The organism is Nonomuraea sp. NPDC049649 (assembly GCF_040675175.1).
Taxonomy (GTDB): Bacteria; Actinomycetota; Actinomycetes; order Streptosporangiales; family Streptosporangiaceae; genus Nonomuraea.
In genome coordinates this window covers 1-56,076 of the sequence record NZ_JBFAOH010000003.1, presented here as the reverse complement: position 1 = coordinate 56,076, position 56,076 = coordinate 1, and the positions used below count along the sequence as shown (strand labels likewise).

Annotated in this window: 54 protein-coding genes (1 of these 54 only partly in view); 22 read left to right on the top strand and 32 right to left on the bottom strand. The window is 71.7% G+C overall.

What is annotated here, in order from left to right:
• From AB0J42_RS05615 to AB0J42_RS05600, 4 genes are all read left to right on the top strand, one after another.
• On the top strand, positions 1-859 hold the 3' portion of the coding sequence (locus tag AB0J42_RS05615; protein ID WP_364289245.1) for a hypothetical protein. It extends 146 nt beyond the left edge of the window; 859 of the gene's 1,005 nt are visible here — the last part of the coding sequence; the start codon falls outside the window, past its left edge; its stop codon occupies positions 857-859.
• Between the two features lie 73 nt (positions 860-932).
• A complete protein-coding gene (locus AB0J42_RS05610; protein ID WP_364289243.1) occupies positions 933-2,069 on the top strand; it encodes a histidine kinase in 1,137 nt (378 codons plus the stop codon).
• Positions 2,066-3,154 (top strand): histidine kinase, encoded by a 1,089-nt coding sequence (locus AB0J42_RS05605; RefSeq protein ID WP_364289242.1) that lies wholly within the window; start codon positions 2,066-2,068, stop codon positions 3,152-3,154. Before AB0J42_RS05610 ends, AB0J42_RS05605 begins: the two co-directional genes overlap by 4 nt.
• Positions 3,151-3,750 (top strand): response regulator transcription factor, encoded by a 600-nt coding sequence (locus tag AB0J42_RS05600; protein WP_364289241.1) that lies wholly within the window; start codon positions 3,151-3,153, stop codon positions 3,748-3,750. The genes AB0J42_RS05605 and AB0J42_RS05600 overlap by 4 nt, the downstream gene beginning before the upstream one ends.
• Positions 3,751-3,803: 53 nt before the next feature.
• Here the strand turns inward: AB0J42_RS05600 and AB0J42_RS05595 are convergent, their stop codons facing one another.
• Positions 3,804-5,066, bottom strand: a complete 1,263-nt coding sequence (locus AB0J42_RS05595) for a class I SAM-dependent RNA methyltransferase (protein WP_364289848.1) — start codon at positions 5,064-5,066, stop codon at positions 3,804-3,806.
• Positions 5,067-5,115: 49 nt separating this feature from the next.
• On the opposite strand from AB0J42_RS05595, the gene AB0J42_RS05590 reads away from it, so the two are divergent.
• Positions 5,116-6,744 (top strand): alpha/beta-hydrolase family protein, encoded by a 1,629-nt coding sequence (locus AB0J42_RS05590; protein WP_364289239.1) that lies wholly within the window; start codon positions 5,116-5,118, stop codon positions 6,742-6,744.
• Here the strand turns inward: AB0J42_RS05590 and AB0J42_RS05585 are convergent.
• The gene (locus AB0J42_RS05585; protein WP_364289237.1) at positions 6,731-8,767 is read right to left on the bottom strand and encodes an APC family permease; all 2,037 of its coding nucleotides are present in this window, start codon (positions 8,765-8,767) and stop codon (positions 6,731-6,733) included. The genes AB0J42_RS05590 and AB0J42_RS05585 overlap by 14 nt on opposite strands.
• A 103-nt stretch (positions 8,768-8,870) precedes the next feature.
• On the opposite strand from AB0J42_RS05585, the gene AB0J42_RS05580 reads away from it, so the two are divergent.
• Positions 8,871-9,536, top strand: a complete 666-nt coding sequence (locus AB0J42_RS05580) for a TrkA family potassium uptake protein (protein ID WP_364289235.1) — start codon at positions 8,871-8,873, stop codon at positions 9,534-9,536.
• The gene (locus tag AB0J42_RS05575) at positions 9,536-10,192 is read left to right on the top strand and encodes a TrkA family potassium uptake protein (protein ID WP_364289233.1); all 657 of its coding nucleotides are present in this window, start codon (positions 9,536-9,538) and stop codon (positions 10,190-10,192) included. The genes AB0J42_RS05580 and AB0J42_RS05575 overlap by 1 nt, the downstream gene beginning before the upstream one ends.
• Before the next feature lie 62 nt (positions 10,193-10,254).
• Here the strand turns inward: AB0J42_RS05575 and AB0J42_RS05570 are convergent, their stop codons facing one another.
• The 7 genes from AB0J42_RS05570 to valS form a co-directional block, all read right to left on the bottom strand.
• Positions 10,255-10,926 (bottom strand): DUF3159 domain-containing protein, encoded by a 672-nt coding sequence (locus AB0J42_RS05570; RefSeq protein ID WP_364289231.1) that lies wholly within the window; start codon positions 10,924-10,926, stop codon positions 10,255-10,257.
• A gap of 4 nt (positions 10,927-10,930) precedes the next feature.
• The gene (locus tag AB0J42_RS05565) at positions 10,931-11,317 is read right to left on the bottom strand and encodes an OB-fold nucleic acid binding domain-containing protein (RefSeq protein ID WP_364289230.1); all 387 of its coding nucleotides are present in this window, start codon (positions 11,315-11,317) and stop codon (positions 10,931-10,933) included.
• A gap of 29 nt (positions 11,318-11,346) precedes the next feature.
• Positions 11,347-11,988 carry a DUF3710 domain-containing protein gene (locus AB0J42_RS05560; protein WP_364289228.1) on the bottom strand — a complete coding sequence of 214 codons (642 nt, stop codon included), beginning with the start codon at positions 11,986-11,988 and terminating at the stop codon, positions 11,347-11,349.
• A gap of 20 nt (positions 11,989-12,008) precedes the next feature.
• Positions 12,009-12,449, bottom strand: coding sequence for a dUTP diphosphatase (dut, locus tag AB0J42_RS05555; RefSeq protein WP_364289226.1), 441 nt, complete (start codon positions 12,447-12,449; stop codon positions 12,009-12,011).
• Positions 12,446-13,000, bottom strand: coding sequence for a PaaI family thioesterase (locus tag AB0J42_RS05550; protein ID WP_364289224.1), 555 nt, complete (start codon positions 12,998-13,000; stop codon positions 12,446-12,448). The genes dut and AB0J42_RS05550 overlap by 4 nt, the downstream gene beginning before the upstream one ends.
• 11 nt (positions 13,001-13,011) lie before the next feature.
• Positions 13,012-14,208 carry an AI-2E family transporter gene (locus AB0J42_RS05545; RefSeq protein WP_364289222.1) on the bottom strand — a complete coding sequence of 399 codons (1,197 nt, stop codon included), beginning with the start codon at positions 14,206-14,208 and terminating at the stop codon, positions 13,012-13,014.
• Positions 14,209-14,305: 97 nt separating this feature from the next.
• Positions 14,306-16,783: a valine--tRNA ligase gene (gene valS, locus AB0J42_RS05540; RefSeq protein WP_364289220.1), complete on the bottom strand. Its 2,478-nt coding sequence runs from the start codon at positions 16,781-16,783 to the stop codon at positions 14,306-14,308.
• 108 nt (positions 16,784-16,891) lie between these two features.
• Between valS and AB0J42_RS05535 the strand changes: the two genes are divergently transcribed.
• The gene (locus tag AB0J42_RS05535) at positions 16,892-17,179 is read left to right on the top strand and encodes a DUF4235 domain-containing protein (protein ID WP_364289218.1); all 288 of its coding nucleotides are present in this window, start codon (positions 16,892-16,894) and stop codon (positions 17,177-17,179) included.
• Here AB0J42_RS05535 and AB0J42_RS05530 read toward each other — a convergent pair.
• From AB0J42_RS05530 to AB0J42_RS05505, 6 genes are all read right to left on the bottom strand, one after another.
• Entirely contained in the window at positions 17,109-18,545 is a 1,437-nt protein-coding gene (locus tag AB0J42_RS05530) for a trehalose-6-phosphate synthase (protein WP_364289216.1), read from the bottom strand. The two genes, AB0J42_RS05535 and AB0J42_RS05530, sit on opposite strands and share 71 nt — an antisense overlap.
• A 22-nt stretch (positions 18,546-18,567) precedes the next feature.
• On the bottom strand, positions 18,568-19,083 hold the full coding sequence (locus AB0J42_RS05525) for a hypothetical protein (RefSeq protein WP_364289214.1): 516 nt from the start codon (positions 19,081-19,083) through the stop codon (positions 18,568-18,570).
• A gap of 196 nt (positions 19,084-19,279) precedes the next feature.
• Positions 19,280-20,071, bottom strand: coding sequence for a hypothetical protein (locus AB0J42_RS05520; RefSeq protein WP_364289212.1), 792 nt, complete (start codon positions 20,069-20,071; stop codon positions 19,280-19,282).
• A 15-nt stretch (positions 20,072-20,086) separates the two neighbouring features.
• Positions 20,087-20,386, bottom strand: a complete 300-nt coding sequence (locus tag AB0J42_RS05515; RefSeq protein WP_364289210.1) for a DUF4193 domain-containing protein — start codon at positions 20,384-20,386, stop codon at positions 20,087-20,089.
• Positions 20,387-20,669: 283 nt separating this feature from the next.
• Positions 20,670-21,836, bottom strand: a complete 1,167-nt coding sequence (locus tag AB0J42_RS05510) for a HAMP domain-containing sensor histidine kinase (RefSeq protein WP_364289208.1) — start codon at positions 21,834-21,836, stop codon at positions 20,670-20,672.
• A gap of 143 nt (positions 21,837-21,979) precedes the next feature.
• Positions 21,980-22,633: a response regulator transcription factor gene (locus AB0J42_RS05505; RefSeq protein WP_364289206.1), complete on the bottom strand. Its 654-nt coding sequence runs from the start codon at positions 22,631-22,633 to the stop codon at positions 21,980-21,982.
• A gap of 238 nt (positions 22,634-22,871) precedes the next feature.
• On the opposite strand from AB0J42_RS05505, the gene AB0J42_RS05500 reads away from it, so the two are divergent.
• Positions 22,872-23,033 carry a hypothetical protein gene (locus AB0J42_RS05500; protein ID WP_364289204.1) on the top strand — a complete coding sequence of 54 codons (162 nt, stop codon included), beginning with the start codon at positions 22,872-22,874 and terminating at the stop codon, positions 23,031-23,033.
• A 47-nt stretch (positions 23,034-23,080) separates the two neighbouring features.
• Here the strand turns inward: AB0J42_RS05500 and AB0J42_RS05495 are convergent, their stop codons facing one another.
• Entirely contained in the window at positions 23,081-23,896 is an 816-nt protein-coding gene (locus tag AB0J42_RS05495) for an inositol monophosphatase family protein (protein WP_364289202.1), read from the bottom strand.
• A complete protein-coding gene (locus AB0J42_RS05490) occupies positions 23,896-25,869 on the bottom strand; it encodes a S9 family peptidase (RefSeq protein WP_364289200.1) in 1,974 nt (657 codons plus the stop codon). The genes AB0J42_RS05495 and AB0J42_RS05490 overlap by 1 nt, the downstream gene beginning before the upstream one ends.
• Before the next feature lie 56 nt (positions 25,870-25,925).
• On the opposite strand from AB0J42_RS05490, the gene AB0J42_RS05485 reads away from it, so the two are divergent.
• On the top strand, positions 25,926-26,909 hold the full coding sequence (locus tag AB0J42_RS05485; protein WP_364289198.1) for a ferrochelatase: 984 nt from the start codon (positions 25,926-25,928) through the stop codon (positions 26,907-26,909).
• Here AB0J42_RS05485 and AB0J42_RS05480 read toward each other — a convergent pair.
• On the bottom strand, positions 26,900-28,024 hold the full coding sequence (locus AB0J42_RS05480; RefSeq protein WP_364289196.1) for a lytic transglycosylase domain-containing protein: 1,125 nt from the start codon (positions 28,022-28,024) through the stop codon (positions 26,900-26,902). The genes AB0J42_RS05485 and AB0J42_RS05480 overlap by 10 nt on opposite strands.
• Positions 28,025-28,153: 129 nt before the next feature.
• Here AB0J42_RS05480 and AB0J42_RS05475 point away from each other — a divergent pair, with 129 nt between their 5' ends.
• The 4 genes from AB0J42_RS05475 (at position 28,154) to sepH (ending at position 34,578) form a co-directional block, all read left to right on the top strand.
• Positions 28,154-29,359, top strand: a complete 1,206-nt coding sequence (locus AB0J42_RS05475; protein ID WP_364289194.1) for an MFS transporter — start codon at positions 28,154-28,156, stop codon at positions 29,357-29,359.
• A gap of 78 nt (positions 29,360-29,437) precedes the next feature.
• Positions 29,438-30,136, top strand: coding sequence for a polysaccharide deacetylase family protein (locus AB0J42_RS05470; RefSeq protein ID WP_364289192.1), 699 nt, complete (start codon positions 29,438-29,440; stop codon positions 30,134-30,136).
• A 49-nt stretch (positions 30,137-30,185) separates the two neighbouring features.
• Positions 30,186-31,466 (top strand): D-arabinono-1,4-lactone oxidase, encoded by a 1,281-nt coding sequence (locus AB0J42_RS05465; RefSeq protein WP_364289190.1) that lies wholly within the window; start codon positions 30,186-30,188, stop codon positions 31,464-31,466.
• Positions 31,467-31,845: 379 nt separating this feature from the next.
• Entirely contained in the window at positions 31,846-34,578 is a 2,733-nt protein-coding gene (sepH, locus tag AB0J42_RS05460) for a septation protein SepH (RefSeq protein ID WP_364289188.1), read from the top strand.
• A gap of 223 nt (positions 34,579-34,801) precedes the next feature.
• Here the strand turns inward: sepH and AB0J42_RS05455 are convergent, their stop codons facing one another.
• Together AB0J42_RS05455 and AB0J42_RS05450 are read right to left on the bottom strand one after the other, a co-directional pair.
• Positions 34,802-36,277 (bottom strand): PH domain-containing protein, encoded by a 1,476-nt coding sequence (locus AB0J42_RS05455; RefSeq protein ID WP_364289186.1) that lies wholly within the window; start codon positions 36,275-36,277, stop codon positions 34,802-34,804.
• A gap of 380 nt (positions 36,278-36,657) precedes the next feature.
• A complete protein-coding gene (locus AB0J42_RS05450; protein WP_364289184.1) occupies positions 36,658-37,179 on the bottom strand; it encodes a PH domain-containing protein in 522 nt (173 codons plus the stop codon).
• A 96-nt stretch (positions 37,180-37,275) separates the two neighbouring features.
• Between AB0J42_RS05450 and AB0J42_RS05445 the strand changes: the two genes are divergently transcribed.
• Both AB0J42_RS05445 and AB0J42_RS05440 read left to right on the top strand, forming a co-directional pair.
• Positions 37,276-38,250: an ATP-binding cassette domain-containing protein gene (locus tag AB0J42_RS05445; protein WP_364289182.1), complete on the top strand. Its 975-nt coding sequence runs from the start codon at positions 37,276-37,278 to the stop codon at positions 38,248-38,250.
• Positions 38,247-39,047: an ABC transporter permease gene (locus tag AB0J42_RS05440; RefSeq protein ID WP_364289180.1), complete on the top strand. Its 801-nt coding sequence runs from the start codon at positions 38,247-38,249 to the stop codon at positions 39,045-39,047. The genes AB0J42_RS05445 and AB0J42_RS05440 overlap by 4 nt, the downstream gene beginning before the upstream one ends.
• Before the next feature lie 10 nt (positions 39,048-39,057).
• On the opposite strand, the gene AB0J42_RS05435 is transcribed toward AB0J42_RS05440, so the two are convergent.
• Entirely contained in the window at positions 39,058-42,438 is a 3,381-nt protein-coding gene (locus AB0J42_RS05435; protein WP_364289178.1) for a BTAD domain-containing putative transcriptional regulator, read from the bottom strand.
• A gap of 94 nt (positions 42,439-42,532) precedes the next feature.
• Here AB0J42_RS05435 and AB0J42_RS05430 point away from each other — a divergent pair, with 94 nt between their 5' ends.
• The 3 genes from AB0J42_RS05430 to AB0J42_RS05420 all read left to right on the top strand — a co-directional run bounded on the left by AB0J42_RS05430 (position 42,533) and on the right by AB0J42_RS05420 (position 47,039).
• Entirely contained in the window at positions 42,533-43,102 is a 570-nt protein-coding gene (locus AB0J42_RS05430; protein ID WP_364289176.1) for a YbhB/YbcL family Raf kinase inhibitor-like protein, read from the top strand.
• 183 nt (positions 43,103-43,285) lie between these two features.
• Entirely contained in the window at positions 43,286-44,746 is a 1,461-nt protein-coding gene (locus AB0J42_RS05425) for a hypothetical protein (protein ID WP_364289174.1), read from the top strand.
• A gap of 82 nt (positions 44,747-44,828) precedes the next feature.
• Complete coding sequence (locus AB0J42_RS05420) at positions 44,829-47,039, top strand: SulP family inorganic anion transporter (protein WP_364289172.1); 2,211 nt, start codon at positions 44,829-44,831, stop codon at positions 47,037-47,039.
• Here AB0J42_RS05420 and AB0J42_RS05415 read toward each other — a convergent pair whose 3' ends face one another.
• The gene (locus tag AB0J42_RS05415) at positions 47,040-47,942 is read right to left on the bottom strand and encodes a bile acid:sodium symporter family protein (RefSeq protein ID WP_364289170.1); all 903 of its coding nucleotides are present in this window, start codon (positions 47,940-47,942) and stop codon (positions 47,040-47,042) included.
• Positions 47,943-48,010: 68 nt separating this feature from the next.
• Entirely contained in the window at positions 48,011-48,424 is a 414-nt protein-coding gene (locus tag AB0J42_RS05410; RefSeq protein WP_364289168.1) for a TetR/AcrR family transcriptional regulator C-terminal domain-containing protein, read from the bottom strand.
• Between AB0J42_RS05410 and AB0J42_RS05405 the strand changes: the two genes are divergently transcribed.
• A complete protein-coding gene (locus AB0J42_RS05405) occupies positions 48,413-48,790 on the top strand; it encodes a hypothetical protein (protein ID WP_364289166.1) in 378 nt (125 codons plus the stop codon). The genes AB0J42_RS05410 and AB0J42_RS05405 overlap by 12 nt on opposite strands.
• Before the next feature lie 29 nt (positions 48,791-48,819).
• Here the strand turns inward: AB0J42_RS05405 and AB0J42_RS05400 are convergent, their stop codons facing one another.
• A complete protein-coding gene (locus AB0J42_RS05400) occupies positions 48,820-49,263 on the bottom strand; it encodes an ATP-binding protein (RefSeq protein WP_364289164.1) in 444 nt (147 codons plus the stop codon).
• Between the two features lie 167 nt (positions 49,264-49,430).
• On the opposite strand from AB0J42_RS05400, the gene AB0J42_RS05395 reads away from it, so the two are divergent.
• Positions 49,431-50,738: a hypothetical protein gene (locus AB0J42_RS05395; RefSeq protein ID WP_364289162.1), complete on the top strand. Its 1,308-nt coding sequence runs from the start codon at positions 49,431-49,433 to the stop codon at positions 50,736-50,738.
• A 96-nt stretch (positions 50,739-50,834) separates the two neighbouring features.
• Here AB0J42_RS05395 and AB0J42_RS05390 read toward each other — a convergent pair whose 3' ends face one another.
• Genes AB0J42_RS05390 through AB0J42_RS05360 form a run of 7 tightly spaced genes read right to left on the bottom strand, consistent with a single transcriptional unit; the run spans position 50,835 to position 54,008 of the window.
• Complete coding sequence (locus tag AB0J42_RS05390) at positions 50,835-51,170, bottom strand: hypothetical protein (RefSeq protein ID WP_364289160.1); 336 nt, start codon at positions 51,168-51,170, stop codon at positions 50,835-50,837.
• On the bottom strand, positions 51,167-51,694 hold the full coding sequence (locus AB0J42_RS05385; RefSeq protein ID WP_364289158.1) for a hypothetical protein: 528 nt from the start codon (positions 51,692-51,694) through the stop codon (positions 51,167-51,169). The genes AB0J42_RS05390 and AB0J42_RS05385 overlap by 4 nt, the downstream gene beginning before the upstream one ends.
• On the bottom strand, positions 51,694-52,212 hold the full coding sequence (locus AB0J42_RS05380; protein ID WP_364289156.1) for a DUF5666 domain-containing protein: 519 nt from the start codon (positions 52,210-52,212) through the stop codon (positions 51,694-51,696). The genes AB0J42_RS05385 and AB0J42_RS05380 overlap by 1 nt, the downstream gene beginning before the upstream one ends.
• 20 nt (positions 52,213-52,232) lie before the next feature.
• Positions 52,233-52,775, bottom strand: coding sequence for a hypothetical protein (locus AB0J42_RS05375; RefSeq protein ID WP_364289154.1), 543 nt, complete (start codon positions 52,773-52,775; stop codon positions 52,233-52,235).
• A gap of 18 nt (positions 52,776-52,793) precedes the next feature.
• Positions 52,794-52,952, bottom strand: coding sequence for a hypothetical protein (locus AB0J42_RS05370; RefSeq protein ID WP_364289152.1), 159 nt, complete (start codon positions 52,950-52,952; stop codon positions 52,794-52,796).
• A gap of 11 nt (positions 52,953-52,963) precedes the next feature.
• On the bottom strand, positions 52,964-53,464 hold the full coding sequence (locus AB0J42_RS05365; protein ID WP_364289150.1) for a hypothetical protein: 501 nt from the start codon (positions 53,462-53,464) through the stop codon (positions 52,964-52,966).
• 28 nt (positions 53,465-53,492) lie between these two features.
• Positions 53,493-54,008, bottom strand: coding sequence for a MauE/DoxX family redox-associated membrane protein (locus AB0J42_RS05360; RefSeq protein WP_364289148.1), 516 nt, complete (start codon positions 54,006-54,008; stop codon positions 53,493-53,495).
• 197 nt (positions 54,009-54,205) lie between these two features.
• Between AB0J42_RS05360 and AB0J42_RS05355 the strand changes: the two genes are divergently transcribed.
• The gene (locus AB0J42_RS05355; protein WP_364289146.1) at positions 54,206-54,550 is read left to right on the top strand and encodes a hypothetical protein; all 345 of its coding nucleotides are present in this window, start codon (positions 54,206-54,208) and stop codon (positions 54,548-54,550) included.
• A 152-nt stretch (positions 54,551-54,702) separates the two neighbouring features.
• Here the strand turns inward: AB0J42_RS05355 and AB0J42_RS05350 are convergent, their stop codons facing one another.
• Positions 54,703-55,380, bottom strand: a complete 678-nt coding sequence (locus AB0J42_RS05350; protein ID WP_364289144.1) for a sulfotransferase domain-containing protein — start codon at positions 55,378-55,380, stop codon at positions 54,703-54,705.
• Between the last annotated feature and the right edge of the window lie 696 nt (positions 55,381-56,076).

Below are 56,076 nucleotides of genomic sequence, written 5' to 3'. Positions count from 1 at the left end.
CCCGCCGTCGCCCGCGCCGTCGCCGAGTCCCGTCGAGCCGTCGGAGCCGCCGCCCGGCCCGTCCGGATTCGTGACGTTCGTCGACACCTCGGCCGATCCCGGCTTCGACCTGCCGGGCGACGCGCGCCGGACCGGCGTGCGCTGGTACGCGCTCGGTCACCTGGGTGCCGCGCCCGACGGCTGCGGGCTGCGCTGGGCGGGGCGGCTGGCGTTCGGTCACGACCCGGTGGCCAACCAGGTGGGCCGGCTGCGCGCGGGGGGCGGCGACGCCGGGCTGGTCTTCGGCGGCCCCGGCGGCGAGGCCGCCGCCACCTGTTCCCGGGCGGGCGCGCTGGCCGCCGCCTACCGGCGGGCGATCGGCGCGTTCGACGCCCGTTACGTCGACTTCGACCTGCCGCGTCCCGGCGACCGGGCGACGGTGCTGCGCCGGGCCCGCGCGATCAGGGCGGTGCAGCGGGAGCGGCACCTGCGGGTCGGCTTCACGCTGCCGCTCCGGTCCGGCGGGCTGGCCGCGGGCGACGCCACGATGCTGCGGCTCACCCGCGAGGCGGGCGTCGACGTCGCCACCGTGAACCTGCTGGCGCGGATCGAGCCGCAGGACGCTCCGGAGGGCCGGATGCGGCGGCTCGCGGCGGCGCTTCGGGCCGCCCGCGCCCAGATCACCCGCGCGTACGGGCTGGCGAGCCCGGACGAGGCGTGGCCGCGGATGGCGGTGACGAGCGTGCTGGCCGATCCCTCCGACCTGAGCGTGACGGACGCGCGCAAGCTGGCCGCCTTCACCGGAAAGTACGGTCTGGCCTGGCTGTCGCTGCGGGGCGCGGCCCCTGACCCGCAGGTGAGCCGGGTCTTGCACGGCTGACCACTCCAGCCACTCCTGCCGTAACTATAGGCTTCTGCCGGGAACGCGGCCTTTGAGCGGTTAGGGAGTGAGGGTGGCCACCAGGCCGGAGACGGCGCGGAAGGTCCTCATCTACTGGATGGACGTCTTAGTCCTCCTGACGGGGATCAGCCTCGCCGTGTCGATCGTCGTCTCGGCACAGGCCGGGCTGATCGGCTGGGCGAGCGCGGCGGCCTCTTCCGTGTGCCTGGCGGTGATAGCCGTCATGTTCTCCCTCATGCTCAGGGACGCCTTCGACAACCGGCCCCGGCCCGTGATCAAGCTGGTCGTGTCCGGGGCGGCGGTGGTGGGTGTTCTGCTGCTGCCGATTCCGCTGAGCGGCGAGTACATCACCTGGGAGATGGCGACGTACTTCTGGCTCAGCGTCGTCCTGCTCCACCTGCCGCTCTGGACGACGCTGCTGCTGGGCGCGGCGCTGCTCGCGACCACCACGACCATGCATGTGGTGAACGGCGTCCCGTGGCAGGTCGCGCTGCTGTCCCAGGGGCTCAGCGCCGTGCTGATGCCGCTGGCCATGTGGCTGTGGTGCTGGCTGTGGTGGACGATCAGGGACGCGCACGACAGCCAGGCGGCCAAGGCCCGCCTCGCCGTCGCCGAGGAGCGGCTGCGCTTCGCCCGCGACCTGCACGACCTGCTCGGCCACAGCCTGTCGGTCATCACGCTCAAGAGCGAGCTGGCGGCCAAGCTGGCCACCAAGGACGCCGCCAAGGCCGCGGACGAGATGGCGGACGTGCGGCGGCTCACGGCCCAGTCGCTGCTGGAGGTCCAGCTCGCCGTGGACGGCTACCGGTCGCTGGACCTGGACGAGGAGCTGGCCAGGGCGCGCGCGGCGCTGGAGGCCGCGGGCACCCGGTGTGTCGTCGAGGCGGGCACCGGCGAGCTGCCGCCCGAGACCCGGGCGCTGCTCGCGTGGGTGGTGCGCGAGGGCACCACGAACGTGCTCAAGCACAGCTCCGCCTCCCGCTGCTCGATCACCTTCGCGGACGGGGTGCTGGAGATGTGCAACGACGGCGTGCCCGTCCCGGAAGACAACTCAGAAGACAGCACCGGGAACAGCGTGGGAAGCGGGCTGCGCGGCCTGGCCGAGCGGATGACCGCCGCGGGCGGCTCCTTCTCCGCCGGTCCGGCGGGCGACGGGAAGTTCGTGCTGCGGGCACGGGTGCCGGCATGAGGCGGGCCACCCGGCTGGACAAGGCCCGCTGGCTGATCGTCTACTCGACCGACTTCGTCTTCCTGCTCGGCCTGACCGGGCTGGTGATGGTGTACGCGACCTGGCAGGGGGGCATGCCGGTCCCGCTGGTCGTCGCCGGCGCCGCGCTCGACGTCCTGATCGTGGTGGCCGGGATGCGGGTGTTCCGGCTGGCCGTCCGGGGCGCTCCCCGGCCGACCAGGACGCTGGTGGTGGCCGGGGTGGCGGCGCTGCTGCTGACCCCGTTCGCGGCCTTCCCGGCGATCGCCCTGTGGCCGGCGATGATGTCGCCGTGGGTGCGCCGGCGCACCGCGATCCTGCTCGCCCTGGCCTCGATGGTGCCGCTTAATCTGCTCATGACCGTGGCCGGCGGGTTCGAGCCGATCCTGCTCTTCGCCCAGCTGGTGTTCACCGGGCTCTACGCGAGCGGCGTCCCGGTGAACCTGTGGCTGTGGCGGATCACCCAGGAGGCTCACGAGGGCCAGGAGGCCCGGGCCATGCTGGCCGTGTCGGAGGAGCGGCTGCGCTTCGCCCGCGACCTCAACGACCTGCTCGGCCAGAGCCTCACCGGCATCGCCGCCAGGACGGCCGGGGCCGAGGAACTGCTGCGCACCGACCCCGGCGCAGCCGCCCGCGAGATGTTCGAGGTACGCGACGCCGCCCGGCGGTCGCTGCGCGAGGTCCGCACCACCGTGCAGAACTACCGGGCACTCGACCTGGACGAGGTGCTGTCCAGCGTCCGCGCGGTCCTGGAAGCGGCCGGGGTGCGCTGCACGGTGGACGGCGACGCGGCCGAGCTGCCTCCGGAGTCGCGCACCCTGCTGGCCACCGTGGTCCGCGAGGGTGCCACCAACGTGCTCAAGCACAGCAAGGCCGAGCACTGCACGATCACCATCAGGGAAGGGATCCTGGAGATGACCAACGACGGCGTCACCGGCCCGGTGGGCGAGCCGGCGCCGGACGGCCTGGGCGGGCTCGCCCAGCGGGTGCGCGGCGCGGGCGGCAGCCTCTCGGCCGCCGCGACCCCCGGCGGCGAGTACGTGCTGAGGGTGGTGGCTCCGGCATGACCACCCGCGTGCTGCTGGCCGACGACGAGCACCTCATCCGCGGCGCGCTGGCCGCGCTGCTGAACCTGGAGGACGGCATCGAGGTCGTCGCCCAGGTGGGCCGGGGCGACGAGGTGGTGGCCGCGGTCGCCGAGCACCGGCCGGACGTGGCCGTGCTGGACATCGAGATGCCCGGGATGGACGGGCTCACCGCCGCCGAGCAGATCAGCTCGAAGTGCCGGATCGTGATCCTGACGAGCCTGGGCCGGCCCGGCTACCTGCGCCGGGCGATGGCCGCCGGGGTGAGCGGGTTCCTCGGCAAGGACGCCTCCGCCGAGGAGCTGGCCATGGCGATCCGCAAGGTCATGGCGGGCGGGCGCTATCTCGACGCCGAGCTGGCCGCCGCCGCGATGGCGGCCGGCGACAGCCCGCTCACCGACCGGGAGCGCGACGCGCTGCGGCTGGCCGCCGACGGGTACACGATCGCGCGGATCGCGGGCGAGCTGCACCTGACGGAGGGAACGGTACGCAACTACCTGTCGAGCGCGATGACCAAGCTGAACGCGCAGAACCGGCTGGAGGCCATCAGGACGGCCCAGAGCATGGGCTGGCTCTAGAGCCGCCTGGTCAGCAGGGCCGGCTCTAGGCCCGCCCGGTCAGCAGGGCCGGTCTAGAGCTGCCTGGTCATCAGGGCGACGCACTCCACGTGGTGGGTCATGGGGAAGGCGTCGAAGGCGCGCAGGTCCGCCAGCGGGTAGCCGTGGCCGGCCAGCCACCCGAGGTCGCGGGCCAGCGTCGCCGGGTCGCAGGACACGTACACGATGCGGGACGGCTCCAGTGCGGCGATGCGGTCGACCACGGCGCGGCCGAGCCCGGCGCGGGGCGGGTCCACGACGACGAGGTCGGCGCGCTCGATCTCGAAGCGGTCGAGCGCGTCCTCGACCCGGCCGCGCTCGACGCGGACCTGCGGCAGGTCGCGCAGGTTGGCGCGGGCGTCGCGCACGGCGGCGGACTCCGACTCCACGCCGAACACGGCGCCCTCGGGACCGACCGCCTCCGCCAGCCCGGCCGCGAACAGGCCGGCGCCGCAGTAGAGGTCGAGCGCCCACTCCCCCGGCTCCGGGGCGGCGTAGGCGAGGACGGCGTCCAGGAGGGTCTCGGCGGCGCCGGGGTGGACCTGCCAGAAGCCGCTGCCCGCGACCCGGAACTCGCGGTCGCCGACCCGCTCGTGCAGTGTGCCGGAGCCGCGCCGCGCGGAGGTGCGGCCCCTGCCCTCGTCGAGCAGGATGGCGGCGGGCGCGTCGAGCTCGGGCACGACGACGCGGCGGCGGGGGCGCGGGGTGACGACGACGGCCCGCTCGCCGCCGGAGGAGGCGATCACCTCGACCGAGCGGGCGCCCGGCCACTCCTGCGTCTCGGCGCCGACGGCCTCGACCTCGGGGTGGGCGATCAGGCAGGCGTCGATCGGCTGGATCTCGTGGGAGCGGTGCCTGCGCAGGCCGAGCCGGCCGTCGGGGCGGGCGGCGAACTGCACGCGGGTGCGCCAGCCGAGCCCGTCCTTGGCCCCGGGCACCTCCTCGACGACGACCTCCCGCTCGATGCCGGCGATGCGGCGCAGCTGCTCGGCCACCACGTCGGCCTTGAGCCGGCGCTGCGCCTCCAGGGTGGCGTGCTGCCAGTCGCAGCCGCCGCACAGGCCGGGACCGGCGTACGGGCAGGGCGGCGCGACCCGGTCGGGCGACGCCTCGATGACGCGCACCGCGTCGGCCCGCAGGAAACGGCTCGTCTCCTCGGTGACCTGGGCCACCACGCGCTCCCCGGGCAGCGCGTGGCGGACGAAGACCACCCGGCCCTCGTGGCGTGCCACGCACCAGCCGCCGTGGGCGACCGGGCCTACCGTCAGCTCGAAAGATGCCTTTTCCACGTCCGACAGCCTATGCCCGGGCGGCCCCCGCTCATCCCGGTCGGTTACCGTGACGATCGTGACGGCGTCACGGCGGGTGGTGCGCAGGCGTCTCGGCTTCGGCGGGACGCTGCTGGCCACGCTGTTCTTCTGTGCCTCGCTGACGCCCTCGCTGCTGCCGCGCACCTGGGAGTACCAGGGGGTGATGGGGGCCGTCACCGCGATCCTCGGCTACGGGGCGGGGGCGTCGATCGGGGCCGCGGGCCGGGCGGTGATCCGCTACCGGCCGCCCGCGCGGTTCGTCCGGCCGGCCTGGGAGGTCATGCTGGGGGTGTGCGCCGCGCTGACGGTGGCGGCGCTGTCCTACAGCTACGGCTGGCAGCGCGACCTGCGGGCCCTCATGGGCATGGACACCGAGATCACCTGGTATCCCCCGGCCATCCTGGGGCTGTCGGCCGTGCTGTTCTGCGTGTTCCTGGCGCTGGCCCGGCTGGTGCGGCTGGCGGGCCACCGGCTGGCCGGCTGGCTGGGCCGCTACGTCCCGCGCCTGGTGAGCCGGGCCGTCGGCGGGCTGGTCGTGGCGCTCGTGGTCGCGGTGTTCTTCGACGACGTGCTGTTCACCGGGTTCGTCGCCGCGATGAACAACGTCTCCTCGGTGGCCAACGAGGGCACCCCGGCGGGCGTGCGCCGGCCGTCCTCGCCGGAGCTGTCGGGCGGGCCGCGGTCGTTGGTCAAGTGGGAGCAGCTGGGCCGGGAGGGCCGCTCGTTCATCGGCACCGCGCTGACCCGGCGGCAGCTGGAGACGTTCTCCGGCAGGCCCGCCGAGGACCCGATCAGGGTGTACGTGGGGCTGCAGGCGGCGCGCACCCCGCGGGAGCGGGCCGAGCTGGCGGTCCGGGAGCTGGAGCGCACGGGGGCGTTCGAGCGGCCGGTGCTGGCCGTGCTGGGCACCACCGGCACCGGCTGGGTCGACCCGGGCATCTGCCAGGCGCTGGAGTACATGTACAACGGCGACACGGCGGTTGTCGCCGTGCAGTACTCGTACCTGCCGAGCTGGGCGTCGTTCCTGGTCGACAGGGACCGGGCGGCGGAGGCGGGCCGGACGCTGTTCGAGGCGGTCCGGGCGCGCTGGCTGCGGCTGCCCGCCGCAGACCGGCCGCTGCTCCTGGTGGGGGGCGAGAGTCTCGGCTCGTACTCGATGGAGAGCGCGTTCAGCAGCCTGGACGACATGGTCGCGCGTACGGACGGCGCGCTGTTCATCGGCTCGCCGTACGCCAACCCCATCTGGTACGAGATCACGACCCGGCGCGACCCGGGCAGCCCGGTCTGGCTGCCGGTCTACGAGTCGGGCAAGATCGTGCGGTTCGCGCGGCGGCCGGCGGACCTGGCGGGTGAGCCGCGCCCCCGGGTGGTCTACCTGCAGAACGCGTCCGACCCGGTGGTGTGGTTCACGCCGAAGCTCATCGTGGAGCGGCCCGGCTGGCTGGAGGAGCCGCGCCCGCCGGGCGTCACCCGGCAGATGAACTGGTTCCCGCTGGTGACGTTCTGGCAGGTGCTGGGCGACATGACGGCCGGGCTGGGGGTGCCGCCGGGCCACGGCCACCGTTACGGCGGGATCATCGTGGACGGGTGGGCGGCCGTCGCCCCGCCCCCGGGGTGGACGGCCGAGGACTCCGCCCGCCTGCGCGTCCGCATCAGCGGCGGTTGACGTTGTCGCCGGAGCGCTGAAGCGGACGGCGCACCCGGCCGGGGGCGTGCGGCTCGGGACGGCCCGACAGCCTGGTGGACGAGTGGAGCTGCCACGGCACGCTGGTCACCATCACGCCGGGCTTGAACAGCAGCCGCGCCTTCAGCCGCAGCGCGCTCTGGTTGTGGAGCAGGTGCTCCCACCAGTGGCCGAGCACGTACTCGGGGATGAAGACGGTCACCACGTCGCGCGGGGAGCGGCGGCGTACGGACTTGACGTAGTCGAGGATCGGCTGGGTGATCTCGCGGTAGGGCGAGTCGAGCATCTTCAGCGGCACCTGGATGCCGCGGCGGTCCCACTCCTCCTGGAGGCGGCGCGCCTCCTCGCCCTCGACGCCGACGGTGATCGCCTCCAGCGTGGAGGGCCGGGTGGCGCGGGCGTAGGCGAGCGCCCGCATGGTCGGCTTGTGCAGCTGGGACACCAGCACGATGGCGTGGTTCCTGGCGGGCAGCATGGTCAGGTCGGCGTCGTCGGTGAGCTCCAGCTCGGCGGCGACGTTGTCGTAGTGGCGCCTGATGCCCTTCATCATGAGGAAGAGCAGCGGCATCGCGATGCACACGAGCCACGCGCCGACCGCGAACTTGGTGACCAGCACGACCACCAGCACCAGCCCGGTCATCACCGCGCCGACGAAGTTGATCATCCGCGAGCGGTGCATCTGGTGGCGGGCCTTGAGGTCGTCCTCGGTACGCAGCAGCCGCGTCCAGTGGATGACCATGCCGGTCTGGCTGAGCGTGAAAGCCACGAAGACGCCGACGATGTAGAGGTTGAGCAGGCGGCTGACGTCGGCCTGGAACCCCCACAGCAGCAGGCACGCGGCGAGCGCCAGCATGATGATGCCGTTGGAGAAGGCCAGCCGGTCGCCGCGGGTGTGGAGCTGGCGCGGCAGGAAACGGTCCTGGGCCAGGATGGAGCCGAGCACCGGGAAGCCGTTGAAGGCGGTGTTGGCGGCCAGGAACAGCACCAGCGCGGTCACCCCGGAGATCACGTAGAACGGGGCAGAGCCGCCGCCGAAGACCGCGTCGGCTACCTGCGAGATGATCGGCTGCTGGTGGTAGCCGGGGCCGACGGGCGTGCCGTCGGGCCGCAGCAGGTCGGTGTGGAGGGTCAGCGGGTCCGCCACCTTCACCCCGGAGGCCAGGCCGAGCGCGATGATGCCGCCGAACATGGTGACGGCGATCAGGCCCATCATGAGCAGCGTCCGGGCGGCGTTGCGGCTCCTGGGCTTGCGGAAGGCGGGCACGCCGTTGCTGATCGCCTCGACGCCGGTGAGCGCCGCGCAGCCGGTGGAGAAGGCTCGCAGGATCAGGAACGCGGCGGCGAAGCCGGTCAGGTCGCTCTGCTCGGCCACGACGTCGAAGTCGGCGGTGGGGGCACGCAGCTCGATGCCGAGGAAGACCACCTCGTAACCGCCGATCGCGACCATGCCGAGCACCGCGACCATGAACGCGTACACCGGCACCGCGAACGCCAGCCCCGACTCGCGCAGCCCGCGCAGGTTGACCAGCATGAGCAGGATCACGATGCCGATCGCCACGGCCGGCTTGTGCCGGGCGACGAAGGGGATCGTGGCGCCCACGTAGTCGACGCCGTTGGCGACCGACACGGCGACCGTGAGCACGTAGTCGACCATGAGCGCGCTGGCGACGGTGAGCCCGGCGTTCGGCCCCAGGTTGGTGGTGGCCACCTCGTAGTCGCCGCCGCCGCTGGGGTAGGCGTGCACGTTCTGCCGGTACGAGGCGACGACCGTGAGCATCACCACGATGACGGCCAGGGCGATCCACGGGCTGTAGGAGTAGAAGGCCACGCCCGCCAGGGAGAGGATGACGAGGATCTCCTGGGGCGCGTACGCGACGGAGGAGAGCGCGTCGCTGGCGAAGACCGGAAGCGCGAGACGTTTGGGCAGCAGCTGCTGGTGCAGCTGTCCGCTGCGGAGAGCCCGCCCCACGAGCAAGCGTTTGACGAGATCCGATGCTTTCGCCACGTTACGGAATGCTAGTCCCCGGCCTATTCTGGACCGTCGGCACGCGCCCGGCGCCCGCCATACTGGTGTCGATCGACCATCCGACCGCGGGATGCGGGAGAGTATGCATATTGTGATCATGGGCTGTGGGCGGGTCGGCTCGACCCTCGCCCACATCCTCGAGGACAACGGCCATTCGATCGCGATCATCGACCGCGATCCCCAGGCGTTCCGCCGCCTGCGCGCCGGCTTCCGCGGCCGCCGGGTGACCGGGGTCGGCTTCGACCGCGACGTGCTCATCGAGGCCGGCATCGAGTCCGCCTCCGCCTACGTCGCCGTCTCCAGCGGCGACAACTCCAACATCATCTCCGCCCGGGTGGCCCGCGAGACGTTCGGCGTCGACAACGTGGTGGCCCGCATCTACGACCCGCGCCGGGCCGAGGTCTACCAGCGGCTCGGCATCCCCACGGTGGCCACCGTGCGCTGGACCGCCGACCAGATCCTGCGCCGCCTGCTGCCGGAGGGCACCGAGCCGCTCTGGCGCGACCCGACCGGCACGGTCGTGCTGGCCGAGGTGACGGTCAACCCGGCGTGGATCGGCACCCGCGTGGTCGATCTGGAGGAGCGGGTGCGGGCCCGGGCGGCGTTCATCAACCGGATGGGCGAGGCCGTGGTGATCACCGGCACCACGGTCGTGCAGGAGGGCGACATCGTCCACATGATCGCCGCCGAGCGCGACATGGACCGGATCAACAGGGTGCTGGCCGCGGTGCCGGAGGAGGAAGACTGATGCGGGTCGCCATCGCCGGAGCGGGGGCGGTCGGCCGCTCCATCGCCGCCGAGCTCCTGGAGAACGGCCACGAGGTGCTGCTCATCGACAGCAACCCGCAGGCCATCAAGATCGACAGCGTGCCGCGGGCGGAGTGGCTGCTCGCCGACGCGTGCGAGATAGCGTCGCTGGACGAGGCGGGCCTGAACAACTGTCACGTGGTCGTCGCCGCCTCCGGCGACGACAAGGTCAACCTCGTGGTGTCGCTGCTGGCCAAGACCGAGTACGGGGTGCCGCGCGTGGTGGCGCGGATCAACCACCCCAACAACGAGTGGCTGTTCAACGAGTCGTGGGGGGTCGACGTGGCCGTCTCGACCCCGCGCCTGCTGAGCGCGCTGGTCGAGGAGGCGGTGAGCGTCGGTGACCTGGTGCGGCTGATGACGTTCCGCCAGGGGCAGGCCAACCTGGTGGAGCTCACGCTGGCCGAGGACGCGCCGGTGGTGGGCCAGCGGGCCGGCGCGGTGCCGTGGCCGACCGACGCGGCGCTGGTGGCGATCCTGCGCGAGGGCCGGGTCCTGGTGCCCACCGCCGACGACCCGCTGGAGGCCGGCGACGAGCTGCTGTTCGTGGCCAACCAGGAGGTCGAGCAGGAGCTGGCCCAGCTCCTGCAGCGCTGACCAGGGCCGGAAACGGCGAGACCCCGCGCCCCTCCGGAGCGCGGGGTCTCGGCACGCCGTTATCAGGCCGGGGCCACCGGCGGTTTGATCGGGGTCCGGCCGCGGCTGAGCACCCAGACCATCGCCGTCAGCGCCGCCACCTGCAGCGGCCAGCCCATGACGATCTTGGCGAAGCCGAGCGCCGCCACCGCCTGGTCGCCGCCGCCGAACAGGTAGACCGGCAGCTGCACGGCCACCCGCACCACGCACGGCAGCATGAGCAGCCAGGTCAGCCGGGTGCAGAGCTTGACGATGCCGGGATCCTTGTGCCACCCGACCGGGTCGTTGGTCACCGAGCCGATGAGGAACCCGACGACCGGCCACCGGGTGACGATCGAGACCAGCATCGCGGCCGCGTAGGCGGCGTTGTAGAGGATGCCGGGCAGGAAATAGTCCTTGGCGTCGCCCGTACGGCTGGCGAAGAACGCGCCGATGGCGATGCCGATCAGGCTGTTGATGACGAACTGCGGCGTCGACCGCTGCACCAGCCTGACGATCAGGAGCAGCACCGACAGCGCGATGCTGATCATGAGCGACAGGCGCAGCTCCTCGGTGATGATCCACGTCAGGGTGAAGGCGACGGTCGGGACGGCGGCCTCGATGATGCCCCGGGCACCGCCGAACGCCTTGGCGAGCTGGGCTCGCACCGCCGCCTCGACGGTCTCGTGGGCGGTCTCTCCGGCCTCAGCACTCACCTGATCAGCTCCCTGGGCGCAGTTCGTATCGCGGGTTGAACATCACCTTGCGCCCGTCTTGGATGCTCACCAGGCCCTCGGCCTTGACCGGGCGGCCCGGCTCGATGCCCGCGATCTTGCGGCGGCCTAGCCAGACCAGGTCGATCACGTCGGAGCCGTCGTAGAGCTCGGCTTCGAGCGCGGGCGCCCCGCCTCGCGGGCGCAGGGTGACAGTGCGTAGCGTACCGGCGACGCAGAAGCGCCTGCGGCCGCCACACGCGGCGATCGGTGTGGCGCCCGCCTCGTCGGCGTCCTGGCGCAGCTCCTCGGCCTCGATCTCCGACTGGCTGGAGGTCAGCCGGGAGAGGAGGCCGCGGAGTCCCCCGCGCCGGGGTGACTCTGCCGTACTCATGATGAATCAGCCTATGTGAAAAGGCGTCCTCAGCGAATCTCGCTGATCTCCGGCCCCCGCTTGAACGGATTGAGATCCGGCTGGTGGTCGGGGTCGGCGGACTGCTCGCTCGGGCGGCGCAGCGGGATCGGCTCCTCGCGGGCCATCGGCTCGTCGCCGCGGACCACCACGATGTCCTTGACGAAGTCGATGAACGCGGCGGCCAGCTCCTCGTCGGCCGCGGCCTTGCCGTTGATCACGGCCAGCAGGAACCAGCGTGGCCCGTCGATGCCCAGGTAGCGGGCGGGCCGCTCGGTGCCCTCGACCGTCACCTTCCCCGCCAGCTCGACGCCGAACGGCCCCTCGCGCTCCTCCAGGGTCTTGGCGGCGTTCAGGACCTTCGCCCTGATCTCCTCCCACAGCCCGGACGACTTGGGCGCGGCCAGCGCCTGGAGCTGCAGCGAGCTCTCCTGCCACAGCGCGACGACGCCGACGTGCTGGTCGCCCACCGAGGCGAGGCGCACGTCGAAGGCCGGGTTGTGGGGCAGCCGCAGGCCGCCCAGGTCGATCCGGTCGTGGTCGGGGTGGGGCTCGTCGGCGTCCCACGGGCCGTGCTCGCGGGCCGGCGTCTGCGGGGTCTCCTCGGCGACCCGCTCCGCCTGCTCACGACGGCGACGACGTCGGAACAGCACTGTGTCTCACTCTCCCTGTGTCAACGTCCTGTGGAACCGTGGCCGCCGGCGCCCCGCGCCGAACCCGGCAGTGTGCCGGTCTCGCGGAAGACCGCCCTGGCGACCCGCTGGAAGACGAGCTGGGCCATCCGGTCGCCCCGGCGCAGCCGGAAGGGCTCCTTGGTGTCGGTGTTGATCAGGGTGACCCTGATCTCGCCGCGGTAGCCCGCGTCGATCGTGCCGGGGGCGTTCACCAGCGTGACGCCGTGGCGGGCGGCCAGCCCGGAGCGGGGATGCACGAAGGCGGCGTAGCCGTCGGGCAGCGCGATCGCCACGCCGGTCCCGATCACGGCACGCTCGCCCGGCAGCAGCTCGGCGTCCTCGGCGGCGTAGAGGTCGGCGCCGGCGTCGCCCGGGTGGGCGTACGACGGCATGGGCAGGCCGGGGTCGAGCCGCTGGATGAGAATCTCCGGCTCGCTCACGGGTTCACCTCGTAGTCCTGATGTTCGGCCCGGATGGCTTCCAAATCGCCGTGCTCGGCGAAGTGTGTCATGTCCACCTCGATGAACAGCGCCGCCGCGCGGACGGCGGCCGGGCCGTCGGGGGCGCCCACGCGCCCCTCAGCCTCAAGGTATGCCTTCCTGCCCTGAATCCCGGTACACCGGGCACGCAAGTGGAGTGTCGTGCCCACGGGAACCGGGAGAAGGTAGTCGGTCTCCAGCCGTGCCGTGACATAGGGCTTGCGCAGCAGCCAGATGGACATGCCGATGACCTCGTCCATGGCGGCGGCGAGCACGCCGCCGTGCGCCAGCCCGGGCGCGCCCTGGTGCGACTCCCCCACGGTGAAGGCGGCCTCGACGTCGGCGCCGTCAGGGGTGACGGCGGAGATGTGCAGGCCGGTGGGGTGGTCGGCGCCGCAGCCGAAGCAGCGGCTGAAGTGGGAGCCGAGCCGGCTGCCGGGCGGCGGCGCGTCGGGGTGCGGCTTCGGCGGCTGCGCCTCGGGCGGCGGAGTGGTCAGGGTGGAGCGTGTCACGGATGACGAGATTACTCGCTGTCAGCACCGGCCCGTCCCACAGCACCGGTTTTCCCGGCCTCCGGCGGCCCCTCGGACCGTTCCTCCGCGGCGGGGGGCGGCTCGTCGCCGCCGGGTTCGGGCGGCACGGCCGCCACCGAGGGAGGTGGCAGCGCGGGCTGGTCGGACATCAGCTCGGGCAGCGCCCGGTAGATGACCGCGGCCACCGGCACGGCCACCACGGCCCCGGCGATGCCCGCCAGGATGCCGCCCACGGAGAGCACGAGGATGATGGCCAGCGGGTGGAAGTTCAGCGCCCGCCCCACGATGAGCGGCTGCAGCACGTGGTTCTCCAGCTGCTGCTCCACGACGAGGATGCCGACGAAGATCAGCGCGTACACGATGCCCTTGGCGCCGAGCGTGACCAGCGTGGCGACGGTGCCGGCGAAGAAGATGCCGACGATCGGGATGAAGCTGGCCAGGAAGATCAGCACGGCCAGCGGCGCCCAGAGCGGGACCCCCATCCCGGCCAGCACGACACCCATGATCACGCCGTGCACGGCGGCGACGAGCACGCTGCCCTGCACGTAGTGGGAGAGTGTGGTCCACGCGGCGCGGCCGGCCCGGTCGACCCGCGGCGCCATCCGCCCGAAGCCCTTGAGGAACCAGGACCAGATGCGGTCGCCGTCCTTGAGCAGGAAGAACGTGACGAACAGCAGCAGCACGATGGAGGCGAGCACCTCCACGGCCACGGCCCCGGCGCTCAGCACCGTGCCGGTGATGGCCGTGCGCTGGGCCTCGATGAGGGTGACCACCTCCTTGAAGAAGTCGGTGATCTGCGTCTCGCGCAGTTGGAGCGGGCCGGTCGTCAGCCAGTCCTGGACGTCGCCCACCGTGGCCTGGACCTGCTTGGCGAGGTTGGGGAACTCCTCGGTGGCGCGCGCGCCGACGAGCCAGCCGGTGCCGGCCAGCACCGCCAGGGCGGCGATCATGGTGAGCCAGGTGGCGTAGATGGGCCGCACGCCCGCCTCGCGCAGGCTGCGGGTCATCGGGTAGAGCAGCGCGGTCAGCAGCAGCGCTATCGCCACGGGCAGCATCACGAAGCTGAGCCGGGCGATGATCTGCACGAAGTAGTAGACGACCACGCCGGTGAGGATCAGGCACAGGCTCCACGCGGCAATCCGGGCCAGCACGGGCGGTACGAGTTTGGTGGGGCGGTCGTTCAGCACATCCCCAAGACTGGCACGTCCGGGCCCCCGGCGCGCGGCCGGAAACCAGGTGCCGCGGGGGCCGGGCGCCCGCGTGCGCGGGCGCCCGGCCCCGGAGTCAGCTCAGCCGCACCTCGATCGCGGTCTCGGCGCCCTGCTCCAGCACGAACTGCTCGACGTGCCCGGCGCCGCACAGGTCGTCCTGGGCGAGCCTGATGAGGTCCGCCCGGGGCGAGGTGACGGTCAGCAGGGAGACCTCGGTCCGCATCGACAGCTTGGCCTCGGACTTGGCCTTGCGCACCCGGCTCAGCACCTCGGAGGCGGCCTCCAGCACCGCCGGGTCGCCCGCGCGGGCGCCGGGCTCGGGCCAGGGCGCCCGGTGCACCGAGCCCTCGCGCCACCAGGACCACACCTCTTCGGTGACGAACGGCAGGAACGGCGCGAACAGCCGCAGCAGCACGTCGAGCGCCTGCCGCAGCGCCTCGTGGGCCGAGGCCGCCGCGGCGTCGCTCTCGTACGCCCTGGCCTTGACGAGCTCCAGGTAGTCGTCGCAGAACGTCCAGAAGAACCGCTCGGTGACCTCCAGCGCCCGGGTGTGGTCGTAGCCCTGGAACGCCTCGGTGGCCTCGCGCACGGCGTCGGACAGCGCCGTGAGCATCGACAGGTCGACCGGTTCGGTGACCTCGCCGCCGCCCTCGCCGAGCCCGAGCACGAACTTCGACGCGTTCAGGATCTTGATGGCCAGCCGCCGTCCGATCTTGAGCTGGCCCGCGTCGAAGGCGGTGTCGACGCCGTAACGCCCGTTGGCGGCCCAGTAGCGGACCGCGTCGGAGCCGTGCTTGTCCAGCAGGTCCATCGGGGTGACCACGTTGCCCTTGGACTTGGACATCTTCTTGCGGTCGGGGTCGAGGATCCAGCCGGAGATCGCCGCGTCGCTCCACGGCAGGGCGTCGAACTCCAGGTGGGACCGGACCACGGTGGCGAACAGCCAGGTGCGGATGATCTCGTGGGACTGCGGCCGCAGGTCGGCCGGGAAGACCCGCCGGAACAGGTCGTCGTCGGTCTCCCAGCGCCCGGCGATCTGCGGGGTGAGCGACGAGGTCGCCCAGGTGTCCATGACGTCCGGGTCGGCGGTGAACCCGCCGGGGACGCCCCGCTGGTCCTCGGTGTAGCCGGGCGGGGTGTCGGACGACGGGTCGACCGGCAGCGCCTCCTCCGGCGGGGTGATCGGCTGGTCGTAGCGCGGCTGCCCGTCCTGGTCGAGCGGGTACCACACCGGGAACGGCACGCCGAAGAACCGCTGGCGGGAGATCAGCCAGTCGCCGGCCAGGCCGCCGACCCAGTTGTCGTAGCGGGCCCGCATGTGCGGCGGGTGCCAGGCCAGCTCGCGGCCGCGCGCCAGCAGCCGCTCGCGCAGCTCCTCGTCGCGCCCGCCGTTGCGGATGTACCACTGGCGGGTGGTGACGATCTCAAGCGGCTTGTCGCCCTTCTCGTAGAACTTCACCGGCCGCCGCACCGGCCGCGGGTCGCCCTCCAGGTCGCCGGACTCGCGCAGCATCTCCACGATGCGCTCGCGGGCGCTGTGGACGGTCTTGCCGGCGATCTCCTTGTACGGGTCGGTCTCGATGCCCTCCGGCGGCTCGGACAGCAGCCGGCCGTCCCAGCCGATGACCGGGCGGGTCGTCAGGTCGAGCTCGCGCCACCAGGTCACGTCGGTGACGTCGCCGAACGTACAGATCATCGCGATGCCGGTGCCCTTGTCGGGCTCGGCGAGGCGATGGGCGAGCACCGGCACCTCGGCGCCGAACAGCGGGGTGAGCACGGACGTGCCGAACAGCGGCTGATAGCGCTCGTCGTCGGGGTGGGCGACCAGCGCCACGCAGGCCGGGATCAGCTCCGGCCGGGTCGTCTCGATCCAGACCGGCCCCTTCTCGCCGTAGAACGAGATCTTGTGGAAGGCGCCGGGCCACTCCCGGTCCTCCAGCTCGGCCTGGGCGACGGCGGTGCGGAAGGTGACGTCCCACAGCGTCGGCGCCTCGGCCAGGTAGGCCTCGCCGCGGCGCAGGTTGCGCAGGAACGCCCGCTGCGACACCCGGCGCGACTCGTCGCTGATCGTGGTGTAGAGCAGCGACCAGTCGACCGACAGGCCGACCCGCCGCCACATCTCCTCGAACGCCTGCTCGTCGATCTTCGTCAGCTCGTGGCAGAGCTCCACGAAGTTGCGCCGGGAAATCGCGACCTCACGTTTGCCGGGCTTCTCCGGTGGCACGAAATCGGGGTCGTAGGGCAGCGACGGGTCGCAGCGCACGCCGTAGACGTTCTGGACACGGCGCTCGGTGGGCAGGCCGTTGTCGTCCCAGCCGATCGGGTAGAACACCGACTTGCCGTTCATCCGCTGGTAGCGGGCCATGATGTCGGTGTGGGTGTAGGAGAAGACGTGACCCACGTGCAGGGAGCCGGAGACCGTCGGCGGCGGCGTGTCGATCGAGTAGATCTGCTCGCGCGGCTTCGACCGGTCGAACCGGTAGGTGCCCTGCTCCTCCCAGCGCGCTACCCATACCTGCTCCAGGCCATCGAGAGACGGTTTCCCGGGCATGGACGCATGGCGTAGTCGCTGTTGAGTCATGCCTCCTTATGGTACGGCTTGCCGGGGCCGCGCATCGGGACAGACTAGGGTTCGTTACAAAGGGGAAGGAGAGATCGCATGGCGGATGACAAGCCCGACATCGCCTGGCGAATCGTCGGGGGTCTGGTGGGGCTGGTGACGGCCTGGGCCGCCAGGAAGCTGCTCGGGTTCGCCTGGGTCAAGGCGACCGGCAAGGAGCCGCCCGTCGACCCAGACTCGCCCGAGGTCAGCATGGGTGAGGCGATCGGTTACGCCGTCGTCATGGGCGTCGGCATGTCCGTCGCGCAGATCGTCGTCAACCGGACCGCCAAGAAGCGTTATGACTCATGGCGGGCTCTGAAGCGGCCGGTGACTCCAGGGCATTGAGGAACTCGCTGGCCCAGCGGTCCACGTCGTAGGTGGCGACCCGGCGGCGCATCGTGCGCATCCGCCGGGCCAGTTCTTGCGGCGTGGCCCGGATGGCGGCCAGCATCTTGCGCTTGACGTCCTCCACGTCGTAGGGGTTGACCAGGTACGCCTGGCGCAGCTCGTCGGCCGCCCCGGCGAACTCGCTGAGCACCAGCGCCCCGTTCAGGTTGTGGTGGCACGACACGTACTCCTTGGCGACCAGGTTCATCCCGTCGCGCAGCGGCGTGACGACCATGACGTCGGCGGCCAGATAGAGGGCGGCGAGCTCGTCCTTCGGATACGACTGGTGGAAGTACTGGATGGGCTGGCTGCCGAACTCCGAGGTCTCGCCGTTGATCCGGCCCACCTGCAGCTCGATGTCGTCGCGCAGCCGCCGATACTCCTCCACCCGCTCCCGGCTGGGCGTGGCGATCTGCACGAACACCGCCTCGCCGGGGCAGAGATGCTCCTCCTTGAGCAGTTCGCCGAAGGCCTCCAGCCGCTGCCCGATGCCCTTCGTGTAGTCGAGCCGGTCCACACCGAGCAGCACGTGCTCGGGGTCGCCCAGCTCCATCCTGATCTCCTTGGCGCGGGAGATGACCTCCGGCCGGCGCACCAGGTCGTCCAGCTCGGCGAAGTCGACGCTGATGGGGAAGGCCTGGGTACGGACGACGCGGTCCTCCAGGAAGATCTCGCTGCCCTTGTACGGGACGCCGAGCAGTCTGCGGCACAGCCGGCGGAAGTTCGCCGCCCCGCCGGGCAGCTGGAATCCCACCAGGTCGGCGCCGAGCAGCCCCTCGACGAGCTCGCGCCGCCACGGCAGCTGCCAGAACAGCTCGACGGGCGGGAAGGGGATGTGCAGGAAGAACCCGATGCGCAGGTCGGGCCGGAGCTCGCGCAGCATGGCGGGCACGAGCTGGAGCTGGTAGTCCTGCACCCAGACGACGGCGCCCTTCTCGGCGTGCTCGGCGGCGGCGCGCGCGAAGCGCTCGTTGACCGCCCGGTAGGCCTCCCACATGGGCCGCTCGAAGACCGGCGGCGCCACCACGTCGTGGTAGAGCGGCCAGAGCGTGGCGTTGGAGAAACCCTCGTAGTAGAGCTCGATCTCCTCGGCCGACAGCGGGATGGGGATCAGGTTCATCCCATCCTGCTCGAACGGCGCGAGCTCCTCGTCCGGCGCTCCCGGCCATCCCAGCCAGGCGCCGTGCCGGCGTTGCATCACCGGAGCGATCGCGGTTACGAGCCCGCCGGGGCTCCTGCGCCACGAGGCCGTTCCGTCTTGCTCGACGACCCGGTCGACAGGCAACCGGTTCGCGACGATCAGAAACGTACTACGGCCAACCACCCAATTCCTCCTAGGGTCACTGTCATATGAGGCGCGACGCGCGCCTCACAGCAGCCGCCGTCGAGTCCGTCCCCGCATGGGGAATGATCGCGGCGATACGGGCATCGGGCCTGATGAGCCAGGCCTCGTCGGGCCCGGCGCCGAGCCTCTCAGCGAGCCTGCCGGACCCATCTATCTCCGCGAGCTCGCGGACGACGAGCGGCGCCGTACAAACCTTGCCCAAGACCTGCGCAAACAAACCCGAATCGCACATTCCGCCCAGGAGTACCAGGAAGCCGTCACGGCAGAGCTCCCGCAACCGTCCCCCCGGTACCGGCACATCCGGCAAGATCACCCCCGGGCAGAGGTCGCAGAGCTGTCCCCTGGGTGGCCGGCCCGTGAACGGCCGGTCCGGGGCAGGCGTGCTGAGCGGCGAGCCCTCGACGGCGCCGACGTTCGGGTCGCCCTCCGCCGTCAGCGCGTACACGCCCTCGGCCAGTTCCTCGAACGAGCGGGTCTTGTGGGCGAGATCCGCCGACGAGGCGAAGGGCATCGTCATCGTCGCTCCCCTGGCGTCAGGTCTGACAGGGGACGTACCCGGCGGAGCGGACGCGGGCTACGGGGGCGGAAGGGGGATTCGATCCGCGCTTCCCTGACCGCGGTTCGGGGGCTACGGCGTCAGTTTCGGGCGCTCGTCTGAGGGCGAGAGGGGCGACTTGGTCCTCGCTCCCCCTGACTTCCGTTCGGCAGACGGGCTACGGCGTCAGCTTCGGGCGGTCGTCCGGGGGTGGGGATTGGATCCGCAGGTCGTCACGGATGGCCGCGCCGAGCTTCTTGGTGGCCAGGCGGTTGAGCGTGCCGCCCGCCACGGCGCCGGTGAGGAACGGGCCGAACGTCGTCAGGTGGCGGCCGAGGACGCGCATCAGGCGGTTGCGCAGCGCCGTCTTGGTGGCGGCGCCGAGCGCCAGCGTCACCGAGGCGGGGGCGAGGGGGTCGATCCCGCGCTGTCTGGCCCAGGCCGCGGTGAACGCCACCGCGCGCTGGGATCCGGTGCCCTCGACGCGTACCCCGTACACCTCGTGGAGCTCGGCGAGGAGCTTGACCTCGATGGCGGCCACCACGATGGTCTCGGCGACGAGCTGGGCGGGGGCGGAGAGAAGAAGAGGGGGTGCGGCGAACTCCGCCGCGGCTACGGCGCCGCCGATGGCGCCGACGGTCATCGTGCCCTTCATGGCGGTGCGCACCAGGTCGTCGGCGAGCTCCTCGCCGGTCAGTCCGTGGTGGTGCGCCGAGAGGGTGGCTAAGTCCCTGATCGGGATGCGCGGCGCGATGTTGAGGAAGACGTCGGCCAGCCAGCGTCCGCGACCGGCGCCGGTCTTGCGTGCCCTCGCCGCGCCGGCGGAGAGCGCGCGTGTGAGTCGACCGAGCAGCTTCCGCCGCTCGGCCGCTTCGAGCTCCCCGGACCCGGTGAGTTTGCCTACGAGTACGCCGACCTCCTTGTCGGGGTCGGCGATCTCGTCTTCTGGGTGTTGATCAGGTGAAGCCACAGGACTGCCTCCTTATCAGGCGGCGCACTCCCGGCAGATCTGCTGGCCGTTCTTCTCGGAGGCCAGCTGGCTGCGGTGGTGCACCAGGAAGCAGCGGGTGCAGGTGAACTCGTCGGCCTGGCGCGGGATCACGCGCAGGCTGAGTTCCTCGTTCGACAGGTCCGCACCGGGCAGCTCGAGCGACTCGGCGAGGTCGGTCTCGTCGATGTCGATGCTGCCGGACGTCTTGTCGGTGCGCCGCGCCTGGAGTTCCTGGAGGCTGTCTTCGCCCAGGTCGTCGTCGGTCTTGCGCGGGCTGTCGTAGTCGGTAGCCATTGGCTTGCTCCATCCCCCTCATCAATATGTCGTCGCGCTCGTCGCGCGTGTTCTAACGTCCGGGAAGTTCATCTTGTGCCCGTTCCGCCGGGAGATTTTCTCTGGGTACCCCGAGGAAACGGACGCTGAACCTCCCAACACGACATGGCCTGCTGCGGACGGCATGGGTTAGCCAAATATGGCGAAACCCACAGCCTTGGCCGCATGCACCACCGTGTTCGACGGCACATCCAACCACATGTGGGACGTGAACGAGACGCCCCCCGTCGGGCAACACGCCGGATCAACGTCGCGGCAGCCTGATGGTCACCACAAGTCCGCCACCCTCCCGCGGCACCGCGTTGACGTTGCCGCCGTGAGCCTGCACCACAGCACGGACGATGGACAGCCCGAGACCCGCCCCCTTGGCCGAGTCCACCCGGTCGGCGCTGAGCCTCCGGAACGGCTCGAACAGGCTGTTCACCTCGTACGCGGGGACGTGCTGCCCCGTGTTGGCCACCTGAACAACCAAGCCCCCGTCCACCATTCCCGTCCGGATCCAGACTTTTCCGTTTTCGGGCAGGTTGTACTTGACGGCGTTCTCCAGCAGGTTGCTGACCGACCGTTCCAGCAGCACCGGATCGCCGATCGTGGGGGTCTCGGCCAGGTCGGTGGTGAGGGTCACGCCGTGCTCCTCGGCGAACGGCGCCACCTGGTCCACGGCCGTCTGCGCGACCTCCTTGACGTCCACCGGCTTGCGCACCGCGAGCTCGCGCTCGCTCCGGGCCAGCAGCAGCAGGCCCTCGATCAGCTTCTCGTTGCGCGCGTTGACCTCCAGGAGGGTACGTCCGAGCGCCTTGAGATCCTCGGACGCCTCCGGATCGGACAGCGCGATCTCCAGCACGGTCCGGTTGATGGTCAGCGGGGTGCGCAGCTCGTGGGAGGCGTTGGCGACGAACCGGCGCTGGGCGTCGAAGGCCACGTTGAGCCGGGTGAGCATGTCGTCGAAGGTGTCGGCCAGCTCCTTCAGCTCGTCGTCCGGCCCTTCCAGGCCGATGCGCTGGTGGGCCAGCGTGCTCTCCGAGAGCTTGCGGGCGGTGGAGGTCATCTGGGTGACGGGCCGCAGCGCCCGGTCGGCCACGAAGTAGCCGAGCATGAGGGCGAGGATGCCGACGCCCAGCAGGGCCAGGACCGACTGCCGGACGAGCACGTCCAGCACCTCGTTGACCTGGTTGACCTGGAGCAGCTTGACCTGCTCCTCCAGCCTCCTGGCGAACTCCGGGGAGATGTAGCCGGGCACCTCCACCGTGAACTCGAACGCGGTGAAGAGCGCGGTCCGGACGATGAAGTACATCACCACGAGCAGCATCGCGCCCGCCGTGAAGAACATCGCGCTGTAGGTGAGCGTCAGCCGCCAGCGGATGCTGAGCTTGCCGGCCAGGTCCTTCACGCCCCCCGGGCGGGGCTTCACGGGAGCGTACTCGGGCGGCGGCGGTCCGTCCCAGACGGGCGGGCCGCTCGGGGGCGGCGGGGTGCCCTGACGGCGCGCGGCCCGGTCCGAGTGCGGGCTGATCATGGGATGCGTCGGCGCCGACTCCCGATCCGGCCGTTCCGTCACAACTTGTACCCCACTCCGGGCACGGTCTCGATCACCTGCGGCTCTCCCAGCTTCTTCCGCAGCGTCATCATCGTCACCCGCACCACGTTGGTGAACGGATCGATGTTCTCGTCCCACGCCTTGTCGAGCAGGTCCTCCTGGCTGACGACCGCGCCCTCGGCGCGCATCAGCTCCTCCAGGACGGCGAACTCCTTCTTCGTCAGCGTGATCTCCCGGCCGTCGCGCTCCACCAGCCGCTTGCCCGGGTCGAGCCGGATGCCGGAGCGCTCCAGCACGGGCGGCAGGGCGGGCGCGGACCGGCGGCCGAGCGCCCGCACCCGGGCCACCAGCTCGATGAAGACGAACGGCTTGGCCAGGTAGTCGTCGGCGCCCAGGCCGAGCCCCTCCACCTTGTCGTCCACGTCGCCGGAGGCGGTCAGCATGAGGATCCGCGAGGAGGTGCGCTGCTCGACCAGGCGGCGGCAGACCTCGTCGCCGTGCACGACCGGCAGGTCCCGGTCCAGGACGATCACGTCATAGTCGATGTAGGAGGTGCGTTCCAGCGCTCCGCCGCCGTCGTAGGCGACGTCCACGGCCATGGCCTCGCGCCGCAATCCCGTCGCGATAGCGTCGGCGAGAACCTTCTCATCCTCGACCACCAGTACGCGCACGCTGTGAAACCTTCCTCTGGATGTGATGACTCATTGTGCCCACCGCTTCGATAAGCGCACGGTAAGGCATGTCCACGGGCGGGTGACACAGCCCACAGGCATTTCCATGTTTCGGCCGGAGCACAGTCTGGGTATGCCTGCGAAACACCCATGTGCCCGTGCCCTTCCTCCGGGGTTCGTGCGGGTGGATGGGCCTTCGCCCCCCGTAAGATGCCGACCCCCTGAGAGAGTAGGTGAGATGGGCGAGTTCACGACCACGATCGAAAGCCGCCTCGACCAGGCATACAAGGGTCTCCGGGAAGCCAGGAGCTCCGGTGATGACTACCTCGCCGACACCCTCACCGCCGAGATCGAGGATCTGCGCCGCCTAGCGGACGATCATGGGATCCCGTTGCGCTGACGTGGTAACCGACGGCCGGAGCCCCGATCGGGCTCCGGCCGTCGCTGTCAGGAGCCGCTCTCCGTGTGGAGCGGCGTGAGAAGGCCGTGCAGCTCCTCGAAGAGCCCCGGCGCCGCGCAGAGCGTCACCCGCTCGCCGCCCGGCTCGACGTCCAGGACGCCGAGTGTGGCCCCGGCCTCGGCCGCGATCAGCCCGCCGGCCGCGTAGTCCCAGTAGTTGACGCCCCGCTCGTAGTAGGCGTCGACCCGGCCGCTCGCCACCGAGCACAGGTCGACGGCGCACGACCCGCCGCGCCTGATGTCGCGCACCCGGGGCAGCACCCCCGTCAGCACCTCGGCCTGCTCGGCCCGCAGCGCCGCGTCGTACCCGAACCCGGTCGCGACCAGGGCCTGCCCGAGCGGCGCCGCCGGGTTGCAGCGCAGCCGCTCCCCGGCGAGCCAGGCGCCCCCGCCCTCGGAGGCGGTGTAGACCTCGCCGCGCGCGGCCGCGTTCACCACGCCCGCGACGATCCGCCCGCGCACCTCGACCGCGATGGAGACCGCCCAGTCGGGCAGCCCGTACAGGAAGTTGACGGTGCCGTCGATCGGGTCGACGACCCAGCGCACGTCGGTCTCGCCGGGCCGGTCGCCCTCCTCCTCGCCGAGGATCCGGTCGCCGGGCCGGGCGGCCAGGATGCGCTCGCGGATGAGCTGCTCCGAGGCCAGGTCCAGGACGGTGACCACGTCGGTGGGGCTGGACTTGGTCTCGATATCGGCGGACCGGGTGGACATCGCGGGCCGCTTGGCCACCAGCATGTCGCCGGCCTCGCGGGCGATGTCCTCGGCCAGCCGCAGGAAGCCTTCGGGTGTCATGGTCTCCGCCATCAGCCCACCGACTCCGGCCGCTTCCACTCCCGGCCCAGCACGTGGTGGCCGAGGAAGGCCAGGACCGTCTCGTACCAGGCGACGACGTTGCCCGGCTTGAGGATCCAGTGGTTCTCGTCCGGGAAGTACAGGAACTTCGACTCGACGCCGGTGCGCTGCAGGTCCCACCAGAGGCGCAGCGCCTCCCCGATCGGCACCCGGTAGTCCTTGTCGCCGTGGATGACGAGCATCGGGGTGGTGATCTTGTCCAGGGACAGGTGCGGGGAGAGCTCGGCGTAGCTCTCGGAGCCGGGCGGGCCGAACTCGCGCTGCCAGAACATGGCCGCGTCGGTGGTGCCGGCGAACTGGTCGAGGTGCCAGAGCGAGGCGTGGGTGACGATCGCCCGGAAGCGGTCGGTGTGACCGGCGACCCAGTTGGCCATGTAGCCGCCGAACGAGCCGCCCATCGCGGCCGTCCGCTCGCCGTCGAGATCGTCCCTGGTCAGCGCCGCGTCGAGGATGGCTTCGAGGTCGGCCATGGTCCGCGGGCCCCAGTCGGCCCAGCCGCGGTCGATCATCTTCTGACCGTAGCCGGTGGACAGCGCCGGGTCGGGCATCAACACGGCGTAGCCGTGCCTGGCCATGATCCAGGCCTGCCAGCGCCACTGCCAGTCGTTCCAGGAGGCGACCGGGCCGCCGTGGATCCAGAGCAGCAGCGGAGCCGGGTTGTCCGCGGAGGCGCCTTCCGGCAGCACGAGCCAGCCGCGGATCTCCGCGCCGTCGTCGGCGGTGGCGGTGACCTCGGTTAGCGTGCCGCTGGTCTCGGGGCGCGGCGCGGGCGAGGGCAGGTCGGCGGCCTCTCCGGAGCGGGCGTCGATCCTGGCCGGGCCGGGGGCGAGCGCGATCCCGCTGCGCAGCGCGTACACCGACCCGCCGTCGGCGCTGACGTTGAGGGCGAGGTACGAGGCGTCGTCCTGGGTGAGGCGTGAGACCTCTCCGTCGAGCGGGACGCGGAAGACCGGGCGGCGGCCGCGGTGGTCGGCGCAGATGTACACGGCGGAGGAGTCCGGCGCCCACTCGATGTCCGAGGGGAACAGGTCGGGCGCGTACGCCCGCGCCTCGCCGCCGGCCAGGTCGCCGATCCACAGTTCGACGCGGATGGGCAGGTCGGGGCGGGTGAGCCGCTCTCGGACGCAGGCGACCTTGGCGCCGTCGGGCGAGACGGCCAGCGGGCCGAGGAAGTCGTGGCCCTCGTCGGCGAAGAGCGTGCGCCGCTCCCCGGACGCCACGTCGATCGCCACCAGTTCGGTGCGACGCTCGCCGCGGGGCAGCACGGCCCGCCAGGTGGTGATGACGGTGCGGCCGTCGGGGGTGAGCGTGAAGACGGCGTCGCGCAGCGCCTCGCCCGGGTCGGGCGTGAGGTCGCGGATCTCCTCCAGGCCGTCGGGGCCGAGCCGGCCGGCGAACAGGCGGGGGCGGCCGGGGCCGAGGTCGTGGTCCCAGTAGCGGACCGGGTAGCTCTCGTGCAGGATCGCGCTGACGCCGGCGTCCTCGCGGGCCTTGCGCCGCTCGGCCTCGTCCGCCTCCTCCCCGCCGAGCACGTCGGAGACGAACACGACCGTGCCGCCGGCGGTGCTGAAGGCGCCGACGCCGCCGGGGCGGGCGGCGATCCTGCGGGCCTCGCCGCCCGCGGCGGGCAGCAGCCACAGGGCCGCCTTCTCCTCGCCGTCCTCGACGGTGGGGTCGGGGCGGGCGCTGGTGAACAGCAGGTCGCCCGCGTCGGTGAACTCGGCCGCCGACTCGCCCTTGGCGGAACGGGTCAGGCGGTACGGCTCGCCGCCGAGGGGGATCGCCCACAGCGACGTTCCGTACGACTTGCCGTCGGGGTTGAGCGCCTGGACCACGGAGACGAGCCTGGAGCCGTCGGGGGCGAGCTTCAGCGATTGGACACGAGGGATGGCGACATAGTCACGGATATCGTCAAAGGGGCTCACTTGTCCGAACCTACCTCTTGGCGGGACCACTGGCACGCCGCCATAGGCTGGTTCACGTGGTTGATGACCGTGCAGATTACGACGCGTTGCTGGTGCTGTCGTTCGGTGGCCCGGAGGGCCCCGACGACGTGATGCCCTTCCTGGAGAACGTGGTGCGCGGCCGGGGCGTCCCGCGCGAGCGGCTGCTGGAGGTCGCCGAGCACTACCAGAGCTTCGGCGGTGTCAGCCCGATCAACGAGCAGAACCGCGAGCTGATCGAGGCGCTACGCCCGGTGGCCGGAGTGCCGGTCTACTGGGGCAACCGCAACTGGCACCCGTTCGGCGAGGACACCGTGCGGCAGATGGCCGCCGACGGGGTGCGCAAGGCCGCGGTCTTCGCGACCTCCGCCTACGCGGGCTACTCCAGCTGCCGTCAGTACTACGAGGACATCGCCCGGATCTCCTTCGACGGCGGCCCGGAGCTGGTCAAGCTGCGCCACTTCGGCGACCACCCCGGGTTCGTCGCGGCGATGGCCGACCACACCGCGCAGGCCCTGGAGCGGCTCGTGCGCCGGATCGGCCACGACGACGTCCGGCTGGTGTTCACCGCCCACAGCATCCCCGTCACGATGGCCGAGACGGCCGGCCCCTCGGGAGGCCTGTACGAGGCGCAGCTGCGCCGCACGGCCGAGCTGGTCAGCGAGGCGCTGGGCCGCACCCAGCCGTGGGACCTGGTGTGGCAGTCGCGCAGCGGCCCGCCCGAGGTGCCCTGGCTGGAGCCGGACGTCTGCGACCACCTGCGCGAGACCGACGCCAAGGGCGTCGTGCTGGTGCCGATCGGGTTCGTCTCCGACCACATGGAGGTCATCTACGACCTCGACACCGAGGCCAGGGAGGTGGCCGAGGAGCGCGGGCTGCCGATGGAGCGGGCCTCCACGGCGGGCACCCACCCGGCGTTCGTGCGGATGGTCCGTGAGCTGATGGACGAGCCGGAGCCGGTGGCCTGCGCGGTCACCTGCTGCCCGGCGCCGCGGCGGCGTCCCGCGCCCTCTCAGGCATAGGAGCGGGCGTAGGCGTCGGCGATGCCGAGCACCTTGTTCACGTAGTCCCACGAGTGGTTGTAGTGCCAGACGGCCTTGCGCAGCTTCTCGCCGCCCTGGCCGGCGCCGTGGGCGCAGAGGTAGCTCGCGGCGGCCGGGACCGCGTCGTACGGGCTCCAGACGTCCTTCTCGCCGTCGCCGTCGCCGTCCACGCCGTAGGCCTTCCAGGTGGCGGGCATGAACTGCATCGGCCCGAGCGCGCCCGCGCTCGACGGGCCGTTGTTGCGGCCGTGGCCGCTCTCCACCTGGCCGATGGCGGCCAGCACGGTCCACGACAGGCCGGGGCAGCGGGTGGCGGCCTGCTTGTACAGCTCCAGGTAGCTGCCGGGCCTGCCGGTGGTGACGGCGGCCTGCTCGGGCTGCTTCCGCTCGCGGTGCCCGGCGTCGAGCATGACGACCTGGGCGCCCTCGCCGAGCGTCCTGCGCACGCCCGCCTCGCTGATCTTGCCTTCCTTGCCGTGCAGCAGCACCGCCACGCCCCTGGCCAGCCCGAGCCTGCGGGAGAGCTCGCCGCCGACCAGCGCGTCGACCCCGGTCAGGCCGAGCGGCGCGGAGGCGGCCAGCCGCAGCCGGGGGCCGCCGTCCACCTGGTAGTAGGCGCCGAGTTCGAGCCCGTACTTGCGCACGGCCGCCGGGTCGGCCACGAACTCGCCTCTGGCCAGCGCGCTCCATACGCCGGGGTGACCGGCGACCGCCTCGGGCGTCCACGAGCGGAAGTGGGCCTCGTCCACCCCGAGCAGGTTGAGTCCGGTCCCGGCCACCGTGACCGAGCCCGCGTCCACCACGATCGCCTTCTGCACGTGCTTGAGCGCCGACAGCGCGAAGCGGGTCTCCTTGGGCACCTCGCCGGGCGCGATGGCGAGCACCCGCGGCGGCGTGGGCGTGACACCGGCCCCGCCCGCGCCGAACTCCTTCACCGGAGCGGTGGTCGGGACGAGCTTGTCCAGATCCGCGGTCTGCGGCTCCGGGCGGCGCTCCGCCTGCTTCCCCGGCGCCGGGGCGCCGGGCAGCTCCTCCCCCATGACCATTGCCACGGCGCCCGCGGCCACGGTGACCGCGAGCACGGTCGTGACCATCAGTAACACCGCGCGCAACGAGGGAAGACCGGACACGCGGGACACGTTAACCCACTCGCTGAGAAATCTGTTGCCATGCGGACAGACGATGCGTGAAGTTGTGCCTGCGTCCAGTAAGAGGAGAGTGTGATGGTCGGGCCTTATCGGGGATTGTTCGCGGGGCCCGGCGTCAAGGGATTCGTGCTGGCCGGTTTCTTCGGCCGGATGCCGATGTCCATGCTGGGCATCGGCATCGTGCTGCTGGTCCAGGGCCTCACCGGGTCCTTCGCGATGGCGGGCGCGGTCTCCGCGGTGTGCAGCCTCGCCTTCGCCGTCGCCGCCCCGCTGTCGGGGCGGCTCAGCGACCGGTTCGGGCAGGGCCGGGTCATCGTGCCGTTCGCCGTGGTCAACGCGCTCGCGCTGGTGGCGCTCATGGCCAGCGCCGGGCTCGGGCTGCCGGCCTGGACGCTGTACGCCACCGCGCTGCTGGCCGGGGCCACGTCGCTGTCGCTGGGGTCGATGGTGCGGGCGCGCTGGTCCCATCTGCACGGCGGGTCGGCCAAGCTGCACACGGCCTTCGCGTTCGAGTCCGTCGCCGACGAGGTGATCTTCGTGACGGGGCCGGCGCTGGTGACCGTCCTGGCCACGGCGGTGAACCGGTACGCGGGGCTGACGGCGGCGCTGGTGGCCATGCTCGCGGGGTCGATCGCGCTGGCCCTGCAGCGGGGGACCGAGCCGCCGGTGCGGAGCGCGGGCGCGGGCGGGGACGGCAGCCCGATCCTCATCCCGGGGGTCGCCCTGCTGTCGTGCGTCTACCTGAGCCTGGGCGCGGTGTTCGGCTCGGTCGACCTGATCACGGTGGCCTTCGCCGACGAGCACGGCATCCGGGGCGCCTCCGGTTTCCTGCTGGCCGCCTTCGCGGGCGGGTCGATGGTGTCGGGGCTCTGGTTCGGGTCGCGGCACTGGCGGATCTCGCTGCGCGGCCGGTTCGTCCGGGCGCTCGGGGTGTTCCTGGTCGGGCTGCTTCCGCTGGTCTTCATCGGGACCGTGCCGGTCATGGCGGTCGCGCTCTTCGTGGCGGGGCTGGCCATCTCGCCGACGCTCATCACCGGGTTCTCGCTGACCGAGCGGCTGGTGCCGCCGTCCCTGCTCACCGAGGGAATGGCGTGGATCTCGACCTCGATCGGGTTCGGCGTGGCGATCGGGGCGTGGGCGGGCGGCCGGCTGACCGAGATGTTCGGCGCGTCGTCGGCCTACGGGTTCTCGCTGGGCTGCGCGGCGCTCGCGGTGGCGGTGGGCGTGGGAGGTTCGGGTTTGCTGAGACTTCCGCAGGCTCCTTCACCCGTGGAGAGCTGATCGGCTACCGTCGGGACATCCCTCGCATCACCTGTCACATTGGAAACCACAGTTATGTCCCGACATTTCACTTCACTTTTGGCCATTGCCGCAGTTGCCGTAATTGCGGCTCCCGCGCCGGCTGTCGCCGCGCCCAAGGAGAAGAAGGAGGTCGACTGCACCCAGGTCAAATGCCTGGCCCTGACCTTCGACGACGGGCCCAGCAAGTACGCCGGCAAGCTGCTGGACATCCTGAAGAAGCACGACGCCAAGGCCACGTTCTTCCTTCAGGGCCAGTACGTGAAGAGCCGCCCCTCCTTCGTCAAGCGGATGGTGAAGGAAGGCCACGGCATCGGCAACCACAGCTACTCGCACCCGGACTTCACCAAGGCCGACGCGGGCAAGATCCGCAGCGAGATCAAGAAGACCAACGACGCCATCAAGAAGGCGGCCGGGGTCGAGCCCAAGCTGCTGCGTCCCCCGTACGGGCTGTCCGACCTCCAGGTCAGTGACATCGCGGCGGAGTTCGGCATGCCGATCGTGCTGTGGACCGGCGGCTCGCGTGACTGGGAGTCGCGTGACGTCGAGAAGATCAAGAAGCAGACGATGTCGGTCGTCAAGGGCGACGCGATCATCCTCATGCACGACTGGGTGAAGCAGACGGTCGACGCGATGCCGGCGATCATCAAGACGCTCCAGCGCAACGGCTACCACCTGGTCACGGTCGACGACATCATCAAGCACCAGGACCTCAAGCCCGGGGACGCGTTCCCGCTTCCCGAGGGCTGGGAGAACTGAGTATCGTTCACGTTCACCGGACGACGCTCTAGGCCAGGGAGCCCTCCCCATGGCGTTCACCAACTGGGCAGGCAACCAGACCTGCTCCCCCGCCGAGGTGCGCACGCCCGCTTCCGCCGAGGACGTGGCACGCGCCGTCCGCGACGCGGCGGCGGGCGGACGCCGGGTACGCATGGCCGGTACGGGCCACTCCTTCACCGGAGTGGCCCTCACCGACGGCATCCTGCTGCGCCCCGAGGGCCTGACCGGGATCCGCTCCTGGGCGGACGGCGAGGTGACGGTGCTGGCCGGGACCCCGCTCAAGACGCTCAACGCGCTGCTCGCCGGGCACGGCCTGGCCCTGGCCAACATGGGCGACATCACCGAGCAGACGGTCGCGGGCGCCATCCAGACCGGCACCCACGGCACCGGCCGCGACAGCGGCGGCCTGGCCGACCAGGTGACCGGCCTGGAACTGGTGCTGGCCGACGGCACCCTGGCCACCGCCTCCCCCGGCGAGGACCTGTTCGACGCCGCCCGGGTGGGACTGGGCGCGCTCGGCGTGCTGACAGCGGTGACGTTCCGGGTCGAACCGGCGTTCCTGCTCCACCACCGGCGCCGGCGGCTGCCGCTCAGCCATATCCTCGGCTCGCTCGACAGCCTCACCGGCGGCAACGAGCACCTGGACTTCTTCTGGCTGCCGCACACCGACGCCTGCCTGGTCAAGACCGGCAACCGGCACCCCGGCCCGGCCGCCCCGCCGAGCGCGTTCCGGCGCTGGCTCGACACGGTGTTCCTGGAGAACACGGTGTTCGGCGCCGCCTGCGCCCTCGGGGCCCGCTTCCCCGGCCTGATCCCCCGGATCAACGCCGTCAGCGCCGCCGCCCTGGGCGACTCCGAAGCCGTCGACGCCTCGTACAGGATCTTCACCGCGCAGCGGGACGTGCGCTTCCTGGAGACGGAGTACGCCATCCCGCGCGAACGGCTCGGGCAGGCGCTGCGCGAGACGCGCGACCTGATCGAGCGGACCGACTGGAAGATCAGCTTCCCGGTCGAGGTCCGCGTGACGCCGCCCAGCGACGCCTGGCTGTCGACCGCGTACGGGCGGCCCACTGCGTACGTGGCCTGCCACGTCTACCACACGACCCCGAACCCGGCGTACTTCGAAGGCGTCGAGGAGATCATGACCAGGCTGGGCGGCCGCCCGCACTGGGGCAAGCTGCACACCAAGGACGCCGCGTACCTCTCGGGCGTGTACCCGCGTTTCGCCGACTTCCTCGCACTCCGCGACCGGCTCGACCCCGGCCGGATCTTCGGCAACGACTACCTGGACCGCGTCCTCGGGCCCTGACCTCGCGCGGGTAAAGAACCGTCGCGGGAATGGCCCCGAACGCGTGTCCCGGCACCCGCGCGCGGGGTCGAGGCGGCATGCTCGTCGCTCATGCTCCGTCGTTCCGGCCTGCCCTCAGTCGCCTCCCCCTCCCGCCTGACATGCGCATCGGCTCGCGGCCCGATTCGCCAGAATCCCACGAGGACGTCTAACCTCCTCGTGCGCGCGGGCGGGCTCTGAGAGGATGGAACCCTCGAATGTGACCGGCGTCACAACGCCCCTGGGCTATCCCAGCGAGGCGATGTTCGGACATGCCGGGTACGGTGCTGGCAGGCAACCGGCACACGCGAGAGACTCAAGGGTCCGGGGGAAGAATGGCGACGCTGACGAAGGGACTCGCATGCAGGAGCTCCGACTCGTCGCGGTGAGTGAGGACGGCACCTATCTCGTGCTGGCTACTGCCGGGCGGGGCACGCGCTTCACTCTTCCTGTGGACGACCGGCTCCGTGCTGCCGTCCGTGGCAACTTCTCCCGTCTCGGCCAGTACGAGATCGAAGTGGAGAGCCCGTTGCGCCCCAAGGAGATCCAGGCACGCATCCGTGCCGGGGAGACCGCGGAAGAGATCGCCGCCACGGCCGGCATTCCGGTCGAGAGGGTCCGGTGGTTCGAGGGGCCGGTGCTCCAGGAGCGCGAGTACGTGGCCCAGCAGGCGCAGCGCGTCGCCGTCCGCCTGCCCGGCGAGTCCGCCGCCGGGCCCACCCTGGGCGAACTGGTGGCCGAGCGGCTCACCCGGCGCGGCGTCCCCACCGACGAGATCGACTGGGACTCCGCCAAGCGCGACGACGGCCTGTGGCGGGTCAAGCTCGGCTACGTGTGGAACGGTCACACGCGCCACGCCGAATGGCTCTTCGACCCGCGCCGCCGCCACGTCAGCCCGCACGACGACGAGGCGTTCCGCCTGTCGTCCGCCGACTTCGACCCCGATCCCGTGGTCGAGGACACCACGGTCACGCCGTTCACGCCCCGGGTGGCCAAGCTGCAGCCGGTGCCGCCGCTGACGTCCGACCCGCTGCCCTTCCCTGCCGTCGTCAGGAAGGACTCCGAGCCCGAGGAGCCCGCGGTCGGCTACGACCCGCCCGCGCGCGAACTCCCGCCCGCCGACCCCGAGCCGCCCGCCCGCGACGAACCGCGCCGCACCGCCCCCTCCCCGTGGCTGCCGGACCTCGGCCCGTCCCGCTCCATCTACGCGCCCGGCGACCGTCCCGTCCGCCCGGCCTCCCAGAGCGGAGAGCACCCGCCGTCCCCGGCCGCCCTCCACCGGGGCAGGCCCGCGCCCGCCGTCCCCCCGGCGCCGCTCCACCCCGCCGACCCGAGCCCGTCCCAGAACGCGACCACGGCACCGGGCCCGGACACGCCGTCTCATGCCACCCCATCCACGGGGACACCTGACCCGTCCCACGCCTCCCCCGGGACGCCTGGCCGGGACCCGTCCCACGCGACCCCGGTGACACCTGACCGGGACAGCTCCCACGCCACCCCGGTGACACCTGGCCGGGACCCGTCCCACGCCACCCCCGGGACGCCTGGTTCGGACACGTCACGTGCAGCGCAGTCCAGCCACGAAGCTTCTTCGGCGACCCGGGACACGGCAGCCGACCGGCAGCCCGAGACTCAGGTCCGCCATCTCCCTCAGGAAGCCGACCCGCTTTCCCGGTCCGACGCGTCGCCTGCGGCGGCACAGCAGCCGGAGACTTCGCCCGCGCAAGCGCCTGCTTCGCCTGCGGCTGCCCCGACTCCTGCTGCCGCCACGACCGACTCCGCCCGCGAAGCTGAGGTCGCCGCTGACGGCGCCGCCGACCGTACGGTGCTCTCCGAGGTCCCGGCACCGCGCCCCGCCGACAACGCCACCGCGGCTACGGCACAGCCGGAAAGCTCCCCGGCACAGGACGCGCCGGAAGCACCGCCTGCCCAGCCCACGACGCCGGTCCCCACCGCCGGGGATGCGGCGCGAGAAGCCCGTGCGGAAGTGCCGCCTGCGGAGGCCACGACCCCGGACAGCGGCGCCGAGGCTGCGGCACGCCACGACCGGGACGCCGAGGCTGCGGCACGACATGACCAGCCGGAAGCGCCGCCCGCACAGGTCACCACCCCGGACGCCGGGGCCGCAGCGCGACACAGCCAGCCGGATGCGCCAGCCGTAGAAACTTCCGCCCAGGACACCGCACCTGAGCGGCAACCGGAAACGCCGCCTGCCCAGACCACCACCCCGGCCCCCGCTGCCGAAGATGCGGCGCGAGACGCCCAGGTAGGGGTGCCGCCTGCAGAGGTCACGACCCCGGACAGCGGCGCCGAGGCTGCGGCACGCCACGACCGGGACGCCGAGGCTGCGGCACGACATGACCAGCCGGAAGTGCCACCCGCACAGGTCACCACCCCGGACGCCGGGGCTGCAGCACAACACAGCCAGCCGGAGGCATCACCCGTTGAGACTTCCGCCCAGGGCACCGCTGTCGGAGATGCGGCGCGAGACGCCCAGGTGGGAGTGTCACCTGTAGAGGCCGTGACCTCGGGTGCCGCCGCCCAGAACGCGACTCCAGAGCCGCAACCGGAGACACTGACCGCACAGACGCCGGTCCCCGCTGACGAGGACGCGACGCGAAGTGGCCAGGCAGAAGCGCCTGCCGCGAAGGCCGTGGCCCCCGAGTCCGACACTGCGCCCGAATCGGCGACGGCTCAGGAGACGGAGACTCCGACCACCACGGCTGCGGAGGAGGCCAAGCCTGCCGCGACCGGTGACGAGTCCGGCGGCACCGGCGCGGCCAAGGATGACGCCGCCGAGCGGGAGGCTCCCGCGAGCAGCCCGTCGCCCGCACAGGAGACGCAGGTCCCGACTGCTCCGGAGCCGCGTCGCAGGCATCAGCACAAGAGCGGCAAGGCAGCCGCGAAGGCAGTACCCGCAGCCAGGACGAGCAAGGACGACCAGGGCAAGCAGAAGCCCGCGGCCAAGGAGGAAGCTCCGACGCCGGCGCCCGCGCCCAAGCCCGCCCCGGCCCGCCAGGGACGCAAGCGCAGCCGCCGCGCCTCCGTGCCGACGTGGGACGAGATCATGTTCGGCGCCCGCCGCCAAGACTGACCCGACAAACGGCCTACAACGCACCAGGCTCGGCACCGTACGCCTGATGAACGAGGCGCACGCCGTCAGAGGGCGTGACGCTCGATGCCTTGGCAGAACCTCGCCCGAACGGCCCACACCGAATCGGGCTCGCCACCGTACCTATCCACGGGGCGCACACCGTTGAGGGCATGGCGTCCGAACGCACGTCGGTGGCACTACAGCCGGTCGCTGGTGGGCGGTGTCAGAGGGTGTGCTGGTCTGGTGGGGGGTGGAGGAAGGGGGCCAGCCATTCGGGGGTCACTTCGGACGGGAAGTCTCTGGCCTGGGTTGAGGAGACGTCGACGGCCGAGTAGCCGCCCTTGCCGGCGCCGGTGCCGACGGTCAGGGTGAGGACGCCTGCCCGGCGCTGGAACCAGGTCTGCCGGAGCCGCCAGCCGACCACGGCGCGGCGTTCCACCACCGCCGTCGACCTTCTGAGCGAGCCCGAGCGGACCGCCACGCGGGCGCCGTCGTAGCCGTGGCCGAGCTGGCGGTAGCGGTCGAGCCCGAGCGGGACCCCGAGGGCAGCCAGGATGAGGGCGATCACGAGGAGCGCCCACCACACGGCCAGTCCCGTCGTGGAGAGCAGCAGCGCGGCCAGCGCCGCCAGGACGAGCCACGGGACGACCGCTCTGAACAGGCGGCGGTTGCGGGCGATGGGCGGGTGGGCGCGCAGGTCGGCGCGGTAGGGGCCGATGGCGTCGCCGGTGACCGTCAGGGCGTCCGTACGCGGGACCACCGGCAGGAGCTGCCCGCGCGTCTCGGAGTCGCCGAGCCCGGTGACGATGGCCCAGGCGCGGACGACGCCCGCCCAGCGTTCGGCGAGGCCGTCGACGATCTCGTAGCCGCGCACCCGGCGGGACTCCAGCGACACGCTGCGCCGGTTGATCAGCCCGCGTTCGGCCACCAGGTAGCCGTCGCGGCGTTTGAGACGGAAGTCCCAGTTGAAGACCGCGTACATGACGCCGCCCGCGATCGGCATCGCCACCACCAGCAGCACCACGGCGGCCACCAGCAGCGACGGGCGCTGCCACAGCCACTGGCCGACGCTCCAGGCGGCGTCCTGGCCGAAGCCGAGGTCGTCGCCCCACTGGAAGGCGAGGCCGATGGCGCCGCCCGCGAGCGCGAACGGGGTCAGCAGGTACGCGCCGGACAGCGGCCCGTACAGGAGCCACCTGCGCGGGACGGCGATGATGACCCGCTCGGACGGCCCCTCCTCCGCTGCCGGGGTGGCGGTCGTGCTGGCGGCGGCGGGGGCCTTCCGGAGGAGGAGGGGTCTGAGGCGTTCGGCCTCCTCGACGGTGATGCCGTCGAGGGTGGCCTCGGCGTCGTCGCCGCTCGCGCCGGTGTCGATCTTCAGTACGGCCAGGCCGAGGAGGCGGTGCATAGGCGGGGTGGACACGTCTACGCCGCGTACCCGTTCCAGCGGGATGGTGCGGATCGAGCGGCTGATGAGCGAGCGTTTGATCTCCACCCGGTCGCTGGCGATCTCGTACGTGAACGTGGCCCACCGGATGAGGGCGACCACCACCGTGCCGACCAGGCCGACCGCCGCCCACACATAGGACCTGGTCGAGAATCCGCCCACGAGCAGCACACCGATCAGGGGCACCAGCAGCGAGGGCAGCATCCGTACGGGGTCGATGAGCAGCACCTTGGGGCTCAACCGCAACGACACCGGCATCCCGCCGTAAGGCGGCCCTTGAGGCGGCATCCCACCGTAGGGAGGTCCTTGCGGAGGCATCCCACCGTGCGGGGGTCCCTGAGGCGGCATCCCACCGTAAGGCGACCCATGAGGAGGCAGGTGCGGGCCGTATCCAGGAGGCGGGCCACCGGTCGGAGCCACCCACCCCTCGCCGGGCGGGCCCCCAGCTGAAGGTGCCGGACCCTCCGGTGTCGGAGCCTCATCATTCGGCGGCGGGCCACCTGCGGGCGTGCTCGGGGTGGGCGGTGAGGTTTGAGGCGGACCGTCCGGAGATGGAGCACCCGTGGACGGTGCGCGGTCGTCCGAGGGCGGACCGGGGTTGTCCGGGGTGTGGGGCGGGTGGTCGGGGTCGGTCATGTCGCGTCGTCCCTGAGTTGCTCGGCGCGGCGGGCCAGCGTCTCGGCGAGTTCCGCCGCCACCCGGAAGTCCAGTCCCTTGATGGTCGAGGAGCCGGCGTGGGAGGCGGTGCGGATCTCCAGGGTCGCGAGGCCCAGCATCCGTTCCAGCCACCCCTGCCCCTTGTCGACCGTCTGGATGCGGCTGACCGGGACGAACACCCACTCTCTGGTCAGGAATCCCTGCCGCGCGTAGACGACGTCACCGGACAGCTCCCACCGGTGTACCGCGTACCGCACGAACGGCTCGGCGACCAGGAACGGCAGCGTGAGCACCGTCACCGCGACCGGCAGCAGCCAGGGCCTGGCGGCGAACCAGTCGGGCACGAACGCCCACCCGCTGCCGCCCAGCCAGCCGCCTGCCAGCACCGACCCGCCGACGAGCAGCACGAATCCGAACAGCGCTTCCAGCAGCCAGAGCCCGCGGGCCCGGGGCGAGACCTGGTTGACCGGGTCGCGCAAGGGTCCTGATGACGTCACAGTGAACAGCTTAGGGCTCGCGGCATATCAGCGATCTGTCAGCGGTGTCCGAATCCGTCTCCGGGGAATGTCAGTGGCCCCCGGAAGACTGGTCCCATGACACGAGACCACTACGCGATCGAGGCCGAGGGGCTGGTCAAACGCTACGGCGAGACCAGGGCGCTGGACGGCGTCGACCTGGCCGTGCCGCCGGGCAGGCTGCTCGGGGTGCTGGGCCCCAACGGGGCGGGCAAGACCACCGCCGTGCGCGTCCTGGCGACGCTGCTGACGCCCGACGCGGGCCGCGCGTCGGTGCTCGGGTTCGACGTGACCCGCCAGGCTCATCAGGTGCGGTCCCTGATCGGGCTGACGGGCCAGTACGCGGCGGTCGACGAGATGCTGACCGGCGTCGAGAACCTGGTGATGATCGGCCGGCTGCTCGGCCTGTCGAGGCGGGAGGCGCGGGGGCGGGCCGGGGCGCTGCTGGAGAGGTTCGACCTGGCCGAGGCGGGGGGCCGGGCGGCGAAGACGTATTCGGGCGGTATGCGCAGGCGGCTGGATCTGGCGGCGAGCCTGGTGGGCCGCCCGCAGGTGCTCTTCCTGGACGAGCCGACGACCGGCCTCGACCCGCGCAGCCGCACCGAGCTGTGGGGGGTGGTGCGGGGGCTGATGGCCGACGGCGTGACCGTGCTGCTGACCACTCAGTACCTGGAGGAGGCCGACCAGCTCGCCGACGACATCGTGGTGTTCGACCACGGCAGGGTGATCGCGTCGGGCACCTCCGACGAGCTGAAGGCCACCACCGGCGCGCAGGTTTTGGAGGTGCGCCCGGCCGCCGGTGATCAGCTGGAGCTGGTGTCGTCGGTGGTCGAGGACGTCGTGGGCGAGGCCCCCGAGGTGTCGGGCGGGCGGCTGACGGCGGCCGTGCGCGACCCCGCCGTGGTGCCGGCGATCGTCCGCCGCCTCGACGACCTGGGGGTCGTCGCCTCGGAGCTGACGCTGCGCAAGTCGAGTCTGGACGAGGTGTTCCTGGCGCTGACCGGGCGGCGCGCCGAGGAGCGGGCCGTGGAGGAAGAGGAGGTCTACGCGTGACCGCGACGACGCTGCCGGCGCCGCCCAGGCGGGTGAGCCCCGGCGCCACGGTGAGCCAGACGTTCACGCTGGCCTGGCGCAGCCTGGTGCAGATCAAGCACAACCCGTGGGAGCTGCTGGATCTGAGCATCCAGCCGATCATGTTCCTGCTGCTGTTCACGTACGTGTTCGGCGGCGCGATCTCCGGCTCGACGGGCGACTACCTGCAGTTCGCGCTGCCCGGGCTGCTGGTGCAGAACGCCCTGTTCTACACGCTGTCCACGGCCATCGGCCTCAACACCGACATCACCAAGGGCGTCTTCGACCGGCTCAGGAGCCTGCCGATCGCCCGGTCGGCGCCGCTGGCGGGGCGGATCATCGCCGACACGTTCAAGCAGGTCTGGGCGTTCGCGCTGCTGATCGGGTTCGGCATGGTGCTGGGGTTCCGGGTGACGACCGGGGTGGCCGGGGTGCTGGGGGCGCTGGCGCTGCTCGTGGTGGTGGCGCTGGCCATGTCGTGGCTGTCGGTGCTGATCGGGCTGACGGCGTCCAACCCGGAGAAGGTGCAGATGTTCGCCTTCTCGCTGATGATGCCGCTGACCTTCACCAGCAGCGCGCTGGTCAATCCCGACACGTTCCCGGGGTGGCTGGCGGCGTGGGCGCGGGTCAACCCGGTGACGCATCTGTCCGACGCGATCCGGGGGCTGCTGATCGGCGGCGAGGTGGCTCAGCCGGCGCTGGTGTCGCTGCTGTGGGCGGCGGGGTTCATGGTGGTCTTCGCGCCGCTGGCGATCCGGGTGTTCCGCCGCACCGCGTGAATGGGATCATTCACACCCGCAGGGCGAGCCCGGCCACCTCGTCCCGGCTCATCCGGCGGCCGCGTCCGTGGTGGCGGTCGAACTCCCGTTCCCCGAGCGCGGCCCTGGCCTCGGCGGTGATCCGTACGTGGTCGTGGTCGACGACCGCGGCCACGCCCCTGATCGTCTCGGCGCCGCCGAGCAGCGCCGCCGCGTCCTGCGGCCGGCCCGCCGCCAGCGCCACGGCGGCGCAGGCGATCACGGCGACGCCGATGAGCTGCGCGTCGCGCCCCTCGGTGGCCTGCTTGAGCGCGAGCGCGAGCAGCCGCCGCGCCTCCGGGAGGTCTCCTTCCTGTACGGCGAGCAGGCCGCGCGAGGAGTTGACCGCCGACACCATCTGGCCGGGCACTCCCCGGGCGGAGTCCATGAGGGTCTGCGCCCGCGCGTAGTGCTCACGGGCCGCGGCCAGGTCGCCGTCGTGACGCCGGAAGTCGCCCAGGACCGCCACCAGGCCCGCCTCGCCGACCTCGTCGCCGATGCCGCTGACCAGCCCGGCGAGCTCGTCGAGCAGCCGCTCGGACTCCTCGCGGCGGCCGAGCAGGTTCAGCCCGAGCGCCATCCGGGCCCGCATGTAGGCGGTGTCCTCGACGCTGCCGAGCTCGTCCAGCAGGTCCAGCGCGTCGTGCATGATCTCCAGGGCGGGTTCGATCTCGCCGCGCAGGAAGTGCACGTCGGCCAGGCAGGCGAGGGCGGTGGCCGTCCCCCAGCGGTCGCCGGCGGCGCGGTAGCCGGCGAGCGCGGCCAGCGCCTCGCGCTCGCCCTCGCCGATCCGCCCGGCCGAGAAGTGTACGAGCGAGAGCAGCAGCTGCCCGGTGGCGGCCGCCCACGGGTCGCTGTGGCGGCACAGCTCCCGCACCCTCGCCTCGTCCCCGGGCCGGCCGCTGCCGTAGAGCACGGTCAGCGCCCCGGCCAGCGCCACGATCGGGTGCGGCGGGGCATCGTCGTCCGGGTGCCGCATCTCGGCCAGCGCCTGCTCGCCCTCGTCCCAGGTCAGCAGCGTGCCGACGCCGTTGAGCACGTACACGGCCAGGCTGAGGGCGCGGGCGGGGCTGTCGACGTCCCGCCCCGCCGCCAGCGCCTCGCGGGCCCGGACGGCGGCCTCGGTCCGGTGCCCGCCGAGCCACCAGTACCAGCCGAGCGCGCCGACGAGCCGCAGCGCCGTCTCGGGGTCGGCGCCGACGGCCCAGCGCAGCGCCGCCGTCAGGTTCTCGTGCTCGGCGGTCAGCTCGGCCAGCCGGTCGAGCTGCGTTCCGGTACGGAGTCCCGGCTCGGCGGCCTCGGCCAGTTCGGTGAAGTAGCGTGCGTGGGCCCGGCGCACCTCCTCCAGCTCGCCCGCCTCGGCCAGGCGTTCGGCGGCGTAGGCGCGGATCGTCTCCAGCATCCGGTAGCGGCCGTCGCCGAACACCACGAACGACTTGTCGACCAGCCTCGACAGCGGGTCCAGCACGTCCCCGTACAGGCGCTCGATCGTGGCGAGCGTGGCGCCGCCCGCGAACACCGACAGGCGGCGGCCGAGCGTCCGCTCCTGCTCGTCCAGCAGGTCCCAGCTCCACTCCACGACCGCGCGGAGCGTCTGGTGGCGGGGCTGCGCGGTGCGGCTGCCGCTGCTGAGCAGGCGGAACCTGCCGGTCAGGCCGCCGAGCCGGGCGGCGATCTCCTCGGCGGTCAGCGACCGCAGCCGGGCCGCGGCCAGCTCGATGGCGAGCGGCATGCCGTCGAGCGCCCGGCAGATCTCGGTGACCGCCTCCACGTCGGCGCCGACCCGGTAGCCGGGGCGGACGGCGGCGGCCCGGTCGGCGAAGAGCCGCACGGCCGGGTAGGCGGCGGCCTCGCCCGCGCCGGCGCCGGCGGGCGGCAGGCCGAGCGGGGGCACGGGCCAGGTGACCTCGCCGGTGATGCCGAGCGGTTCGCGGCTGGTGGCCAGGACGCGGACGTCCGGGCAGTCGGCGAGCAGCCGGTCGGCGACCCGGGCCGCGTGCTCGACGACGTGCTCGCAGTTGTCCAGGACGATGAGGGTCCGCCGGTCGCGCAGCGCGGCCACCAGCCGGTCGAGCGGCCCCCTCGGCGGCGCGGCGCCGCCCCTGGGGGCGAGCAGCGCGTCGCGCATCTCCAGCGCGCTGATCAGGGCCTGCACCACCCCGGCCGCGTCCTGGGCGGTGGCCAGCTCGGCGATCCACACGCCGTCGGGCGTCCCGGGCCCGGCGGACTCGGCGATCTCCAGGGCGAGGCGGGTCTTGCCCGCGCCGCCGGGGCCGACGAGGGTGACCAGGCGGTTCTCCGTCAGCAGGCGGGCGGTGTGGCGCAGGTCCTCCTCCCGGCCGACGAAGCTGGTCAGCCGGGCCCGCAGGTTCCCCCGCCGTCGTTGCGTCCCTTCCGATGACGTCCGGGCCGCCGCGGGGGTGACCGCGTGAAAGCCCTGCGGTGAGCTGGACGATCGCCCTTGCGGACTCACTGCTTCCGGGAGGAACGACGGGGCTGCGGATCCGGGGAAAGCGGAAGAGTTCGCGGAATCGGGAAGAGCAGGCGCACCCGTGGAGTTGGGGCTGTCGGACGGACCGGCGGATTCGGGGAGGGCGGGTGGGGTCGAGGGCTGGGTGGTGGCGCGGAGGATTGACAGGTGGAGGTCCGCCAGGGCGGGTGACGGGTCGGCGCCGAGTTCGTCGCGGAAGGTCCGGCGGGCGTTCTCGTACGCGGCCAGGGCCTCGACTCGCCGGCCCGACTCGTACAGGACCCGCATGCGCAGCTCGTGCAGGCGCTCGCGGAGCGGGTGGGCGGCGAGCAGCCCCGTCAGTTCGTCCGCGAGCCCGGCGAGCCGGCCGAGCAGGAGTTCCGCCTCGATGCGGTCCTCCGCCACCGCCAGCCTGCGGCTTTCCAGCCGGGCCGCGCCGGAGGCGACGAGGTCGCCGGGCAGCCCAGCCAGCGCGGGCCCGCGCCACAGCGCCAGCGCCTCCCGCAACGGCCCGGCCGCCGCGCCCGGATCGCCGGCCGCCAGGGCCGCCTGGCCACGGTCGGCGAGCGCGGTGAAACGGAGCGCGTCCACCTGGTCCGGCCCGACCGCCAGCCGGTAGCCGGAAGGTCCGGCGACGACGAGCGCCCGGTTTTTTCCGAGAGCGGCGCGCAGCCGCGACACGAGCGCCTGGAGGGCGTTGCCCACCCCGGACGGCGCCCGCTCGTCCCAAATTCCGGCGATCAGCCGGTCGACCGGCACGGTGCGGCCCGCGTCCAGAAGCAGCAGGCCAAGCAGGGTGCGGAGGCGTCGCCCGGCGATCTCCACGGGCTCGCCGTCTCGCCGCGCCTCCAGCGGCCCGAGGATGGCGAAGCTCATGCGCGGGTCCGCCGTCGTCCGCTCCATGGCTCCGATTGTCGCGGATTTCCCACGCTTTACCGGCCACCGACCCTTCCGAAACGGTCAGCCCATGCCCGAGACGCGCGTAGCATCATGCGGCATGGGGCTGTGTAACGGCACGAGGCGCGTGCGACGGGCGGCCGTCATGGTGACGGCCGTGGCGTCCGTGCTCGCCGCGTCGGGTTGCGGCGCCATCGTCGGCACGTCCGAGGCGCAGGAGATCGCGAGGATCAACGTCTCGAGCCCGGACCTGCGCGAGGGCCGTCCGCTGCCGCGGCAGTTCTCCTGCCAGGGCACCCAGGGCAGCCCGCCGCTGCGCTGGTCGAGCCGCCCTCTGGAGGAGGCCGAGACCGTCGCGATCGTCGTCGACTCCAACTCCGCCGAGTCGTCGGGGGTCTACTGGGTGCTCTACAACATCCCGGCGACCACGACGGAGCTGGGGCCCAACGCCGCCGAGGACCCGCCCGAGGGTTCCGGCCAGGCGACGGTCACCAGCGGCAAGGCGGGCTACGAACCGCCCTGCGTGGTGAAGGGCGCCTACCGCTTCAGCGTCTACACGTTGCGGGGGAAGGTGGAGGAGGAGCACAGCGACTCCCTGTCCGACGTCCTGAGAAGGATCGCGGACCTCACCATCGCGCGCGGCCGGCTGACGGCGGTGAACATCGAGTGACCCGGGCGACACGATGGGTAGTTGTGGTTACCAATTCTTCACTTAGGGTGTGACAACGCTCATCGGAGTCCGACAGAATCAGATCCAATTGTTAGGTGCTGGTGATCAAAGGGGGCAGATCGCGTCGATGGCCGCGCGATCTCACTGGCACCGAAGGCAGGCCATGGCTTTGAGGGTGGTGCAATGACTGCGGTCGTGGTGAGCTTGGTCGCTGTTGTGCTCCTCGTGGTCGTCGTCGTGGCCATGGGCATGCGTTCGATGAACCGCCGGGAGAGTTCGCTTCCTCCTGAACGGCTGAAGGAGATGGCCGAGAAGGAAGAGAGGACGAAGACTCGCTCGACCGACGAGTTCGCCGCTCACGAGCCCAAACTGACCAAGTTCAGCCCGGACTTCAGCCCGATCGACGAGCCCAAACCCAAACCGGTCCGCACCGGTCAGCGGGGCAAGCGGGGCGTCGACGAGTGGGGCAACCCCCGGTCGGACGAGGACGACGAGCAGTTCTGGGCCAGCATCCGGAGCGACGCCGAGGAGGGCGGCTTCGGCGCGGGCGGCACGGTCGCGGCGCGCAAGGCGTCGTCGAGACCGGCCGAGCGCGAGCAGGAGCCGGTGTCCAGGGACCGTTCCACGGATTCGGCGCGGCCCGCCCCGAGGCGCACCCGTCCCGCGGCCGACCCGAACGCGGCCACCGTGCAGGCGCCGCTGCCGCAGCGTCCGGCCAAGTCGCCGAACCCGGCGCCCGCCGCCGCTTCCGCTTCCGGCCTGGCCGATCTCGTGGAGCCGGTGCAGCAGCGCCCGGCCCCGTCGGCCGCCGAGGTGGCCGAGCAGCGCACGGTGGCGTTCACGACACAGTCGCCGGCCCAGTCCTCGGCACAGACATCGGCCCAGTCGTCCGCACAGACGCCGGCGCAGACCTCTGATGTGATGAGCATCCTGGGCGCGGGCGCCCAGCCCGTGCCGTCGCCCCGCCCCGACCCGCTGACCAGCGGCTCCCTCCCCGCGCAGCCCCAGAGCGGCTCCCGCCCGGCCACGCCCGCCGCGGGCGCCGGTTCCACCCCCGCGGCCAACCCCGCCTCCAGCGGCTCCTTCCCCGCGGTGCCCGCCGCGCCGATCAACGCCGCGCCGACCAGCGACCCGTTCCCCGCCGCGAGCCCGCTCGACCCCTCCTGGCCCGCCCAGCCCGCCGCCTCCACCTCCGGGAGCTGGCCCGCCACCCCGTCGCCCGACATCCTCGACGACCCCGCTCCCACGGCGAGCGGTTCCTGGCCGGCGTTCCAGCAGGACCAGCAGCAGCAGCCGTACCGCTCCTCCTACGAGGTGAGCGCCGGCTGGGCGGTGGCCGACGACTCCGACCCGCTGACCGGGTCCGCCCCGACCGGCTCCGCCGCGGCGCGGCCCGCCCCGGCCTACGACGACATCCTGGCCGCCCCGACCCCGACGCCCGCGCCGGCTCCCACGCCTGCGCCGCCCGCGTACGAGACCGGCGTCTTCACCGCACCGCCCGCCCCTCCGGCACAGCCCGCCTGGCCCGCTCCCCCGGCCGACGCCGGTTACGGCGGCGACACGTACGGCGCGACCGACCCCCGCAAGCGCGGCGGCCGCCGGCGCACCACTCCTGACCAGGAGTTCCCCGACTACTACCGCTGACCCGCGCCGGGCGCGGGGCAGGAATCCGTAAAACCCGACGCGAGCGCCTCGCGGAAAGCGAGGCGCCGCTAGGGTTTTCCGCATGGCCCGCATCACGAAGAGTAGCGTTCTGAGCACGCTCCGCCACGACCTGCCCGCGTCGGTCGTGGTCTTCCTCGTCGCGGTCCCCCTCTCGCTGGGTGTCGCGCTGGCGTCGGGCGCCCCGCTCGCCTCCGGGCTGATCGCCGCCGTGGTGGGCGGGCTGGTCGCGGGCGCGCTGGGCGGCTCGGTCGTCCAGGTGAGCGGCCCGGCGGCGGGGCTGTCGCTCGTGGTGGCGGAGCTGGTGCAGACCTACGGGTGGCGGGCCACCTGCATGATCACTTTACTGGCCGGCGCGGTGCAGCTGCTGCTGGGCCTCTTCCGGGCGGCCAGGGCGGCGCTGGCGGTCTCCCCCGCGGTCGTCCACGGCATGCTGGCCGGGGTGGGCGCGGTGATCGCGCTGTCGCAGCTGCACGTGGTGCTGGGCGGCAGTCCGCAGCGTTCGGCGCTGGCCAGCCTGGTGGAGCTGCCGGGCCAGCTCGCCGAGCTGCACGGTCACAAGATCGCGGTTGGGTTACTGACGATCGCGGTGCTCGCGGTCTGGGTGCGGCTGCCCAAGCCGGTCAGGGCGGTGCCGGCGCCGCTGGCCGCGCTGCTGGCGGCGGCGGTGACGGCGTGGGCGTTCGGCTGGGACGTCACCCGGGTCGACCTGTCCGGCGCGTTCGACGAGTGGGCGTTCCCGGTGCTGCCGCAGGGCGACGGCCATGTGATCGTGGCGGCGGTGCTGCTGGTGGCGCTGCTGGCCGGGGTGGAGTCGCTGCTCTGCTCGGTTGCGGTCGACGGCATGCACACCGGGCCGCGCGCCGACCTGGACCAGGAGCTGACCGGGCAGGGCGTGGCGAACATGGTGTCCGGAGCGCTGGGCGGGCTGCCGCTGGCCGGGGTGATCGTGCGCAGCACCGCGAACGTGCGGGCGGGCGGCCGGACCCGGGCCTCGACGGTGCTGCACGGGGTGTGGGTGCTGGTGTTCGCGATCGGGTTCGGGTGGACGATCCAGCTGATCCCGATGGAGGCGCTGGCGGCGCTGCTGGTCTTCATCGGCGTCCAGATGGTCAACCTGGGCCACGTCCGCAAGGTGCACGGCCACGGCGAGGTGCCGGTCTACCTCGCGACGATGGCGGCGGTGATCCTGCTGGGGCTGGCCGAGGGGGTGCTGTTCGGGCTGGCGCTGGCGGCGCTGATGGCGCTGCGCAGGCTGACCCGGGTGACGGTGCGGACCCGGCGGCACCCCGACGGGCGCCACCACGCGACGATCTGCGGTTCGCTCACGTTCCTCGGGGTGCCGCGGCTGACGCAGGAGCTGCGCGCCATCCCGCCGGGGGTGGCCGTGGACCTGGACCTGAACATCGACTTCATGGACAACGCCGCCTTCGAGGCGATCCACGCCTGGCGGCTGGAGCACGAACGGCTGGGCGGCACGGTCGACATAGACGAGCTGCACGACGAGTGGTACACGATGGCGGCCAGCGGGGTGCGCATGCATCCGGAGAAGACCCCGTCGAGCGTGCCCGACCGGTCGTGGCTGCCGTGGGCGCACCGCCGTCCCCGCACCGCGCACCGGCTGATGGCGCACGCCGAGCCCGCCGAGGCCGACTGTCTCATCACCGAGGGCGCGCGCCAGTTCCACCGGCGCACGGCGCCGCTGGTGCGGCCCATCCTCACCGAGCTGGCCCGCAAGCAGCAGCCCACCCACCTGTTCATCACATGCGCGGACTCGCGGATCGTGCCGAACCTGATCACCGCGAGCGGGCCGGGCGACCTGTTCACCGTGCGCAACATCGGCAACCTGGTGCCGCGCCGCGGCAGCGAGCCACACGACGACTCGATGGGGGCGGCGATCGAGTACGCGACGCAGGTGCTGGGCGTGCACACGATCACGGTGTGCGGCCACTCGGGCTGCGGGGCGATGGCCGGGCTGCTGAGCGGCGGGCTGAAGGCGGGCAGCCTGCCGTCGACGCGGCGCTGGCTGCGCCACGGCAACCACAGCCTGGCCCGGTTCATCGAGACCGCGGGCGACCGGATCGGCGCCGAGGCGCTCGACCTGCTCTGCCAGGTCAACGTGCAGCAGCAGCTGGAGAACCTGCGCACCTACCGCCGGGTCGACGAGCAGGTCCGCTCGGGCCGGCTCAAGCTGGTGGGGCTCTACTTCGACATCGGCTCGGCCCGGGTCCACATGCTGCCGCCGCTGCCGTCCGCGGTCTCGATGAACGCCTGATCAGCCCGCCGCCGCCGGTTCCCGCTCGCCGGGGCCGGCGATGCCGGTACGGCGTCGTACGAGATAGCCGAAGACCAGGGTGGTGCCGAACATCAGCACCCCGTAGACGGCGGGCGGCACCGCCATCGTCGAGTTGGCCAGCAGCGACGGGCTCAGGGCGATGGTGATGGCGAGGGTGCTGTTGTGGATGCCGATCTCCATGCCGGACGCGATGGCCTGCCGCCGCCCGACCTTCAACAGCCGGGGCAGCCAGTAGCCGACGGTCAGGCTGATCACGCTGAACAGCAGCGCCACCAGGCCGACGGCGGCGATGTAGCCGCCCAGCCGCTCCCGTTCCTGGACGATGGCGCCCACGATGACCGCCGCCAGCACCAGCGCCGACATGATCCTGACCGGTCTGTCCATCCGGTCGGCGAAGGTGACGCTGATCCGCCGTACCAGCATGCCGACCGCGACCGGCACCAGCACGATCGCGAAGACCTGCACCACCTTGTCCGCCTGGAGGCCGATGTCCTGCCCGCCGCCCATGAAGTGGGCGAGCGACAGGTTGACCACCACGGGCAGGGTGAAGACGGCGAGCACCGAGTTGACGGCGGTGAGGGTGATGTTCAGCGCGACGTCGCCGCCGAACAGGTGGCTGTAGAGGTTGGCCGTGGTCCCGCCTGGTGAGGCGGCGAGCAGCATCATGCCGACGGCCAGCAGCGGATCCAGCCCGAACAGCACGACCAGCCCGAAACAGAGGGCGGGCAGGACGAGCACCTGCGCGACCAGGGCCACGATCACGGCCTTCGGGCGGGTGGCCACGCGGCCGAAGTCGGCGAGGGTGAGGGAGAGCCCCAGGCCGAACATGATCAGCGCGAGGGCGGCGGGAAGCATGACGGTGGTGAGAACGGACTGCTGCATGGGGGGATCACCGTTCCTCAGGCCTTGAGCGACCGGAGCCCCTGTCTAACAGCCTGCTATGGGACCGATCAATACGCGGGTCCCATTCGTGACCTTCGGTCCTCGGCGAGCAGGGTGAGGCCGTCGAGGAGGGTGCGCAGGCCCAGCTCGAACAGCCGGTCGAGGTCGAGGTCGTAGCCGTCGCGCCGGAACGCGGTCATGAGCCGCGCGAACGCCGGGTAGGCGCCGGTCGCGGCGATCGATCCGAGGGCAAGGGCCTGGGCCTCCATCCACTGCTCCTCCGACAGGCCGGTGTCGGCCTCGGCCAGGGTTTCGCGTTCGAGGTGGACGGCCAGGCCCTGCACGTGGCTGTAGATCACCACCTGGAGGTCGAGCCTGGCCGTCTCGTCCAGGCCGAGCTCTTCCAGGGCGGCGAGCGGCAGCGGGCGGAAGAGCGAGTTGGGCTGGGCGAGCCAGGGGTGGTGGCGGCGATGCCCTCCCACAGGGCGCGCCGCCTGCTCGGCGCGGGCCCGCCAGCCGGGCGGCGGCTCGTCCGGGTAGCCCTGCTCGCCGAAGGCGGCGTCGGCCATGAGAAGGACCAGCTCGTCAACCTCGGCTTCGAGTCCGGCCCCCTCCCCTACGACCACCGCGACCTCGACGCCCAGCGCCGCCTCGTCGCCGGACGGTGCGGCGGGCTGCGCTGGGAGGTGCCGAAACTGCTCGCGGCCGGCCACCTCACCGCTTTCGACCGGTACGAGTCGCGCATGCGTCCTTTCGTCACCCTCAACCAGGCCCTGGCGACCGAGAACCCGGGCGGGCCCCCCTCGGAGGAGTCGGCCGACCGGGCCAAGAACGCCATCACCCTGTAATCCTTCCGGTGATGGATACGGTCCCGCGGTCATCCAGGCGAGCGAGGCAGCGCGAACCAGCTCGCCTTCCCCACCATCCCCGGGCAGGTCGCGAACGTCTGCGGGACGCAGCCGTAGAGCCCGCCCGACAGCTCCGCCACGATCAGGAGCCCTCGGCCGTTCTCGGCCTGAGCATCCGCACCCCTGAGGATCGGGAGAGCCGCCCCCGCGTCGACCACCATGCAGACGACTTCGGCCGAATCGACCCGTACCACCAGCTCATACGGCGGGTCACCGTACAAGACCGCGTTGGTCGCCAGCTCGCTGACCATCAGGACGGCGTCTTCCACGAGATCCCGCCGCAGACCGGCCAGCAGGAGCGCACGCCGGGCGAGGTCACGCGCATCGCCCACCGCCCGGGCGTCGTCGCGAAGCCGCCAGACCGTGCCCTGCCGAGGAGCACGATCCGCTCCCTCGCTCTGCCGAAAGCGCATGGGCTCCAGTAGAGGGCAGGCGTAGGTGGTCGCGGAGGGCGACAATCCGGAGCAGCGGCGGACACCCCCCGTGTCCGTGAGCCTCTTCGGGGTGACCGGGAAGCCGGTGGGAGCGACAATCGAAAAGCAGCAGGGCGCTGCGGCGTCGGCGTGTGCACGGAGGTGAGATGGCGCGAGGAAGCGCGCGGCTTCCCGAGTGGGCCGTGCTGGTCCGTGCGCAGCGGAAAGCCCGCTGCTGGGACGTCCACACGATGGCTCGGCAGTTGCGCCAGGCTGCGGGATCCGAACGGAACAGCCTTCCCGATCATGAGGCGCTCGTACGCTCCATCCGGCGCTGGGAGTCGGGCAAGATCACCGTGCTGAGCGAGCGCTACCGGTTGCTCTACTGCCGCGCGCTGTCGATCGACGAAGCGACCTTGTTCCCTGCGACTCGTGAAGAGTCCGACGCCGAGGATGGTGATCCCACGAACCGCCGAGACGCCCTCAGATTCGCCGCTCTCCTGCCCGCCCTCGCCGGCCTGCCGGAAGACGCCGAACCCCGCGAGTTCACCCGCCACAGCGAGGAGACCGACGTGGGAGCGGCGACGCTTGATCAGATACGGCAGGCCATCGCGGCCTACGGTGCCGATTACGCGACGCGACCCGCCTCGGAGCTCTGGGAACCGGCGCGGCAGGACCGCCGTCACGTCGCCGCCCTGCTCCGGCGGCGTACCACGCTGCGCCAGCGCCGCGATCTCTATGTGGACGCGGCGTGGCTCTCGACCATCCTCGCCTGGCTCGCCCACGACAGCGGCAGGCAACGGACCGCGCTCGCCTACGCCCACGACGCCTGGCGGCACGCCGACGAGGCAGAGCACGCCGAGACGGCTGCGTGGGCCAAGGACGTGGAGGCGACGATCCTGCTCTACGGCGACCGTCCGGCGGAAGCGCTGCATGCGGCGCTGTCCGGCGCGGCCCTCGCACCCGCCGGCAGCCCGGCCGCAGCACGCCTGACCGCTCAGACGATGCGGATCAGCGCCAGGCTCGGCCGGGACCTGGGAACCTTGCGTTCCGCGCCGGTTCATTTGCCTGCTCATCAGGCCGGGCTGTTCTCCGCCGACGTCGCCCGCTTCCACTCCTTCGCCGCCACCTCGTACCTGTGGCTGCGTGATCCACGCGCGGCCGAGACGCACGCCAAGGAAGCACTCGACCTCTACGCCTCCGCGCCCGGCATCTCCCCCACCCGGCGGGCCATCACCCTGCTCGACCTCGCCATCGCCCGCGCGCAACTCCGCGACCTCGACGGCGCGCTCTCCTGCGGCGCTTCTGCCTTGGATCTCTCGCGCCCGGCTTCAGCCGTCACCGATCGGAGCGAGGAGCTGGGCAGGGTCCTGACCGAGAGGTTCCCGCACTCCGTCCAGGTCAGGGAGTGGCGGGACCGAGCGGCAGACCCCGCAGGACGGCGAGATCGTGGACATGGTTCTGGACGGCGGTGATGCCGCGGCGGACGATCGTCGTGGTCGGTGGTCTTGTTTCCCCGGAGCGCGCGGATCACGGTGCGGCGGGGGCGGCCCGCCGCACCGTGTTCTCGATCAGTTGCAGGACCGGTAGTTCACCCTGCAGATGCAGGGGCTGCCGTTCCTGCTGTAGTCGCAGCAGTCGAACCGGGTCAGCGTGCTGCCCAGGTAGGCGCACGTCGTCCAGCACTGCTTGCCGCCGCAGGTGTAGAGCTTGCTGCAGCCGCTCGCGCAGCAACTCGTGGCCGAGCAGCAGCTACAGCCGTTGTAGCCGTAGCAGCCGTTCGGCGGCGCCGCCTCGGCCCGTCCGGGGAACCAGGCGTTGCTGGCGACCCCGACGAGGGTCGCGCCGGCGATGGCGAAGAATCTGTTCCTCGTCAGCCGCGTCTTCTTCACGTGCTCGACGATCATGCGCTCATCCCCTCTGGTACGTCCACTCTCTGCTCCCAGAGCACTTCGAGGTCCTCGGCGCTGTCCGCGCCGCTGCCCGTCGCGAACGCGACCAGGAAGCCGTCCCGCTGGAGGACGACGGTGGGCCACAACGCCATGGGCAGCTCGGCGTCGACGGCCTCGGCCTGCTCTCCGTCGAACGCCTTGACGTGCGGTGGGAGCATCGTGCGCAACTCGGCCGTGGAGTCGCCCGCGATGATCGCCACCGTCTGACGGTCCTGGAACCCGTCCAGGTCGGCCGCGAGGCCGTGACAGGTGCCGCAGGTGCTGGACATGAAGAGCACCAGCGTGTCCTGTGCCGGGTCGGGGATCAGCCGGACCAGGCTGTCGGGGAGCTTCCTGCCGATGATCAGCTGGGCGCTGGGGTCCAGGCCGCGCCCTGTGAGGCGCAGGCGAAGCTCCGCGATTCCCCGCAGGCAGGCCAGGAAGGCCACCGTGAGGACGACGCACGCCGCCACCAGCACGACGGCGAGAACGTTCGCCATCAGGCGGCCTGCCTGAGCCGGCGCATGAAGTGGACGGTCAGCGTGCCGTCCACCCGGTTGTCGAAGCATTCCAGGACGACGCTGTCGCCGGTCTTCAGCGGCTGGGCCAGCGGTTTGGCGGACGGCTCGCTCGCCAGGCCCTCGTAGTGCACCGTGCGCGGGTCGAGCAGGCAGACCTGGCCGCCCACCGTGATGCTGTCGTCGGTCACCCGCGTCACGGTCCCGTGGACGTTGCGGTGCAGGGTGACCGCGACAGGACCGCCCGGGGCGTTCTCGTCGATCACGACGAGGTCGCCGGGCCTGAGCGACCAGCCGTAGGGCAGTTCCTCCGCCTTGGCCGCGACGGGCGCGGCGGCGGTGAGACCGGCCGGGGCGCCGTAACGGCTCACGGTCACGTCCTGGCCGGAACCGCTGACCAGGACGCCCACGGGGGCGTCGGCCGGCGGTAACGGCGAGTTGCCGGACCGGTCCCCGAGAATTCCGGCGAACAGCCCGCGTCTGGTGGTTTCCTCCCTCATTACTGCTTCCTCTCTGTTGGTTACACCATCGGCATGAGCACGGGATAGAGGGCGGCGAGCGCGGCGAACGCCAGCGGGTCGGCGACCATGCGGGCCCGCGCGATCCCGCCGCCGACATAGACGTCCGCCGAGGTGAGCAGCGCGGACAGGCCCACCCGCGTGAGCGCGAACACGCTGTAGCCGGCCGCTCCCAGCACCGGATCGGCCACGACGAAGGCGGACAGCGGGACCACGTACCAGAGCCAGAACCCGATCCGCGTGGTGAAGCCGAGACCGAGCGCGAAGCCGTTGTACGCGGCGGTGCGCCAGTCCTGGTACCCGAGCCAGCGGGTGTCGGTCTCCCGGTCGAGCTGCCAGGGAACCGGACGGAGCGCCGCGCCCACCAGCACGGCCGACACCGCGATCAAGGCGAGCAGAGCCCGGAGGGAGGGCTCCACCGCCGCGCCGAGGAAACCGGCGAAAGCCCCGGCGAGCGCCGCACCTGCCACCGCCGAGAGGACGAGGACGGCACCGGCCACCACCGAGGAACCGAAGCACCCGGACACGCGGGCGCGCGTGATCATAATGATCACATTGGGGCCTCAAGGAAGGGTCTGCTGCGCGACTCCCACGACGAGCGCTGCTATCGCGAGCAGCGCCCAAGGCTGGAGACCCGCGAGATGCCCGGCGATCACGCCCAGCACGGCCGGCGGAAGCGCCAGCGCCGGCCTGAGGCGGGAACCGGTCAGGACGCCGCCCATCGGTCTCCTCCTCATCCGCCCACCGGGGCCGCGCCGTGGGCGGCCTGACGAAGACGGTCCACGTCGCCCGCGTGGCGCAGCACGCCCTTGGCCACCACCAGCCGGTCGGCCACCGCCACGCCGAAGGGACCGGAGCGGACCTTGAACCGCTCTCTCACGGTCGCGGCCGCGTCACCGGAGAGCACGCGGGCGTCCTGCGGCAGCATCCGCGCGAGACCGGCCGACGATCCCGGCATGGTGCCGTCGCTGACCACGCAGGCGAAGACGCCCGGATCCGCGGACTTCGCCACCTCCGCCGCCATCTCGTGGCAGGGTTCGCAGTCTCCGAAGAAGAACAGGACGACGTCGTCCGAGCGCAGGCCGGGAAAGTGCGGGGCGAGCGCGCCCACGGCGAGCCCGTCGGCGGGGGCGGCCCCGCTCACCGCGACCCGGTCCTGGAGAATCGACAACTCGCGCCGTACGACCAGCAGCCCGAGGCCGAGCAGCAGCAACCAGACCGAACAGAGGACCAACAACGCGGTGTTACCCATGACGCCCCAATCACCCGTCGAGCCGGACGCTGAACGGCTTGAGCACGGCCAGCGTGGACAGCAGCAGATACGCGCAGGTGATGACCGTGCCGGCGAGCAGCCCGGACACGCGCTGATCCACGGTGGGAATCGCCGGCGCCGCCGCGAGGAAGGCCGCGACGCCGATCAGGACGAGGTTCCTCGCCACCGTCACCCACGAGGTCGTCTCGCCCGTACCGAAGCAGGCGCACTCCACGCTCTGCCCGGCGAGGACCGACCGCACCACCACCGCGGTGAAGGCGACCAGAAGGACGAGAGCGCTGATCGCGGCCGGGGCGACGACCGGGCTGACCGCGACGGCCACGCCGACGGCGACCTCCAGGGCGCCGAGGAGCCGTCCCAGGCCGGGCCGCACCCGCCGGACGACGCCGAAGCGGACGAGGGCGAGCGCGAGCCCGAACGGTTTCCTGATCTTGGGAACGCCGCTGGCGACGAAAAGAGCGGCGATAATCCCAGAGCCCAGACCCACTAAATCAGCAAGATCCATAGACGTGATCATAAATGGCGGTAATACTGCGGTCAATGAGATCAACTGTCATATCGTTCTCGGCGTCAGTCATGCTGTTAGTGACGCAGACAGCCTGTTCGGCGGGCCCGCCGGAGGCGGTGCCGCCGCCGAGCACGGTCGCCTGGACGACGCCCGTCTCACCGCCCGCGACCCCGTCCTCCGGCGGTGTGCCCTGTGTGGATGTCGACCGGGCCGGGGATGAGGGTGCCTCCGTGGGTGGTGTGCGGGCAGGGCCGTTCGGTGAGAACTTGCGCAGCCAGCGGGGCGGGGTGGCGAAGCTGTGGGTCGCGCAGGATCCCGTCAAGGGGCATCTGGACGCGCTGATCCGGGTTGAGCACGTCGAGTCCCGGACGGTCGCGTACTACGTGCGGGACGCGGCGGCGACGGCTGCTGTGGTGAACGACGACGGGTCACTTGGGGACCGGATCTATCCGGGGTCGATTCTGCTGCCGCGTGAAGGGCGGGTGCGGATCACGGTGAGCATCGGTGACGCGTCCGGGTGCTTCGTTCATACGTTGTAGAGGGCTTTCTCGGAACAGGCCCGCCGTCGTCTGTGTGGAGCTCCTGTCTCATGTGGTCGCTTGTGGGCGTACGAACGTCCTGTCGTCAAGAACGTGGTCAGGAGTGTTGCCAGATCATGGCTTGCTGGTGTGATTGGGGAAAGGGCTCGGCTTCACGAGTAGCGTGAATATCCCAGCAGTTCCATCGCCGTGACGTTGTCGGGGCGGGACCAGAAGAGCTGGTGCAGGTCCTCTGGGAGTTCGTCCGTGTGTGTGCCTGGGTGTCCTCTTCGGAAGAAGTCGCCGTCGAGTTGGTGGAGTTCTGCGAAGGTGGGGATTCGGGCATCGGGCAGTGGCTGTAGCTCCGGCGCCAGTGTGGCCAGCGTCCGCTCGACCGTGCGTCGCGGCTCGCCGATCAGGTCCTCATAGCGGAGCACGATGCGATGGGGCGCGGGTGGGCGTAGCCAGCTCAGGACGTTCCGGCCCCAGTTGCCTGTGCCTATCTCGTCGCGGCGGTTGATGATCGTGCGGAGCTCGGTCTCGAAGTCGGTCGCACCCGTCAGGTGGGCCCAGGAGACTATCGAGTCACGGCCGTCTCGGACGAGGCAGATCGCACGGTCCTCTTCCCAGGTTCGCTGGCGGTCGGTCTTGATGAAATGCAGCTTCTCGGAGGCACGCATCTCCTCGATCGACGCCGGGCGCTCCTCGTAGCCAACCACCTCAGGACCGAGCCGGGCGGCCACGCCGTCGACGTCGTAGACGGTGGAGGTGTGTACGCCGTACAGCTGGTTGAGGAGGATGCGGAGGAAGGTGTTGCCGGATCGGGGGAAGGAAGCGACCCAGATGATCACGGCTTCAACAGTAACGTCCTCCTGCGTTACTTGTCCTGCGCGACATCTGCGCCGAAGAACCTGGGTGAAGACGTCGAAGCCCTGACACGGCATTGGTGGCAATGATTCGCGCCGGGGCTTCGCTTTTGTCAGGGTTCGAGGTCATCACCCTGATCGTCTCCACGGTGCCCGCGTCGCTGTCGGCGAGAGATGTCCCGTGCTGCCACCGCGATAACAGCGACGGACGCGAGTATCGAGGCGAAGTGCTCCAAGAAGTCGGTGATCGTCACCGCAGTCTCCCTACCAGCCCTTTGCCTGGATGAGCTGGTAGACCAAGGAGGGTTTCCAGCACATCCAGGGCATGCCTGAAAATGTGCTGGAGGTCTCTCCCGGCCCCATGCGCGTGCGCGATGACGCCCGGCAGCCCCGGGTGACTCGCACAATCGCACTGAGCAGGCGGTGTGCAGGCACCTTTAGTGACGAGACTGTCGCGAAGGGATACTCCCCTCCATCGACTTCAACAGCACATCGCCGTTGAGTGGCGTGCGCGATCAGTTTTCGTAACCCTGGAGATGGGACGTTGTTCCGCGGAGTCAGCTTGCCGAGCCTCGAATGTCAGTGCTGTCAACGACGGCCGAATTCTGACCCCCTGACGACGGTTGAATCTTGACCCCCTGATGTTGTCGTTGACTACTGTTCGTGCTCGGATCGGGCCGG

Coding starts and splice junctions, on each gene's coding strand:
- AB0J42_RS05605 (WP_364289242.1), top strand. CDS start 2,066: ATGAGGCGGGCCACCCGGCTGGACAAGGCCCGCTGGCTGATCGTCTAC.
- AB0J42_RS05415 (WP_364289170.1), bottom strand. CDS start 47,942: ATGCAGCAGTCCGTTCTCACCACCGTCATGCTTCCCGCCGCCCTCGCG.
- AB0J42_RS05360 (WP_364289148.1), bottom strand. CDS start 54,008: ATGGATCTTGCTGATTTAGTGGGTCTGGGCTCTGGGATTATCGCCGCT.
- AB0J42_RS05420 (WP_364289172.1), top strand. CDS start 44,829: ATGGCCCGCATCACGAAGAGTAGCGTTCTGAGCACGCTCCGCCACGAC.
- AB0J42_RS05600 (WP_364289241.1), top strand. CDS start 3,151: ATGACCACCCGCGTGCTGCTGGCCGACGACGAGCACCTCATCCGCGGC.
- AB0J42_RS05445 (WP_364289182.1), top strand. CDS start 37,276: ATGACACGAGACCACTACGCGATCGAGGCCGAGGGGCTGGTCAAACGC.
- AB0J42_RS05500 (WP_364289204.1), top strand. CDS start 22,872: ATGGGCGAGTTCACGACCACGATCGAAAGCCGCCTCGACCAGGCATAC.
- AB0J42_RS05395 (WP_364289162.1), top strand. CDS start 49,431: ATGGCGCGAGGAAGCGCGCGGCTTCCCGAGTGGGCCGTGCTGGTCCGT.
- valS (WP_364289220.1), bottom strand. CDS start 16,783: ATGCCCGGGAAACCGTCTCTCGATGGCCTGGAGCAGGTATGGGTAGCG.
- AB0J42_RS05400 (WP_364289164.1), bottom strand. CDS start 49,263: ATGCGCTTTCGGCAGAGCGAGGGAGCGGATCGTGCTCCTCGGCAGGGC.
- AB0J42_RS05525 (WP_364289214.1), bottom strand. CDS start 19,083: ATGACGATGCCCTTCGCCTCGTCGGCGGATCTCGCCCACAAGACCCGC.
- sepH (WP_364289188.1), top strand. CDS start 31,846: ATGCAGGAGCTCCGACTCGTCGCGGTGAGTGAGGACGGCACCTATCTC.
- AB0J42_RS05535 (WP_364289218.1), top strand. CDS start 16,892: ATGGCGGATGACAAGCCCGACATCGCCTGGCGAATCGTCGGGGGTCTG.
- AB0J42_RS05405 (WP_364289166.1), top strand. CDS start 48,413: ATGCCCTCCCACAGGGCGCGCCGCCTGCTCGGCGCGGGCCCGCCAGCC.
- AB0J42_RS05575 (WP_364289233.1), top strand. CDS start 9,536: ATGCGGGTCGCCATCGCCGGAGCGGGGGCGGTCGGCCGCTCCATCGCC.
- AB0J42_RS05435 (WP_364289178.1), bottom strand. CDS start 42,438: ATGGAGCGGACGACGGCGGACCCGCGCATGAGCTTCGCCATCCTCGGG.
- AB0J42_RS05580 (WP_364289235.1), top strand. CDS start 8,871: ATGCATATTGTGATCATGGGCTGTGGGCGGGTCGGCTCGACCCTCGCC.
- AB0J42_RS05375 (WP_364289154.1), bottom strand. CDS start 52,775: ATGATCACGCGCGCCCGCGTGTCCGGGTGCTTCGGTTCCTCGGTGGTG.
- AB0J42_RS05385 (WP_364289158.1), bottom strand. CDS start 51,694: ATGGCGAACGTTCTCGCCGTCGTGCTGGTGGCGGCGTGCGTCGTCCTC.
- AB0J42_RS05495 (WP_364289202.1), bottom strand. CDS start 23,896: ATGGCGGAGACCATGACACCCGAAGGCTTCCTGCGGCTGGCCGAGGAC.
- AB0J42_RS05425 (WP_364289174.1), top strand. CDS start 43,286: ATGACTGCGGTCGTGGTGAGCTTGGTCGCTGTTGTGCTCCTCGTGGTC.
- AB0J42_RS05430 (WP_364289176.1), top strand. CDS start 42,533: ATGGGGCTGTGTAACGGCACGAGGCGCGTGCGACGGGCGGCCGTCATG.
- AB0J42_RS05380 (WP_364289156.1), bottom strand. CDS start 52,212: ATGAGGGAGGAAACCACCAGACGCGGGCTGTTCGCCGGAATTCTCGGG.
- AB0J42_RS05475 (WP_364289194.1), top strand. CDS start 28,154: ATGGTCGGGCCTTATCGGGGATTGTTCGCGGGGCCCGGCGTCAAGGGA.
- AB0J42_RS05565 (WP_364289230.1), bottom strand. CDS start 11,317: ATGAGTACGGCAGAGTCACCCCGGCGCGGGGGACTCCGCGGCCTCCTC.
- AB0J42_RS05465 (WP_364289190.1), top strand. CDS start 30,186: ATGGCGTTCACCAACTGGGCAGGCAACCAGACCTGCTCCCCCGCCGAG.
- AB0J42_RS05515 (WP_364289210.1), bottom strand. CDS start 20,386: ATGGCTACCGACTACGACAGCCCGCGCAAGACCGACGACGACCTGGGC.
- AB0J42_RS05480 (WP_364289196.1), bottom strand. CDS start 28,024: ATGGTCACGACCGTGCTCGCGGTCACCGTGGCCGCGGGCGCCGTGGCA.
- AB0J42_RS05390 (WP_364289160.1), bottom strand. CDS start 51,170: ATGATCGTCGAGCACGTGAAGAAGACGCGGCTGACGAGGAACAGATTC.
- AB0J42_RS05370 (WP_364289152.1), bottom strand. CDS start 52,952: ATGGGCGGCGTCCTGACCGGTTCCCGCCTCAGGCCGGCGCTGGCGCTT.